The organism is Bacteroides sp. FSHCM14E1 (assembly GCF_019633785.1).
GTDB classification, from domain to species: Bacteria; Bacteroidota; Bacteroidia; order Bacteroidales; family Bacteroidaceae; genus Bacteroides; species Bacteroides hominis.
In genome coordinates this window covers 57,672-115,342 of record NZ_JADKYL010000006.1, presented here as the reverse complement: position 1 = coordinate 115,342, position 57,671 = coordinate 57,672, and the positions used below count along the sequence as shown (strand labels likewise).

Genomic DNA, 57,671 nt, shown 5'->3' with positions numbered 1-57,671 from the left:
GACTTGCCGTGGAAACGGCTCCCGTCGTCAAGGATCAAAGTTACATTCTTCATTCTTATCTTCGTTTTAATCCACCACAAAGGATACAAAGCTCGCAGAGGTTTCATCTTTTATTTTAAAGTACATCTAAAAGAAACCGGTCCACTGTGTACGCTGCATCCTCTGTAGTAAAATCCTGATTTTCTTAAAATTGATATACCTGTTCAATATAATTAATAAATGCTTCGTTCAGCAGTTTCACTCCGCCCGGCGTTGGATAATTACCGCTGAAATACCAGTCTCCCGTATGGTTGGGACATGCCTCGTGCAATCCTTCAAGGGGTTGGTAAACAATCTGTACCTTGGCCTTCGTACCCTTCGGCGTCAGCAGTTCCACCATTTTAGCAGAGATTTCCTCGTCGGTGAAAGGAGCATAAATCTCCTTCACGTAGTTTACCATCTGTTCCTTCGGCAATCCTACCTGATCTTTCGATTTCCGGTAAGCTGCTGCGATCACGTCTTTCATATCCCGGTCCTTCAATAGTTCGATTGCCGCCTTGAAAGCGATGAACTCGGACATTTTCGCCATATCGATGCCGTAATAGTCCGGATAGCGAACTTGCGGGGAGGAAGAAACGATAACTATCTTTTTCGGTCCCAAACGGTCGAGGATACCGATAATGCTTTGCTTCAATGTGGTGCCACGGACGATGCTGTCATCGATAATCACCAGATTGTCGATACCTGCCCGGAGGCTGCCGTATGTTATGTCATACACGTGTGCCGCCAGATCGTTCCGGCTATTACCTTCGGCAATGAAAGTACGTAGTTTGATGTCCTTGATCGCTACCTTTTCCGAACGGATACGGCGAGACAGGATCACTTCCAGTTCATCGTGGTCCGGATTATGTCCCAGATTGGCAATCTGTCGTACCTTTTCTTCATTCAGGTAATCGTCCAGCCCTTGAAGCATACCGTAAAATGCCACCTCCGCCGTATTCGGTATGAACGAGAATACGGTATGGTCGAGATCATTATCAATTGCCTTCAGGATGTTCGGCACCAGCTTTTCACCCAGTTGTTTTCTCTCCTTATAGATGTCCGCGTCACTACCCCGTGAGAAGTAAATCCGCTCAAACGAACAGGCTTTCTTCTCCCGCGCTTTGTTGATCTGTGCCGTACGCAGTTTTCCCTCTTTGCTGATAAGAAGTGCCTGCCCCGGTTGCAATTCCTTTATTTCTCCTATCGGAACATTGAGTGCAGTCTGAATCACCGGACGTTCACTGGCAAGCACCGCAATTTCTTCATCCTGATACCAGAATGCCGGGCGGATCCCCCACGGGTCGCGCAACGCAAAGCTCTCTCCGCTTCCGGTCAGTCCGCACATCACATATCCTCCATCCCATTCCTTGCTCGATGTACGCAACACGTTTGCAAGATCCATATGATCCTCAATATAATGCGTCACGCCCATACCGGTCAGTCCTTCGGCCTCGGCCTGATTGAACAGTCGTTCCACTTCCCGGTCGAGTCTGTGCCCCACCTGTTCGAGCATGATATAAGTATCGGCATACTTACGCGGATGTTGTCCGATGGCAGTGATACGGGCAAACACTTCGTCCACATTTGTCATGTTGAAGTTACCGCAAAGGGCAAGGTTCTTCGCCCGCCAGTTGTTCCTTCTGAGAAATGGATGGACATAGGATATGCCGGATTTTCCGGTGGTCGAATAACGCAGATGTCCCATGTATACTTCCCCCGCAAAGGGCAGTGTACGCTTGGCAAACCCAGCATCGTGCAATTGCTCCCCGGTCAGATCCTTGAAGTTGGCCTGCACCGTTTCAAAAATTTCAGTGATGGCACCGGAACCCAACGCCCGTTCACGGAACATATACTCTTCACCCGGATTTGCTTCCAGTTTCACACATGCCAGTCCGGCACCTTCCTGCCCACGGTTATGCTGTTTTTCCATCAGCAGGTAGAGCTTATTGAGCCCATACATCCATGTCCCGTACTTCTTTTCGTAATACTCCAGCGGTTTAAGCAAACGAATCATGGCAACGCCACATTCATGTTTCAGTTGTTCCATCTATTTTCGATTTAACTATATTACAATCGGTTATTGAACTCACACCATAATCACACTCTTTTCCTCCTATCCCGGTCGGTCTGTCGTGCCTTCCCGACCCATAACGATACATCACGGGCAAAGGTACACTAATTATCAACGGTTTAAAGCACTTTAATGTTTCCGGACTTCCGATACATAGATTATCGGTCTTACAAAACCGGTAACTCTGCAGGAAACATGAAACGAAATGAACGGGGATCTCTGTACAAGTACTGTTACAGGAAGTATAACTTTGGGATAGAAATTCTTGGAGGATAACGGTGGAAATTTCAAGATTGCCGTTAGCAATAAAAACAGATGCTTCGCCTTTCGGCTGATACATATCAATATAGCCTACCATTCCACACATATTATCCTTTTTTGTTTTCGCGTGCAAAGATACATAATCTAAATAACATAAAGATTAGTTTTCCTATAAATATTTGACATAAACGTACAAAAAAGTTGTTTTAATATCAAAACGTTAATTTATCTATTATTTCAGTCTCAAAAAGAAAGAGATTACAATCGTTTAATGATATAATGGAAGCAAGTTACAGTTTGAAACAAAAAGTAGTTAATTTGCTTACGATCTGAAATATTAAAAAACTAAAAAGAGAATTAGTGTCACACAAAGGCGCGCCATACATATCATAATGAAATTAAATTCCTATTTTTGCCGAACATTTTGATACAACAAACAGGTATTATCGTATAATAAAGCTAAACAGAATGAAGGAACAAGAACTTTTTAACAACGAAACAAAAGAGTTGCCCTGTCAACGACTGCCCGAACAGTTGGGGCTCTATCATGCAATGAACGAACATGATGCCTGCGGAGTGGGTATGTTGGTGAACATTGACGGGGGAAAATCGCACGACATTGTGGAGTCCGCACTAAAAGTACTGGAAAACATGCGTCACCGTGGTGCCGAAGGAGCGGATAACAAAACAGGAGACGGCGCAGGCATCATGCTCCAGATTCCTCATGAATTTATCTTGTTGCAAGGCATACCTGTCCCCGAAAAAGGGAAGTACGGAACAGGTTTGATTTTCCTCCCCAAAAACGAAGAAGACCGGGCAACCATTCTGAGTATTATTATCGAGGAGATTGAAAAAGAAGGATTAACACTGATGCACCTGCGCAATGTACCTACTTGCCCGGACATATTGGGTGAATCGGCACGAACAGCCGAACCGGACATCAAACAGATATTCATCACCGGATTTACGGAAACGGAGACAGCCGACCGCAAACTCTATGTGATAAGAAAAAGGATTGAAAACCGGATACGCAAATCATCTGTCCCGGCAAAAGACGACTTTTACATTGTGTCGCTGTCTACCAAAAGCATCATATATAAAGGTATGTTGTCATCCTTACAGTTGCGTAGTTATTTCCCCGATCTGACAAACAACTATTTCACCAGCGGACTTGCATTGGTACACTCACGTTTCAGCACCAACACATTTCCCACATGGGGACTGGCGCAACCCTTCCGTCTACTGGCACACAACGGTGAAATAAATACCATTCGCGGTAACCGGGGATGGATGGAAGCAAGGGAAAGCGTACTCTCCTCACCTACCTTGGGGGATATCAGGGAGCTCCGCCCCATCATCCAGCCGGGTGGAAGTGACAGCGCCTCTTTAGATAACGTACTCGAGTTCCTGGTAATGTCCGGCCTCAGCTTGCCACATGCCATGGCTATGCTGGTACCGGAATCATTCAACGAAAAGAATCCGATCAGCGAAGACCTGAAAGCATTCTACGAATATCACTCCATCCTGATGGAACCATGGGACGGACCGGCTGCCCTGCTGTTCAGCGACGGTCGCTATGCGGGAGGTATGCTCGACCGTAACGGACTACGCCCCGCCCGCTATCTGATTACTCACAACAACATGATGGTAGTGGCCTCCGAAGTCGGCGTAATGGACTTCGAACCCGGAGATATCAAAGAGAAAGGACGCCTGCAACCGGGCAAGATATTGTTGGTAGACACCGAAAAAGGTGAGATCTACTACGACGGTGAACTGAAAAAACAGTTGGCGGAGGCCAAGCCTTACCGTACCTGGCTCGCCAACAACCGGATTGAACTGAATGAACTGAAAAGTGGACGCAAAGTATCACACAGTGTAGAGAACTACGGCCGCATGTTACGTACCTTCGGCTATTCAAAAGAAGACATCGAAAAGATCATCACCCCGATGGCGACCGGAGGGGCCGAACCGATCAATTCGATGGGCAACGACACCCCCCTGGCCGTACTCTCGGATAAACCACAACTCTTGTACAATTACTTCCGGCAACAATTTGCACAAGTGACAAACCCTCCCATCGATCCCATCCGCGAGGAATTGGTGATGTCGCTGACGGAATATATCGGTGCTGTGGGCATGAACATTCTCACCCCCAGCGAGAGTCATTGCAAAATGGTGCGCCTCAACCACCCTGTACTGAACAATGCCCAACTGGATATCTTATGCAATATCCGGTATAAAGGATTCAAAACAGTAAAGCTGCCCATACTGTTTGAGGCTGATAAAGGAAAAGCCGGACTTCAAGAGGCACTGACCGCCCTGTGCAAGCAGGCAGAAGCCTCCGTCGTAGAGGGAGTCAACTACATCGTACTGACCGACAGAGAGGTCGATGCCACACATGCTGCCATTCCATCCTTACTGGCTGTCAGTGCAGTGCATCATTATCTGATCTCAGTGGGCAAACGTGTCCAGACTGCTCTGGTAGTAGAAAGCGGCGAGATACGCGAAGTGATGCATGCAGCCCTGCTGCTTGGCTTTGGAGCCAGCGCATTGAACCCCTACATGGCCTTTGGCATTCTCGACAAGCTCGTTACCGGTAAAGATATCCAACTCGATTATGCCACAGCAGAAAAGAACTACATCAAAGCCATCTGCAAAGGGCTCTTCAAAATCATGAGTAAAATGGGGATCAGTACCATCCGTTCATACCGGGGAGCAAAAATATTCGAAGCTATAGGATTAAGCGAAGAACTGAGCAAGGCTTGTTTCGGCGGCCTGCCCTCTACCATCGGCGGCATCCGGCTTGAAGAGATAGCCAAAGATGCCATCGCTTTCCACAATGAAGGATTCGCAGCGGAAAACAGTGATGACATTTTGCCCAACAAAGGCTTATACTCTTTCCGAAAAGACGGGGAAAAACATGCCTGGAATCCGGAAACGATCAGTGCCCTGCAACTGGCAACCCGCCTGGGCAGCTACAAGAAATTCAAAGAGTTTACACAAATGGCAGATGAAAAAGAAATGCCCATCTTTCTGCGCGATTTCCTGGGATTCAAACGGTCGCCTATCTCTATCGACAAGGTAGAGCCCGTTGAAAACATCATGAAACGTTTTGTTACCGGTGCCATGAGTTACGGTTCGATCAGCCGGGAAGCACACGAGACAATGGCCATCGCCATGAATGCCATTCACGGACGGAGCAATACCGGTGAAGGAGGTGAAGATGCCAAGCGATTCACCCCGCGTCCGGACGGAACAAACCTGAGAAGTGCCATCAAACAGGTAGCTTCGGGACGTTTTGGCGTGACTGCCGAATATCTGGTAAACGCGGATGAAATACAGATCAAGATTGCACAAGGCGCCAAGCCGGGCGAAGGCGGACAGTTGCCCGGCTATAAGGTGGACGAAGTGATAGCCCGTACCCGTCACTCCATACCGGGCATCTCGCTGATTTCCCCTCCTCCTCACCATGATATTTATTCAATCGAAGATCTGGCACAACTTATCTTCGACTTGAAAAACGTAAATCCCCGGGCGAGAATCAGTGTCAAACTGGTAGCCGAAAGCGGAGTCGGCACCATTGCCGCAGGTGTAGCCAAGGCCAAAGCCGACCTGATCGTCATCTCCGGTGCCGAAGGCGGAACAGGAGCTTCACCCGCCTCTTCCATCCGTTACGCCGGCATCCCACCCGAATTAGGATTGAGTGAAACCCAGCAAACCCTGGTGCTGAACGGACTGAGAGGTCAAGTCATGCTCCAGGTGGACGGACAGCTGAAAACCGGACGGGACATCATCCTGATGGCAATGTTGGGAGCCGAAGAGTTTGGATTTGCCACCTCTGCACTGATTGTTCTGGGATGTGTCATGATGCGCAAGTGTCATCAGAATACTTGCCCGGTAGGCGTGGCCACACAAAATGAAGAATTACGTAGACGCTTCCACGGACGCAGCGAATACCTGGTGAACTTCTTCACTTTCCTGGCACAGGAGGTACGCGAGTATCTTGCGGAAATAGGTGTCGAAAAGCTGGACGACATTATCGGACGGACGGACCTGATCGAACGCACCCCCCAAGATATGCTCCCCAAGCACAGCCTGATTGACTTCAGCAGGTTGCTGGTACGGGTTGACAACCGGGCTGCCATTCTGCATACCACCAATCAGGACCACGGTATCTCGGCGGTGAAAGATGTGGAAATAATCCATGCCGCCCGCGAAGCCATCGAACGCCAACGGGAAGTCTCTCTGGAATATACCATTGCCAACACTGACCGCGCGTGCGGTGCCATGCTCTCAGGTGCCATCGCTACCCGGTATGGAGAAAAAGGTCTGCCGGAACATACGCTGAACGTCAAATTCAAAGGTTCCGCCGGACAGTCATTCGGTGCCTTCCTTGTACCGGGAGTCAACTTCAAGCTGGAGGGCGAAGCCAACGACTATTTGGGAAAAGGATTGAGTGGCGGACGTATCGCCGTACTTCCACCGGTACGAAGCAATTTCGAAGCGGAAGAAAACACTATTGCCGGAAACACCCTGCTATACGGAGCCACCAGTGGTGAAGTATACATCAATGGACGTGCGGGCGAACGTTTTGCGGTGAGAAACTCCGGAGCCGTCGCTGTTGTCGAAGGTGTGGGTGACCATTGTTGCGAATACATGACCGGCGGACGGGTGGTCGTGTTGGGACAGACCGGACGCAACTTTGCAGCCGGCATGTCGGGCGGCGTAGCCTATGTATGGAACAAAGAAGGAAACTTCGACTATTTCTGCAACATGGAGATGGTGGAACTTTCACTGATCGAAGAAGCCGGCTATCGCAAAGAACTTCATGAACTGATCCGCCAACATTATCTCTATACAGGCTCAAAACTGGCACGCACCATGCTCGACAATTGGAATCACTGCGTGGACGAATTCATCCAGGTGGTACCGATCGAATATAAAAAGGTGTTGCAGGAAGAACAGATGCGGAAACTGCAACAGAAAATAGCAGATATGCAGAGAGACTATTAGATAAGCCGCCGAACCTGTATATCAGATACCAATCTCAATCGTAAACTATAAAATCGTAAATAAAAATGGGAGATCCAAAAGCATTCTTAAATATTCCCCGTCACGAGGCCGGATACCGCCCCGTACACGAGCGCATCACTGATTTCAGTGAGGTGGAACAGACCCTCAACACAAGTGACCGCAAACTTCAGGCTTCACGCTGCATGGATTGCGGTGTCCCCTTCTGCCATTGGGCTTGTCCGTTGGGCAACAAGCAACCCGAATGGCAAGACGCACTCTACAAGGGAAAATGGCGTGAGGCCTACCAGATATTGTCTGCCACGTGCGACTTCCCGGAGTTTACCGGACGCATCTGCCCGGCACTCTGTGAGAAGTCGTGCGTACTGAAGCTATCGTGTGACGCCCCTGTCACCATCCGTGAAAATGAAGCAGCCATCGTGGAAGCAGCTTTCCGAGAAGGTTATATCATGCCGGCAATTCCCAAACGAAATGGAAAACGGGTAGCCGTCATCGGTTCCGGCCCTGCCGGACTGACGGTTGCCAACCGCTTGAACCGCTCGGGGTATGCCGTCACCGTTTTCGATAAAGCAGCAGCTCCGGGTGGATTACTTCGCTACGGAATCCCCAATTTCAAACTGAATAAAGTCATTATCGACCGCCGGATGAAGCTCCTGGAAGCGGAAGGCATTGAATTCAGAATGGGAACCGAGATCGACACGCATAAACTCACTCCGGAGAGTCGCACTTCCGATTTCGATGCCTATTGCATCTGCACCGGAGCGGAAACACCCCGGGATCTGCCCATTCCGGGACGCGAGTTGAAAGGAATCCATTTCGCTCTTGAGCTGTTGAGCGGACAAAACCGAATCATTGAAGGAGAAACTTTTTCCAAAGACGGGCAAGTAAATGCGAAAGGCCGAAAAGTGCTGGTCATCGGTGGCGGAGACACAGGCTCCGATTGTATCGGCACAAGCATTCGTCAAGGGGCGGCCTGCGTGACACAAATCGAAATCATGCCCAAGCCTCCTGTTGCCCATAATCCTGCCACTCCGTGGCCACAATGGCCGGCTGTACTGAAAACCACCTCCAGCCACGAAGAAGGCTGTATCCGTCGCTGGAGCCTGACTTCCAACCGGTTCCTCGGAAAGAACGGTAAAGTCACCGGAGTGGAAGTAGAAGAAGTGGAATGGTTACCGGACCCCGTCAACGAACGCTCTATTATGAAGCCGACCGGAAAAAAGGAAATAATCGAAGCAGATATGGTTTTATTAGCGATGGGATTCCTCAAACCCGAACAGCCAGTATTTGCCGAAAACGTATTCATCGCCGGAGACGCGGCAACAGGCGCAAGCCTTGTGGTGCGTGCCATGGCAAGCGGACGTACAGCAGCGACAGAGATAGAAAAATATTTAAACGCCAAGCGGTGAACAGCACGTAGTTTATTCATCATCAGACATTAACCCTTTAAAACAATTACGATTATGTGTGGAATAGCAGGAATTTTTAATATAAAAATTCAGAGCAGAGAACTCAGAAGCAAAGCCTTACAGATGGCACGGAAAATTCGGCATCGGGGACCCGACTGGAGTGGAATTTATTGTGGTGGAAGTGCCATCCTGGCACACGAACGCCTTTCTATCGTCGACCCTCAAAGCGGAGGACAACCCCTTTACTCGCCCGACCGGAAACTGGTACTGGCCGTCAATGGCGAAATTTATAATCACCGTGACATCCGTGCCCGGTATGCCAGCCGTTACGAGTTCCAGACCGGAAGTGACTGTGAAGTGATCCTTGCACTTTACCGCGACAAAGGCATCCATTTCCTTGAGGAGCTCAACGGTATTTTTGCTTTCGCCCTTTATGATGAAGAGAAAGATGAATACCTGATCGCCCGTGACCCCATCGGAGTAATACCTTTATATATAGGAAAAGATTCCGAAGGACACATCTACTTTGGCAGCGAGCTCAAGGCACTCGAAGGATTCTGCGACGAGTACGAGCCCTTCCTTCCCGGACACTACTATCACAGTAAAGAAGGAAAAATGAAACGCTGGTATACCCGCGACTGGATGGATTATGAAAAAGTGGCGAAAGAAAACGGCACCTCTCCCTGCCGGCAGATTCATGACGCTCTTGAAGAAGCAGTACACCGCCAGCTGATGTCCGACGTACCTTACGGAGTACTTCTTTCGGGCGGACTGGACAGCTCTGTTATCTCTGCCATTGCCAAGAAGTATGCAGCCAAACGTATTGAAACGGACGGTGCAAGCGATGCCTGGTGGCCGCAGCTCCACTCCTTTGCTGTCGGGCTGAAGGGTGCACCGGACTTAGTCAAGGCACGTGAAGTGGCCGAATACATCGGTACTGTTCATCACGAAATAAACTACACCCTTCAGGAAGGGCTCGATGCAATCCGGGATGTCATTTATTTCATCGAGACATACGATGTCACTACCGTCCGGGCTTCCACACCGATGTATCTATTGGCACGTGTCATCAAGTCGATGGGCATCAAGATGGTACTAAGCGGTGAAGGTGCCGACGAAATCTTCGGCGGTTACCTCTATTTCCACAAAGCACCCGATGCCCGTACCTTTCACGAAGAGACCGTACGCAAACTGTCTAAACTGCATCTATACGATTGTCTTCGCGCCAATAAGAGCCTGGCAGCGTGGGGAGTGGAAGGACGTGTCCCTTTCCTCGACAAAGAGTTTCTCGATGTGGCAATGCGGCTTGATCCCAAAGTAAAAATGGCTCCGGGAAAAGTCATCGAAAAGAAAGTCCTGCGTGAAGCCTTTGCGGGTATGCTCCCCTCCGGCATCGCTTGGCGCCAAAAGGAGCAGTTCAGTGACGGTGTAGGATATAGTTGGATAGATACGTTGAAAGAGATCACCGCAACGGCTGTCAGTGACGACCAGATGGCACACGCTGCAGAACGTTTTCCCATCCATCCCCCAATGAATAAGGAAGAGTATTACTACCGCAGTATCTTCGAAGAGCACTTCCCCAGTGAAAGCGCTGCCCGCAGTGTGCCCAGCATTCCCAGTGTAGCCTGTTCGACAGCCGAGGCACTAACATGGGACACCGCATTCAAGAACCTGAACGATCCCAGCGGACGTGCCGTAAAAGGGATACACGTAGAAGCATATTAAAAAGGGGGTAACTCTAATAGGCAAAGGGTGTAGCCATCGGACGCTCAGGGTGTAGCCCCGACAAACGGATGGCTACACCCTATCCACAGAAGCGTTGCTCCTACCCATACTCCCATTTTCGGTACACAGGAATGTATTGTAAAGAGATTTAAAAGAAATTTATAGCTTTGTTTAACGCAGATTAGCATCCTTATTCTGCTGATTTGCGTTACTTTTTTATATCTTTGAAGGCGAACCAAAAACTGAAATATATGAAAATAAAAAAACTTCTGTTTGCCTCTGCCTTACTTTTCTCGGCATATAATGTCTCTGCACAAACCCAGGTTATTGCCCATCGCGGATTCTGGAAAACCGAGGGTTCTGCGCAAAACAGTATCGCCGCCTTGCTAAAAGCCGACTCCATCGGATGCTATGGTTCGGAGTTTGATGTATGGCTGGCAGCCGATGACCAGTTAGTGGTCAACCATGATCCCACATTCAAAGGGAAAAGGATGGAAAACTCACCTTCCACCGCACTGACAGCCATCAAACTGGATAACGGGGAGAGCCTGCCTACCCTTGCCAAATACTTGAAAGCGGCACAACCGCTACACACCCGGTTGATTCTTGAGCTGAAAGCACACACCACTCCCCAACGCGAAACAAAAGCCATCGAAAAAATCGTTTCCCTGGTCAAAGACATGGGACTGGAGAAACGGATGGAATATATCACCTTCTCCCTGCATGCCACAAAAGAATTTATCCGCTTGGCTCCGGAAGGCACTCCCGTCTACTATCTCGACGGTAACCTGTCACCCAAGGAGCTGAAAGAATTAGGATGTGCCGGGCCGGACTATCATTACACAGTATTCCGCAAACATCCCGAATGGATCCGGGAATGCCATGATTTGGGCATGAAAGTGAATGCCTGGACTGTGAACAAGACGGATGACATGAAATGGCTGATCGATCGTAAAGTAGATTTCATCACCACCAATGAACCGGTACAACTGCAAAATCTGTTGAAAAAATAAATCTCCGTATCCAATCATTTTTTTAATTCTCCCTTGAGTGAGTACACGCCCACTCAAGGGAGTTTTTTCAATCCCGACTTCGTGTCTCATAGATACAAAAACCATTCCGTATCTATTTAAAATGTTACTTTTACGATTCAGCATACCATATTTACAATTTAGCAACTACCGTTTACAATTCAGAAAATAAACTTGAAAAAAAATAAAGCAAACGTTCTATCTTTGAGCAAAAGAAAATATATAACTTTAAAAAATTAGAATCATGAAAAAGTTATCAGTATTACCGGTGTTGCTGTTATTCGTTTGTCTGGGAAATGTACAGGCACAAACAGCAAAAGAAATGACACGTAAACAAAAGAAAGCTGAACAGGAATTACTGGATCAAGCATTATTTGATGAAGCCAAACAGGCAATTACCATGAAAAATTTCATTTTAGAGGCCGACCATGTGATATTTAAGCACGGTACATCGGCCTTCGTTTCTTCGAATACAAATTTTGTAGCAGTAAAAGATGACAAGGCCGTGGTTCAGGTAGCTTTCAACATACCCGTTAGCGGTCCTAACGGTTTGGGTGGTATCACCGTCGAAGGTAGTACCTCCAACTACAAACAGACTACCGACAAAAAAGGAAATATATTCGTATCAATGAGCGTAATGGGAACCGGAATATCCGCACAAGTAAACATTCGCTTGGACAAGGGAAGTAATAATGCGTCGGTAGATATAAGTCCGAACTTCAATTCAAATCGTTTCACACTGACCGGAAGTTTACTTCCTTTGACTAAAGCTAACGTTTTCAAAGGTACATCACTTTAAGGTAAAAAGATTGTTTTCAGGCCATAATCAAGTATTAAAGTAATAATTACATTATCCATAAAAGTGAATTACCGGACGGAATTACGGAATAAGAGAATAACGCCAGTTTCCGCATAGGCATTTGTTTATACTATTTTTCGAGAAACAAGAGGTTGCCCAGAACCATTGTGATATTTTGTGTCTCCTCTTGTTTTTTTTACTAAATTTGTAATATACACATAAAGTCTACAATCAATATGCGACAAAAATACAATCATTTGTTCAATGGCTTGCTATTCTCAGGGTTAGCATCTTTTTCATATCTGTTTCTCGTGCTGTACTCCGACTTGGCTCCGAAGCATTTGGAAGTATTGATTTCTTTTAAGTCGTTCATATTGATACTTGCCGCTTTTAATCTGGTTGGTTTCGGAGTATTGATGATTCACAACTGGCAGAAGCGCAGTTTCCAGTTCCTGGTCAAACGCAAAGATCGATTAATTATTGACTGCATCCTTACTGCGATCATACTGTTTTTGATGAATTATCTGGTCTGGTCAATAGTAAAAGCCATATTTGAGGTTCCCGAACCTTTTATCCTAAAAGGCCGAGGATTAAGAATAATAGCCCTGGTCTGGTTAGTAGAAATGGTGATAACCAATCTAACCTTGACTATCAACTTCTACAGGCAATTGGTTCTTTTGCACGAGAAGGCAGAGCAATTTGAAGAAGCTTCCATAAAAGCCCAATACGTAGCCTTACAGAATCAACTGAATCCGCATTTTCTTTTCAACAGCCTCAATACGCTTATCTCCGAAATAGAATATTCTCCCCGAAACGCCGTTCTATTCACCCAGCGCTTGTCCGACGTATACCGGTATATATTACAAAGCCAGCAACAGCGCTTGGTTACTTTAAAATCGGAATTGTCTTTCATTGATTCCTACATCTTTCTTCATAAAGTTCGTTTAGGAGATTGTATCCGAATTGATAACAAGGTAGAGTTACACAATTACGATTTGAAGTTACCTTCGTTGGCCCTACAGTTATTAGTAGAAAACGTCATTAAACACAACATTATTAATATGGATTATCCGATGAAGATACTGATTGATTACGAACAACAAAGTGGTATGTTGGCGGTAACCAATGAAATTAGAGTAAAGCCCAATGTAGCTACTACGGGAATGGGGCTAAAGAATCTTTCAATCCGCTATCGCCTGATATGCGATAAGAATATCCTCATAGAAAGTAATACTAATTATTTCACCGTTAAAGTTCCCCTATTAAATGAATAAAATTACAGCTGTTATTATTGAAGACGAAATTCCGGCGGCCCGCCGATTGAATAAGATCATAAATGAAATACGTCCCGAATGGCAAGTCACGATATTGCCCGGCAGTGTAGAAAAAAGTGTAGAATGGTTTAATAAGAATCCACATCCGGATATTGTTTTTCTTGATATACAACTGACAGACGGCATTTCATTCACATTTATCGAACAAGCACGTCCGGAGAGCACTATCATCTTTACCACTGCATACGATGAATATGCTATTAGGGCTTTTGCCGTCAATAGCATTGACTATTTACTTAAACCGATAGACAGTGTCCGGCTGGAAGAAGCTATTGCCAAGTTCGAACATCTTACCACCAAATATCTGGTACAGGAGCAAAAGACAACCGATCTAATAGACATTTTACAAAACATAGCCAATCCGTGCAAAAAGTATCGCACCCGTTTTCTTATATCAGGCGAAGATAAACTTTTTACCCTGCAAGTTGAAGATATCGCCTATTTCTATTCTGAAAACAAAATAACTTTTGCCGTTACCAAGCAAAACAGGGAACATATTATCGATCTCTCTCTGGACAGGCTGATGGAACAACTCAATCCGGATATCTTTTTCCGAAGTAGCCGGCAGACAGTGATCAGTATTAACGCTATTGAGCGGATTGAATCGTATTTTCTGGGAAAAGCCATTTTACATGTAAAACCTCCTTTTAAAGATAAGATAATCGTCAGCCGTGATAAAATACCTCAGTTGAAACTTTGGTTAAACTACTAAAAGCATTACATATCTTAGACATTTGAAATTGTTTTATCTCCTCCATCATTGATACAGAGATTTAACTGTATCCAACTTCGGACTCAAATACATATTCTGATACAGTCCGGTTAGCCGCACACAAAAAGAAAGCATTTAAGAAGAAAGAGGTTTCATTCTGTCAGGATGGAGCCTCTTTCCTCTTTTATAAAGATGCCCAATTGATCTAAATCAATTCATCCATCCTATCCCAAAATCCTAAAAGAGACACAGAACAAAATCGCTTCATTACAGTTTATTAAAAATACGCAGCATTCTTATTTCAATTCAGAAGTAAAAACAGGCAGAAATATCAAAAAGTGAAAGATTTCTTAAAATAAATAGATACAAGACATGCTTTTAATAGAAACACAAAACAAAAAGTCATATCTTTGCATAGTAATAAAACAAAAGGATACACCAATCGATTAATACAGATCAAAATGACAAGAACGATTCAATTCACCAAAATGCATGGGGCAGGAAACGATTACATCTATGTAAATACCCTCAGGTTTCCTATCCGCAATCCCGGTAAAACAGCCATCGAATGGAGTGCCTGCCATACGGGGATCGGCAGTGACGGGCTCGTTTTGATCGGTCATTCGGACAAAGCAGATTTCAGCATGCGCATATTCAATGCCGACGGTTCGGAAGCAATGATGTGCGGTAACGCAAGCCGGTGCATCGGCAAGTATCTTTATGAATACGGACTGACCTCAAAAAACATCATCACCTTGGAAACCCTCTCGGGTATCAAAGTGCTGAAACTGCACCTTGAAGCCCAAACGGTAAAAGCCGTAACGGTTGATATGGGTGTACCACTGGAAACCGGAACAATAGATTTCGACAACAAATTTCCATTCGTCTCCACGCAAGTATCGATGGGGAATCCGCACCTCGTCACCTTCGTGGACGATATCCGGAGTATAGACCTTCCGGAGATCGGCCCGAAGCTGGAAAGACATCCGCTTTTCCCCGACCGTACGAACGTGGAGTTTGCACAGATAACAGGAGAAAACAAGATCCGTATGCGGGTGTGGGAAAGGGGATCGGGCATTACACAGGCCTGCGGGACAGGCGCCTGTGCAACAGCCGTAGCGGCCCATCTCACCGGACGGACGGGACGAACCGTAGATATCGTGATGGACGGAGGCACACTGACTATAGAATGGGACGAAGCAACAGACCATGTATACATGACCGGACCGGCAGTTAAAGTATTCGACGGAACAATAGAACTAAGAGAATAGTTAATGGATTTCAGGTATCAGTCCATTTGATAAGGTATAAAGATTTAGTTTTCAGGAATAACATTTCAAACTTAAAACAAGAACAATATGGCATTAGTAAACGAACATTTTTTGAAATTACCGGGAAGCTACTTGTTCTCGGACATAGCGAAGAAAGTCAATACTTTTAAAATAACACACCCGAAGCAGGACATCATCCGGCTGGGGATCGGCGATGTGACCCGTCCCCTTCCGAATGCCTGCATCGAGGCCATGCACAAGGCAGTCGAAGAGATGACGTCTACCGAAACCTTTCGCGGATACGGTCCCGAACAAGGATACGATTTCCTGATTGAGGCCATTATCAAAAACGACTATGCTCCACGGGGTATCCATCTTTCGCCTACGGAAGTATTTATCAACGACGGCGCCAAAAGTGATACGGGTAATATCGGAGACATTCTCCGTCACGACAACAGCGTAGGAGTCACAGATCCCATTTATCCGGTTTATATCGACAGCAATGTGATGTGCGGACGTGCCGGAGTGCTGGATACCGAAAGTGGCAAATGGAGCAACGTCACTTATATGCCTTGTACCGCCGAGAATCATTTCATCCCGGCCATTCCGGAGAAACGCATCGACATCGTCTACCTCTGTTATCCCAATAATCCCACCGGTACAACGCTGACAAAAGCCGAACTGAAGAAATGGGTGGATTACGCACTGGCTAATGATACCCTGATCCTGTTTGACGCAGCTTACGAGGCCTACATTCGGGAACCGGATATCCCCCACTCCATCTACGAAATCAAAGGAGCCAAGAAATGCGCCATCGAATTCCGCAGCTTCTCGAAAACAGCAGGTTTCACCGGAATACGCTGCGGATATACCGTTGTGCCGAAAGAGCTGACGGCAGCCACACTCGAGGGAGAACGTATCCCCCTGAACCGGATGTGGAACCGCCGCCAATGCACCAAGTTCAACGGAACGTCTTATATCACCCAACGTGCCGCAGAGGCGGTTTATAGCCCCGAGGGGAAAGAACAGATACAGGAAACGATCAATTATTATATGACAAACGCCCGCATCATGAAAGAAGGACTGGAATCCACCGGACTGAAAGTATACGGAGGAGTAAACGCACCTTATTTGTGGGTAAAGACTCCCAATGGAACCAGTTCGTGGCGTTTCTTCGACCAGATGTTGTACGAAGCCAATGTAGTGGGAACTCCGGGAGTCGGTTTCGGCCCCAGCGGAGAAGGTTACATCCGCCTGACGGCATTCGGCGAACGAAACGATTGCATCGAGGCAATGCGGCGCATCAAGAACTGGCTGTAAAGCTTTCATGTGATACGGGTAACATGAATACAAAGCAGAGATGAATACGGTTTCACCACAGATTGACGCGGATTAAAGAATTATTCCGTTGATGATTAAGATTTAAAAATCTGTGGAAATCCGTGTAATCTGTGGTGAATCAAAACCCAAACAGTTTATAAATAATTCAATCATTATGTCAAAACTCAGATTCAGAGTCGTAGAAACGGCCTTTAAGAAAAAAGCCGTAGAAGTGGCAACTCCCACCGAACGCCCGTCGGAATACTTCGGGATGTACGTTTTCAACAAGGAAAAGATGTTTAAGTACCTGCCAAGCCATGTGTTCAGCAAACTGACCGATGTGATTGACAACGGCGCACCACTGGATCGCAGTATCGCCGACGAGGTTGCAGCCGGTATGAAGAAATGGGCCATCGAGATGGGGGCCACACACTATACCCATTGGTTTGCTCCACTGACCGAAGGCACTGCCGAAAAGCACGACGCTTTTGTAGAACATGATGGAAAAGGGGGGATGATGGAAGAATTCACCGGAAAACTGCTGGTTCAGCAGGAACCGGATGCCTCGTCTTTCCCGAACGGAGGTATCCGCAACACTTTCGAAGCTCGTGGTTACAGTGCATGGAACCCCTCCTCACCCGCTTTCATTGTAGACGATACGCTGTGCATACCGACTATCTTCATCGCCTATACAGGTGAATCGCTCGACTACAAAGCACCGTTACTGAAAGCGCTGAGGGCAGTAGACAAAGCTGCTGTAGCCGTTTGCCGTTACTTCAATCCGGATGTAAAAAAAGTATATGCCTACCTGGGATGGGAACAAGAGTACTTCCTGGTAGACGAAGGCTTATACGCCGCCCGTCCGGACCTGCTGCTGACCGGACGTACCCTGATGGGGCATGACAGCGCCAAGAACCAACAGCTCGAAGACCATTACTTTGGTGCCATCCCCACCCGCGTAGCCGCTTTCATGAAAGATCTGGAAGTGGAAGCATTGAAACTGGGCATCCCCGTAAAAACGCGCCACAACGAAGTAGCTCCCAATCAGTTTGAGCTGGCCCCTATCTTCGAAGAGTGCAACCTGGCCAATGACCACAACCTGCTGATCATGTCCCTGATGCGCAAAGTTAGCCGCCGCCACGGCTTCCGTGTACTGCTCCACGAAAAACCGTTCAAAGGTGTCAACGGATCGGGCAAACACAACAACTGGTCGCTGGGCACGGACACCGGCATCCTGCTGATGGCTCCGGGCAAGACTCCGGAAGATAACCTGCGTTTCGTAACATTCGTCGTCAATACACTGATGGCTGTTTATCACCATAACGGACTTCTGAAAGCATCCATCTCCAGTGCCACCAATGCACACCGGCTGGGAGCCAACGAAGCACCTCCCGCCATCATCTCCTCTTTCCTGGGCAAGCAGCTTTCACAAGTGTTGGAACACATTGAAGAAAGTACGAAAGATGACCTGATCAGCCTGAGCGGCAAACAGGGCATGAAGCTGGACATCCCACAGATACCCGAATTGCTGATTGACAATACGGACCGGAACCGTACTTCACCTTTCGCATTCACCGGAAACCGTTTCGAATTCCGTGCCGTAGGGTCCGAAGCCAACTGTGCCAGCGCAATGATAGCCCTGAACGCGGCTGTCGCCGACCAGTTGAAACGGTTTAAGAAAGATGTAGACAAGCAGATTGAGAAGGGAGAGCCCAAGATTTCGGCCATTCTCGACGTGATCCGGAAATATATCAAGGAATGCAAAGCCATTCATTTCGACGGCAACGGATACAGCGACGAATGGAAAAAAGAAGCCGCCCGTCGCGGTCTGGATTGTGAAACAAGCGTTCCTGTCATCTTCGACAACTATCTGCGCCCCGAAACGATAGCCATGTTCGAAGCTGTGGGCGTGATGAACCGGAAAGAACTGAAGGCCCGCAACGAAGTGAAATGGGAAACTTATACCAAGAAAATCCAGATTGAAGCCCGCGTATTGGGTGATCTGGCCATGAACCATATCATCCCTGTTGCTACACAGTACCAGACAGACCTGATAGATAATGTATATAAAATGAAATCCCTCTTTCCGGAAGAAAAAGCAGCCCGACTTTCTGCCAAGAACCTGGAACTGATTGAAGAGATTGCCGACCGTACCGCTTTCATCAAGGAACATGTAGACGCAATGATCGAAGCCCGCAAAGTGGCAAATAAGATAGAAAGTGAACGCGAAAAAGCCATTGCTTACCACGACACCATCGTGCCGGCTCTGGAAGAGATTCGTTACCACATCGACAAACTGGAACTGATTGTCGACAACCAGATGTGGACACTGCCTAAATACAGAGAGTTGTTATTTATAAGATAAACAGTCTTAAGAGAGTGTGTTGAAACTCGCCACAGAGGACGCAGAGTAACATAGAGTAAATTTTAAACCATTGATTATCAATGTTGATAATCTGTGAGAATCGGTGTAATCTGTGGTGAAAAGTTTTTGGCACATCCCCTTTCAGAAACCTATTTCTTTTGTTGGTTGTTTTAAGTTTGCAGGGGGAGGATTGCCGTGAGGCAACCCTCTCTTCTTTTATTCAATGATCTCCGCGTCCTCTATCTCTCCTTTCACCGGAGTTTTAGGACGGCGACGGGCAAACTTGAACCAGTTGATCAGTTCGGAAATGGCATAAACCAAGCTGCTGATACCGATAATCATGAAAGCCGTGTTGCGTGCTCCGGTAGGATTGAACAGGGCTACGACACCCGCTATCAGGATCAGGGCCGGTATCACATAAAAGCCGCCCGGCACAGGCATCCAGCGACGTGCCATCGAAAGGGATGCAATCTGTTGTACGCCTCCCATAATCAGGATAAAGCCCAGCAGGAACATCAGTACATCGGCAAAGAAGCCCGGCATCGTAACCAGCCAGAGTCCGAAGAGCAGACTTCCAACCCCCTCGATAGGGAAACGGCGGGACACACCCGGTTCGGGTTTGGTACCGAAATAACCAATCAGCACAATAAATCCCGGAATCAGGAACAATATGCCAATGGTTATGACAATATAATTAATTGCCGCGTCCGGCCAGAGCACCAACACCAGGCCGATGACAAGCGCACAAATAGTGCGGATAAGAGAATAATTCATTGATTTCATATCTTACATTTTTTTAACGGGGTATCCCGCATACTTTCTGCGAATATACGTGTTTCTGTCTACATATAAAAAGAACAAATGATTTTTGTAATAAGTTCATAGCAAGAATGTAATATCTATTACATCGCAGAAGCATACTTTTGCAAAAAAATAAGTAAACTCTTATCCGAATGAAATCAGACGAAGCGAGACGTAAAAAGCTTTATGTAGAACGGGACATCAGTTGGATGTACTTTAATCAACGCATTTTGCTTGAAGCTGCCCGCCCGGAAGTTCCCTTACTGGAGCAACTTACTTTCCTGGGCATTTACTCAAACAACTTAGACGAGTTTTTCCGTGTTCGTGTGGCTACATTGAACCGTATTGTGGAGTATGGCGACAAAAATATCCGCGAAGAACGTGATACGGCCGCACGCACACTGAAGCAGATCGGCAAGCTGCACAATCAGTACTACCGGCAATTTGAAGAAACGTTCGCTTCGATCATGGAAAAGTTGAAACAAGAAAACATCCATGTCATCAAAGACACCGAACTCACACCGGAACAAGAGCTCTTCATCACTTCACTCTACCGGAACCGGTTGAACGGTTCTACCAACCCGCTCTTTCTCAATAAAACCTCCCGCCAACCGGACGACCAGACCGACGAAGACATCTACCTGGCCATCCGCCTGCAACGCAAAGACGGCGAGGGAAAAGTGAAAGTAAGAGATTATGCCGTCATCGAACTTCCCACCAACGAGTTCGGACGTTTCATCCGTCTGCCGGATTCGGACGGTAAAACGTATCTGATGTTCCTGGATGACGTCATCCGCTACTGCCTGCCGATGATCTTCATAGGTATGAACTATACGGATTATGAAGCCTATACCTTCAAATTCACCAAAGATGCCGAAATGGAGATAGACAGCGACTTGCGTACGGGTGTACTTCAAAAGATATCAAAAGGGGTGAAAAGCCGGAAGCGTGGTGAACCGATCCGTTTCGTCTATGACCAACAGATGCCGAAAGACCTGCTGCGAAAGCTGACCGACCGCCTCAACGTAGACAAAAACGACACCCGTGTAGCTGGCGGACGTTATCATAACTTCAAAGACCTGATGAAGTTCCCCGACTGCGGGCGCACTGACCTGAAATACCCTGCCTGGCCTCCCGTCTTCAAGCAGGAGCTGAACGGTGAGGAAAGTATCCTGAAACTGATCCGGAAGCAAGACCGCTCGCTGCATTACCCCTATCAATCGTTCGACACGGTGATACGCGTACTGCGTGAAGCGGCCATCAGCAAAGAGGTGAGAAGCATCAAGATGACCCTCTATCGCCTGGCCAAAGATTCGAAGGTAGTGAAAGCCTTGATCTGTGCGGCACAAAACGGGAAAAAGGTGACCGTCATCATCGAGTTGCTTGCCCGCTTCGACGAAGCCTCCAACATCAATTGGAGCAAACGTATGCAGGATGCCGGAATCAAAGTGATCTTCGGAGTGGAAGGACTGAAGATTCACTCCAAACTGATACATATCGGAACACGGTTCGGTGACCTGGCTTGTATCAGCACCGGAAACTTTCACGAAGGAAACGCACGGATGTACACCGATTTCACTATCATGACCGCACACCGGTCCATCGTACGCGAGGTCAACTCGGTATTCGATTTTATCGAGAAGCCGTATCTTCCCGCCAACTTCAAAGAACTGCTCGTGTCACCCAACGATATGCGCAAACGGCTGATAGCACTGATCAACAAGGAAATCAAAAACAAGCAGCAAGGAAAAGAGGCCTACATCCTTGCCAAAGTGAACCACATCACCGACCGGGCGCTGGTACAGAAACTCTACGAGGCTTCGACAGCCGGCGTACAGATAGACTTGGTGGTCCGGGGCAACTGTTCACTGGTGACCGGTGTGCCCCGAATCAGCGACAGCATCCGGATCAACGGTATCATTGACCGTTACCTGGAACATCCGCGCATCTTTATCTTTGCCAACGGAGGAGAAGAGAAATATTATATAGGATCGGCGGATTGGATGCCCCGTAACCTGGACAACCGCATCGAAGTGCTCACACCCGTATACAATAAAGCGATACAGGATGAACTGAAAAAAGTGGTCTGCTACGGACTCCGCGATACGGCCAAAGGACGCATCGTAGACGGCAGTGGCGAAAACAAGACATGGGAGGAAAGCGGTGTCCCTTTCCGCTCTCAGGAAGAATTATACAAATACTATAAAGAATCAGAATGAAGAAAGTAAACTATGCCGCCATCGACATTGGTTCCAATGCCGTGCGGTTATTGATAAAGAGTGTAAACGAGGAAGGATCGCCCGAAGGATTATTGAGCAAAGTTCAACTGATACGTATCCCCCTCAGGTTAGGTGAAGACGCTTTTACCACCGGAGAAATATCAGAAGAAAAAGCCGGGAAACTGATCCGGCTGATGAAAGCCTACAAGCAACTGATGAAGATATTCGAAGTGTCAGATTACCGCGCCTGTGCCACCTCGGCCATGCGTGATGCCCGCAACGGGAAAGCAATCACACGCAGAATAGAAAAGAAAACCGGTATCCGCGTCGAAATCATCGACGGGCAGGAAGAGGCGCATATCGTATACGATAACCACATCGAACAGCTTTTTGCTTCGGGACAGAACTACTTGTACGTTGACGTCGGTGGTGGTAGCACGGAAATCAACCTGATCTGCGACGCAGAACTCAAAAGCTCACGTTCCTATAATATCGGTACCGTGCGTATGCTCAGCGGCATGGTAAAGAATGAAGAAAAAGAACAGATGCGCTCCGACCTTCAGGCACTGGCTGCCGAATATTCCTCCATCCAGATCATCGGATCGGGAGGCAATATCAATAAACTTTTCCGCCTGGCAGACAAAAAGGACAAAAAACAATCTTTCCTTCCCGTCGAGTCGTTACAGGAAATCTGCGAAACCCTGAAGCCCCTCTCTAAAGAAGAACGGATCAAACAGTTCAAACTGAAGCCTGACCGGGCAGATGTAATTGTCCCGGCAGCGGAAATCTTTCTGGAAGTGGCAAAACAGGTGAACGCAGCCGGTATCACAGTCCCGACCATCGGGCTATCAGACGGTATCATCGACAGCCTTTATACCAAAAACATGCGGACGGAAAACGATGAACGATGAACGGAGACTCACCACAGAGGACACAGAGTACACAGAGAAAAGATTATAGAGATGGATCATCCGTACTTAGCATATCTGTGCATTCCGAGTAATCTGTGGTGAAAAAACATAAAAGAACTCTGTGCCCTCTGTGTACTCTGTGGTGAATACAAGACTAAAGTGCGCTCTTCAGGATTTCCTTCGCAACAGCTCCGGTCACATTTTCGTTCTCGCCATATTTCACCCCCCGTTCATTGAAACGGCGTTCTATTTCATCAATCGTCTCCATGCCGATGCCCTCCTCACTCAGGCGGGTAGTCAGCCCCAATGAACGGAAAAACTCCTCTGTACGGCGGATCGTTTCATCGATACGTTCGTCACGGGTCCCGGAAGTAATGCCGAGTACCCTCTCGCCATATTGCAGAATCTTATCACCTTTCACCTTGCGAAGCACACGCAGAGTAGCGGGGAATACGATGACCAGTGTATGTCCGTGTGTCAGTCCATGAAGTGCGGTCAGTTCGTGCCCGATCATGTGCGTAGCCCAGTCCTGAGATACTCCCATAGCGATAAAGCCGTTCAGTGCCATCGTTGCCGACAGCATAAAATCGGCCATCAGCTGATAATCGTGCTGATTCTCACGGATCTTCGGAGCTATCTCCATCAAGGTTTGCAGGATGCCTTCCGCCCAGCGGTCCATCACCCTACTCTGTCCCGGAGTTGTCATGTATTGCTCCATCACATGTACAAACGTATCAGCAATACCGCAGGCCACCTGATGGGGCGGCAGTGTAAACGTCACTTCCGGATCAAGAATGGAGAACAAGGGATAATTGGAATAGAAAGGATATTTCTCTTTGGTTTCATGACGCGAAATCACGGCTCCGCTGTTCATTTCCGATCCCGTGGCAGGCAGAGTGAGGACAGTAGCAAGAGGAACGGTATTTGTCACCGGACGTCCGGCAAGCACCAGATCCCACGCATCCCCGTCGTACAACAGTCCGGCAGAAATCAGCTTCGTGCCATCGATGACCGATCCGCCTCCTACAGCCAGCAGATAGTCCACCTTCTCCTCTTTTCCAAGGGCAATTGCTTTACGTAAAGTCTCAATGGAAGGATTAGGCTCAATGCCCCAGAACTCTACAGTGAAATGATTCTTCAGGGCTTCTTTCACTTGGTCGTATACACCGTTTTTTTTCACGCTACCGCCACCGAAGGTAATCATCACCCGCTTGTCTGCCGGTATCTCTTTACTCAACCGGGCAATCATCCCGTGTCCCATGATCAGCTTCACGGGATTCTGAAAAATAAAATTATCCATAGGTTATCAGTTTATATCATCATTTATACGATATTCAATCAGATACAAAAATAATCGCTTCTTTCCGGAAAACAAAAAGATTTGCAGGGGAATCATGCGGAAAAAAACACTTAAGTGTTTCTCAGGAAAGACTTAAGTGTTTCCGGCAAAAGACTTAAACGTTTTCGGAAAACGTCTAAGCGTTTCGCTGAAAAGACTTAAGTGTTTAGGACGAAAAATACAAGTCTTTAGTTTACAGGCAGCCAAGCGTTGATGTCCTCGGCTACAAAAAGCCAGTAAAGCAGCAACAGGATGAATATGACAACGGCAATCGCAATTAAAACTTTTCTTTGTTTCATAATGTTTGGTTTCTGTTTTTAAATAATTTATATCTGAAGAAACAATATAAATAACAAAATGTTTAAAAAGGACTTCTATTTCGAGCATTCACCAATTCTTTCTTACACTCAATGTATATATAATATACATCGGTTAGGTCCAAAGGTCCAAGGTCCATTCTATGGGATGCCACCATTGAAAAACAAAAAGAAATTTCCACATATAATATTAAAAATCAAACAATTACGAATAATCACCTTTAATAGTAGTGGACACAAAAGGAGACAATGCACAACTCTAAAACATACATAAATAACACACATATACAATATAATATATTTTACATTATCTCCAAAATGCGCTAAAGAGCAAAAGATTTTTAGAAAGTATTTTTTAACAACAAACACAACCTTTTCCCACAGGATGGGCATCCCATAGAATGGACCTTGGACCTTTGGACCCTAATTTAAAGTTAAGCAAATTCATAATCTTCTGATAATAAAAAAGTTAATATTAAAACAACAGAAACAAAGCAATACAGGCCCAGCAGAATCAGGAACCACTCCCTGCGAGCATCCGACAATTAAAAATATGTACAGCAAGTATTTGAGAAATCATAAATAGATTCCCGCCAAAACAAAAAATAAAAAGGAGGGAAATAAAAAAAAGAAAGATTTTATTTGTTATTCCAAACAAAGTATCTATATTTGCCCCCGTTAAATAACAATTAGCAATGATGAAAATGCAAGTAAATACATATTGGTGGTGGCGCCCGTTACAACTCCGACAGTCGTAAGGGAGCAGCGCTCGTATGTATATACCTCATTAAAGATATAACAGAAATTCAGAAAGAGCCCTGTCGCAACCTGCGACGGGGCTCTTTCTTTTTTGACCGAAAATACAAATAACGAATAAAAAATAGGATTATGAAAAGTTTCTTAGTTGATCAGGATGGCTATTACGGAGAATTCGGGGGTGCTTATGTACCGGAAATACTCCACAAATGCGTAGAAGAGTTGAAAAACACGTATCTCAAAGTGATCGAAAGCGAGGATTTTAAAAAGGAATTCGACCAATTGCTGCGGGATTATGTAGGACGTCCTTCTCCCCTCTACCCGGCTCACCGCCTTTCGGAAAAGTATGGTTGCAGGATGTATCTGAAACGGGAAGACCTGAACCATACAGGAGCCCACAAGATAAACAACACCATCGGACAAATTCTGCTGGCACGCCGCATGGGCAAAAAGCGGATCATCGCCGAGACCGGTGCCGGACAGCACGGAGTGGCAACGGCCACCGTTTGCGCCCTGATGGACATGGAGTGCATCGTGTATATGGGAAAAACGGATGTAGAACGCCAGCATATCAATGTAGAGAAGATGAAGATGCTGGGAGCCACAGTCATCCCGGTAACATCGGGTAACATGACACTGAAAGATGCTACGAACGAAGCCATCCGCGACTGGTGCTGCCATCCTTCGGATACGTATTACATCATCGGTTCCACCGTAGGACCACACCCGTATCCGGATATGGTGGCACGCTTGCAGTCGGTCATCAGCGAAGAGATAAAAAAGCAACTTCAAGAAAAAGAGGGACGTGACTATCCGGACTACCTGATTGCCTGTGTGGGCGGAGGAAGCAACGCTGCCGGAACTATCTACCACTACATCGATGACGAACGGGTTCAGATCGTCTTGGCCGAAGCCGGTGGCAAGGGGATAGAAACCGGAATGACGGCAGCTACCATTCAATTGGGTAAAATGGGAATCATCCATGGTGCACGCACGTTCGTGATCCAAAACGAAGACGGGCAGATTGAAGAGCCTTACTCTATCTCCGCCGGACTGGACTATCCCGGTATCGGACCGATGCATGCCAACCTCGCCGACAAGAAACGGGCATTGGTGTTGGCCGTCAACGACGATGAAGCCATCCGTGCCGCTTACGAACTGACCCGGCTGGAAGGAATCATTCCCGCACTGGAATCGGCACATGCACTGGGAGCCTTGGATAAAATGACCTTCAAACCGGAAGATGTAGTCGTGCTGACCGTATCGGGACGGGGAGATAAAGATATAGAAACTTATTTGGGATAAATCATTTCACCACAGATTATATGGATTAACACAGATTTTTTAATCTAATTACCCACAAAACAGATCGTCAATCTGCGAAAATCTGTGTAATCTGTGGTGAATTCAAAATCAAATTAAAAAGAAAAAAATTATGAATACCTTTCATTATACCACCCATAGCAAGCAGGTCTTGGGCGACCTGCACACTCCGGTAAGCATCTACCTCAAAGTGCGCGATATGTATCCGCAATCGGCATTAATGGAAAGCTCGGATTATCATGCCGGAGAAAATTCCCTCTCGTTCATCGCACTCTGCCCATTGGCAAGCATCGGCATAAACAGTGGAATAGTGACCACTACGTATCCCGACAACAGCCGCCGGGAAGAACCACTCAGCAAGACGTTCCACGTAGAGAATGCGTTCAACCGCTTCATCAACCAGTTCCATGTAGTGGGAGCCGATAAGAAATTCTGCGGACTGTATGGCTATACCACTTTCAACGCAGTGAAGTACTTTGAGCACATCCCCGTGAAAGAAAGCCACGACGAGCAAAACGACGCTCCGGACCTGCTATACATATTATATAAGTACATCATCGTCTTCAATCACTTCAAGAACGAGCTGACTCTGGTGGAAATGCTGGCGGAAGGAGAAGACAGCAGTCTGTCACAACTGGAATCGGCCATCGAGAACCGCAACTATGCCTCGTACAACTTCTCAGTGACCGGTCCCGTCACCAGTACCATCACCGACGAAGAGCACAAAGCGAATGTACGCAAAGGTATCGCCCACTGCCTCCGGGGAGACGTCTTCCAGATTGTACTGTCCAGACGGTTCATCCAGCCTTATGCCGGTGACGACTTCAAGGTATACCGCGCGCTACGCAGCATCAACCCCTCCCCTTACCTGTTCTATTTTGACTTCGGCGGATACCGCATCTTCGGTTCGTCACCGGAAACACACTGCAAAGTAGAAGACGGACAAGCCTATATCGATCCGATTGCCGGAACCACACGGCGTACGGGAGACACCATAAAGGACAAAGAACTGACGGAAGCACTTCTGGCCGACCCGAAAGAGAACGCAGAGCATGTGATGCTGGTAGATCTGGCACGCAACGACCTCAGCCGCAATTGCCACGACGTGCGGGTGCTGTTTTACAAAGAGCCGCAATATTACAGCCATGTCATCCATTTGGTAAGCCGCGTCAGCGGAGCACTGAACAAAGGGGCGAATCCGCTCAAGACTTTCATCGACACTTTCCCGGCCGGGACGTTGAGCGGCGCACCGAAAGTACGTGCCATGCAGCTTATCAGTGAGATAGAGCCGCACAACCGCGGAGCTTACGGAGGCTGCATCGGTTTCATCGGACTGGACGGGGAACTGAACCAGGCCATTACGATCCGTACTTTTGTAAGCCGCAACAATGAATTGTGGTTCCAGGCCGGAGGAGGCATCGTGGCACGCAGTCAGGACGAATACGAACTGCAAGAGGTCAACAACAAACTGGGAGCACTGAAGAAAGCAATAGATCTGGCCGTAAAACTAAAAAACTAAAAGGCATTCACCACAGAGGACACAGAGGACACAGAGATTAATTAGCTGCGCTCCATCTGTTTTCAGATAAAAGAACCTAAGAACCCATAAAGAATTATCTGTTCTTTTGTTCTTATGTCTAAAAAAAACTCTGTGCAGCCTGTGTCCTCTGTGGTGAACCCAAACTCTAAAACAAATAAAAAAAACAATGAATAACAAGATAGATCCCCTTAACAGACGGGAAGAAGCGATTCTGCTCCTGGACAACTATGACTCTTTCACTTACAACCTGCTGCACGTGGTAAAAGAGTTGGGAGCCACTAACATTGAAGTGTTCCGCAACGACGAAATTTCACTGGAAGAAGTGGAACGTTTTGATAAAATCATCCTTTCGCCGGGACCGGGCATACCGGAAGAAGCCGGACTGCTGCTACCCATTATCCGGAAATATGCACCGACCAAAAACATCTTAGGAGTTTGCCTGGGACATCAGGCCATCGGTGAAGCCTTCGGGGCAGCACTCGAAAACCTGACAGAAGTATACCATGGCGTACAGACTCCGGTCAACATCCTGAAAGAAGATGTTCTTTTTAAAGGTTTGGGACACGAAATACCCGTAGGCCGCTATCATTCGTGGGTAGTAAGCCGCGAGGACTTCCCCGAATGCCTCGAGATCACCGCCGAAAGCCGTGAAGGACAAATCATGGCATTGCGGCACCGCACGTACAACGTACATGGCATCCAGTTCCATCCCGAATCGGTGCTGACTCCGCAAGGAAAAGAAATCATTAAAAACTTCTTAAACCAATAAACCCCATGAAACAGATTCTATATAAATTATTCGAACATCAATACCTGGGACGGGACGAAGCCCGTACCATATTGCAGAACATTGCACAAGGCAAATACAACGACGCACAAGTGGCCTCACTGATAACCGTCTTCCTGATGCGCAACATATCGGTAGAGGAACTTTGCGGATTCCGTGATGCGTTGCTCGAAATGCGCGTACCGGTGGATCTGAGTGAATTTGCGCCTATCGATATCGTAGGAACCGGAGGTGACGGCAAAAATACATTCAACATCTCTACCGCAGCCTGTTTCACTGTGGCAGGAGCCGGATTTCCGGTAGTAAAACATGGCAATTACGGTGCCACTTCCGTCAGCGGAGCCAGCAACGTAATGGAACAGCATGGAGTAAAATTCACCGGCGATGCAGACCGGCTCCGCCGTTCTATGGAAAAGTGCAACATCGCCTATCTGCATGCCCCTTTGTTCAACCCTGCCCTGAAAGCAGTGGCACCGATACGGAAAGCGTTGGCCGTACGTACCTTTTTCAATATGCTCGGTCCGTTGGTAAACCCTGTCATACCGCAATATCAGTTACTTGGAGTCTACAACCTCCCGTTGCTCCGTCTGTACACATATACCTATCAGGAGAGCGCCACCCGCTTTGCCGTTGTACATAGTCTGGACGGGTATGATGAAATCTCCCTGACCGACGAATTTAAAGTGGCTACCTGCGGCAACGAAAAAATCTATACTCCGGAAAATCTCGGCTTCAACCGTTACGGAGAAGCCGACCTCGACGGCGGAAATACCCCGGAGGACGCAGCAAAAATATTTGATGCTGTTATGGAAGGAACGGCTACGGAAGCACAAAAAAACGTAGTGGTTGTCAATGCTGCCTTCGCCATCCAGGTGATCTGTCCGGATAAGCCGATAGAAGAATGCATCGCCCTCGCCCGTGAATCACTGGACAGCGGCAAGGCAAAAGAGACCTTAAAGAAATTTGTTGAACTAAACAGATAGAAAAACTATCGCCCACCCAAAAGCATGAAAGATATATTATCCGAAATCATCGCCAACAAGCGTTTCGAAATAGACTTGCAGAAACAGGCCATCCCATCGGAACAGCTTCAGGAGAAACTATCTGACGAAATACAGCCCGGATACTCCATGAAGCAGGCACTAACTTCTTCGTCTACCGGTATTATTGCAGAATTCAAACGCCGCTCTCCATCCAAAGGATGGATTTATGAAGACGCACGCCCCGAACAGGTAGTGCCGGAATATGCAGCCTCGGGTGCTTCGGCGCTTTCTATCCTCACAGACGAAAAGTTCTTCGGAGGAAGCCTGAAGGATATCCGTACGGCACGCCCGCTGGTAAATATTCCGATTCTGCGCAAAGATTTCATAATCGACGAATATCAACTGTATCAGGCCAAAATAGTCGGAGCCGATGCCGTACTGCTGATTGCTGCCGCACTGGATACAGAGAAGTGCCATGCCCTTGCTGAAAAAGCTCATGAACTGGGATTGGAAGTCTTGCTGGAAATCCATACTGCCGAAGAGTTACCATTTATAAATAAGGAGATCGATATGGTGGGGATCAATAACCGCAATCTCGGCACTTTCTTTACGGATGTGGAGAACTCGTTCCGATTGGCCGGACAACTGCCCCGGAACACAGTATTGGTGTCGGAAAGCGGCATATCCGATCCGCAAACCGTGAAGCGCTTGCGTAATGCCGGATTCAGAGGATTCCTGATCGGAGAAACGTTTATGAAAACCGGGCAACCGGGCAAGAAACTGGAAGAATTTATAAACGAATCGAACCCAGTAACCCATTCCCATGACAAATTCACCACAGAGTAGCACAGAGGACACAGAGTTTTAATTTTCAAGTCCACAGAAATATCTTAAATTTTCCCTCTGTGTCCTCTGTGTCCTCCGTGGTGAATCGAAATCAAAACCATTCAATTAAGAACAAGAATGATAAACGACAAACTGATAAAAGTCTGCGGAATGCGCGAAGCCGACAATATCCGCGATGTAGAACAACTAAAGGTCGACATGATAGGCTTTATCTTCTACCCGAAGTCTCCCCGCTGCCTATGCGAGCTTCCGGCTTACATGCCGGATGCGGCAAAGCGTGTGGGTGTCTTTGTCAACGAAGACAAAAAAGAAATCGAGATACTTGCCGACCGCTTCAGTCTGGATTATATCCAGCTGCATGGCAATGAATCACCGGAATACTGTCATTCACTCCGGTCAACCGGGTTAAGGCTGATCAAAGCGTTTTCCATCGCCCGGAGAAAGGATTTTGAGAACACCGAAGCATACGAAAAATCTTGTGACTATTTCCTGTTCGACACCAAATGTGAACAACATGGCGGCTCGGGCAATCAATTCGACTGGACGATGCTGAACAGCTACAAAGGGAAAAAGCCTTTCTTACTTAGCGGCGGAATCAATCCATACAGTGCTCCGACCCTGAAAGAATTGCGTCATCCCCAATTGGCGGGTTTTGACCTGAACAGTCGTTTCGAAACCAAACCGGGACTGAAAGAGGTAGAAAGACTCAAGTTCTTTTTAGAGCAACTGGGGAAATAAAGCTCCACCGACCCTGAATATAAAAAAGTAATGAATTAAAAATAAAAGTGTATGAACAGAATAAACCAACTTTTCAGTAGCAATCCCAAGGATTTGCTATCCATCTATTTTTGTGCCGGCACTCCTACACTGGAGGGAACAGCCGAAGTGATCCGTGCCCTCGAGAAACATGGAGTAAACATGATCGAAATCGGTATCCCTTTCAGTGATCCGATGGCAGACGGCATTGTAATCCAGAATGCAGCCACACAAGCCCTACGCAACGGGATGTCGCTCAAACTTCTGTTTGAACAGCTGCATAATATCCGCCGGGATGTAAAAATCCCATTGATATTAATGGGATACCTCAACCCGATTATGCAGTTCGGCTTCGATAACTTCTGCCGGCAGTGTGCCGAATGTGGAATCGACGGTGTCATCATTCCCGACCTTCCCTTCAAAGACTATCAGGAGCACTTCCGCAACATTGCGGAGCAATATGACATCAAAGTGATTATGCTTATCACTCCCGAAACGAGTGAAGAGCGTGTACACGAGATTGACGAACATACGGACGGTTTTATCTATATGGTTTCGTCGGCTGCCACCACAGGGGCACAACAGGACTTTGACGAACAAAAACGTGCGTACTTTAAAAAGATTGAAAAGATGAATCTGCGCAATCCACGCATGGTAGGTTTCGGCATCAGCAACCGGGCCACTTTCCGTGCTGCCTGCGATAATGCCTCGGGAGCCATTATCGGCAGCCGTTTTGTTACTCTGCTCAATGAAGAAAAGGATCCGGAAAAGGCCATTCTCCGATTAATTGACGGAATAAAATAAGAACAAAACTCACCACAGAGGACACAGAGCAACACAGAGACGATTTTAAGTCGTTGTTTGTTAGTAAAGAGCTCTGTGATACTCTGTGCTACTTCGTGGTGAAAAGAATCTCGACACAGTCTCTTTTATCGTTTATAGTTTATAGTTTATAGTTCTTTTTTGTATCTTTGTCGGCGAAACAGCAAAAAAGATACAGATATGAAAGCAGATTACCCCTCCGTATTACTCATTTATACTGGTGGAACTATCGGAATGATAGAAAACCCGGAAACCGGTGCTCTGGAAAATTTTAATTTCGACCATCTACTAAAGCACGTACCCGAACTGAAAAGATTCAATTACCGCATCTCTTCCTATCAGTTTGATCCCCCTATTGACTCTTCGGACATGGAACCGGCATTCTGGGCCAAACTGGTTAAGATTATAAACTATAACTATGACTCTTTTGATGGGTTTGTCATCCTTCACGGCACCGATACAATGGCGTATACAGCTTCTGCCCTCAGCTTCATGCTCGAGAACCTGAGTAAACCTGTCATCCTGACCGGCTCTCAACTCCCGATCGGTACACTACGCACAGACGGCAAAGAAAACCTGATTACAGCTATTGAAATTGCAGCAGCCAAAAACCCGGATGGCACCGCAATCGTTCCCGAGGTCTGCATCTTTTTTGAAAACCATCTGATGCGTGGCAACCGCACGACTAAAATCAATGCTGAAAACTTCAACGCTTTCCGCTCGTTCAACTATCCCCCATTGGCACGAGTAGGCATCCATATTAAATATGAACCTAACCTGATCCGCAAACCGGATCTGACCAAGCCTCTGAAACCTCACTATCTGTTCGATACGAACGTAGTCATTCTGACACTCTTCCCCGGGATTCAGGAAGGGATCGTATCTGCACTGCTCCATGTGCCGGAACTAAAGGCAGTAGTATTAAAAACATTCGGTTCGGGCAACGCACCCCAGAAAGAGTGGTTTATCAGGGAACTGAAAGACGCTACGGACCGGGGCATCATTATCGTCAATATCACTCAATGTGCCTCCGGTGCCGTCGAAATGGAACGCTATGGCACCGGTATCCAGCTGCTTCAGGCAGGAGTCATCAGCGGATACGACAGCACACCGGAATGTGCGGTCACCAAATTAATGTTCCTCTTAGGGCATGGACTCGACAATAAAGAGATCAGGTATAAAATGAATTCTTGCCTGATCGGCGAAATAACCAAAAGGACCGAATAAACACTCCATGCACCAGGCCTCTTTGGCATCTTCGTTATCACCGGATCGTATTATTCCTAAAAAATATTAATGACGTTATAATAAGTTATATTTCAAACAATACAGGCCGATTAATAGTTGTACATTTGTGTCGAATATTTGCAAATACTGAACAAAACAAACAAATATGAAAACAACAATTAACAAACTATTTTTTGCATCGTCAATGATCCTATCGACGGCGTGCATTACAGCTTGCGTTGATGATAACAAAGATCTCTATGACCCCTCTTATCAAACTCCCAATCCCATGGAGGATATCAGTGCTCCGGCGGGATTCGACTGGTCGTCTACAAATTCCATAAAATTTAGCGTGGAAGTCGATGATGAGTTTGACGGACAGTATTATTATACCGTAGAAATATTAGATAAAAATCCGCTTGAAGCAACAGCAGAGGATCCCTACAATACTTTAGCCAAAGGAGTTGCCAAGAAAGGAGAAGCTTATCAGACCGAAGTAGTGTCTTCCAAGGATATAAAGTATCTTTATGTCCGTCAGACTGACCCACGTGGCAGGGACCAGATAAAACAAGTGGAAATCAGCGAATCAACTTCCCATGTTCAATGCTCTTTTACAGGTACGTCTGCCATCAAAACGAGAGCTTCGGTAGCCACCAGAGGGAATAACGGAGGAATTGACATTCCTAAAAGAGCAGAACAAAGCTATGACACCAATGGAGCTATCCCGATAACAAGTTCTTCCCAAGTTTTGGAAGGAGGGAAAGCCTATATTGTAACCGGAAAATTCCAAGGAAAATTTAAAGATACCTCTCTCAGCAACTCCAACAGAGCGACTGTCTATATACAAGGAAACTGGGAACCGGCACAAGCCATTACCCAAAACTACCTGGATATTATTGTTCTGAAGGGTGGAACGATTGAGGGAACAGACCTGAAACTACAGAATGCAAGTAATTTAACGATCCAATCCGGAGCCAAGATTAAGATAGCTAAATTGGAAGGTAATACGCAAAGTACGATCTGTAATTTCGGTGAAATAGAAGTGGATAATCTACTATTAAATTCTTTTGATCTCCTCTATAATGGGAATAAAGTAGATGTTAAACACAATATAGATGCCTCTAAAGGAGGAAGTATTCATAATTTCGGAGAATTAGATGTAGAAAAAGAAATAAAATTGAATACTTCTTCAATTGTATACAATGCTGCCGGAAGTGAGTTGGAAGCGGAGAAATATACAGCAGCCGGAAGTAAGAACGTGAACTTCGGAGAAATGGAATTCGATACATATGATAGCGGTGAAGCGGGAGGTTCCCTATATAATAACTGCATGCTCTTTGTAGAACATATGAAAGCAGGAGGCATTATTTATCTGGATCATGGAGTCATAGCAGAAGAAAAAGAAGATGACAAAAATAAGGATTATTTTGAAGAAGCTGATGATATATACTTTTATGACAACGCCAAATTGACGTTGGCCAATGGTTCAATGATAAAAGCAGAAAAAATAACCATTAACTCCAGTTTTTCAGCTATAGGCGAAGGAGATGAAGCTTCTCTATTGAAAGTGACCGATAAATTACAGATCGATAACTGGTCAAATAAGTTTAGTGGTCAACTTTATATCAGCGGTAAAATCAATTGTTCCCATAATGACATGTATCAAGCGGGAAGTGAGGTGATCTTTTCAAGCGAGCCCGATATCATCATAACCGGCTGCAATGGAAAAACGGAACTGCCGGATCCTGCTCCGGAACCTTCTGATCCTAACTTCCCGATTATTGTGGATGACAACCATAATTATACATACCTGTTTGAAGACCAGTGGCCTCTGTATGGAGACTACGACATGAATGATATCGTTCTGGAAATAAAACACAGAAAGACAAGTATAGACAAATGGAATAAGATCACAGAACTCGACCTGACGATTGAGTTAACTGCTGTCGGTGCCCAGAAAGCAATTGCAGCCGCCATCATGTTCGACGAAATTCCGGCATCTGCCATCACGCAGCCTGTTACTTACGCAAACAACTATCGTCCGATATCATTCGACCTTACTGATAAGAATATAGAGAAAGGCCAGGACTATGCGGTAGTTCCCTTGTTTGACAATGCTCATGCACTGATGGAGCGCCCGGCAGGTTCGTTCGTCAATACAGTTTCCGGTAGTGACAATAACCAAAAGGACTCCAAGATCATCAACTTTACACTCAGATTCGACCCGGCATCGGCACCAAGCAGTGATGCACTCAATATAAACAAACTGAATCTCTTCATCATCACTGACAGAGGCAGCAAACGAAAAGAGATCCACGTAGCCGGATATCAGCCAACCAAACTGGCAAATACTGAACTGTTCGGAGGCAACAATGATGCATCTTCCGTAAACGGAAAGAAATATTATATCAGCAAAGATAATCTGGCATGGGGCATCATAGTTCCCACCCAATTTAAATGGCCGTTAGAATATACAAAGATTCAAAATGCATATAAACAGTTTGCCGGATGGGTAACCAGCGGTGGAGTGAATAACACAAAGTGGTGGAACGATTTTGATAATACCAAAGTGTTCCAGACCAATAAAAATTAGAACAGACTATTGAACAGAAGGCTGTGTCAAAACTCACCACAGGAGGACACAGAGTAACACAGAGGCAATTTTAAATTGTTGATTATTAGCAAAAAGACTCTGTGCTACTCTGTGTTACTCCGTGGTGAAAATAGTTTCGACCCAGCCTCTTTTCGTGTCTAAAAGAGAGCCTTCAGATAAAAACACTTCTTTTAGAGAACATTGTTACAGAAATATTATATATATTTGCAGTACTGAGTAAATATACTCTATCTTACACTTAAACAAACAACAAAGCAAACATCATAACGATACTTAATCACATTATGAGAAAGAAGATATTACTTGTTGACGATAAAGAAACGATTGGTAAAGTAGCGTCAATCTATTTAGGCAAAGATTACGATTGCCAGTATGTACAAAATCCGATAAAAGCAATTGAATGGTTATATGAAGGTAATTTACCGGACCTGATAATATCAGACATACGAATGCCGGAGATGAGAGGAGATGAATTCCTGCATTACCTGAAGCACAATGAGTTGTTCAAAGACATTCCCGTCATTATGCTCTCCAGTGAAGAAAGTACAACCGAAAGAATCAGATTATTGGAAGAAGGAGCCGAAGACTATATCCTGAAACCTTTCAACCCCATGGAGCTAAAAATCCGTGTCAGAAAAATCATAGACTAAATGCCACATCTCATTTATATCGGGAGACATACTGCTACTATCGAACATTTCTCTAAGATAGCTGAAGGTGCGTTTTATGCCATTCAAAACAGCAAGAAAGCGAGCGAATTTATCGATAAGATTCGTGAAAAGTATGATATAGCGATCCTTTTCGAAGAACGGGATCTATCAAAAGATATTCCTGAGATCCAGTATCTGAGAAAAAAATTCCCGGGTGTATACATCGTCCTTGTCACTGAAGGAATCAATAAAGAAGACAGGCCCGTCTATCTGAAAGCCGGTATCAATAATTCAATGTCGTTTGATTCTACCTCCGAAGCATTTAAAAACATGTCGGAGTTTATGATGCGACGGAAACAGCAAAAAATTAACGATATCAACGAAAAAGGATCGAACTTACAAGCTTTCAGACTGCCTTTATGGAAAAGATTATTTGATATAACTTTCTCGTCGATAGCCATACTCTGCTTATCTCCGATACTGTTAATCACAGCGTTAGCCATCCGGATGGAGAGTAAGGGTGCCGTAGTGTATAAATCCAAACGGGTAGGAAGCAACTACAAAATATTCGATTTCCTGAAATTCCGTTCCATGTATACCGATGCGGACAAACATCTGAGAGACTTCAACCAGCTTAACCAATATCAGGCCGAGGAGGAGGAACAGAACCCGGCGGAAGAAGAACTGCTGATCAGCGATGATATGGAGCTGAATGAGGAAGAAATCATGCTTATTTCAGATGATTTCGTCATATCCGAACAAAGCTATACAAATAAAAAGTCCGTAGAAAAGAAAAATGCGTTCGTTAAACTGGAGAATGATCCCCGCATCACCAAAGTGGGACGCATCATCCGTAAGTACAGCATCGACGAACTGCCGCAACTTATCAATATCCTGAAAGGAGATATGTCCATCGTGGGCAACCGCCCTCTCCCGCTTTACGAAGCCGAACTGCTGACAAGCGATGAATATATCGACCGCTTCATGGGACCAGCCGGACTAACGGGACTTTGGCAGGTAGAAAAACGCGGAAGCAGTGGGAAGATGTCCGCTGATGAACGTAAGCAACTGGATATAAAATATGCCAAAACGTTCTCCTTCCAACTGGATATGAAAATTATCCTGAGAACTTTCACGGCGTTTATACAAAAAGAGAACGTATAACCGTACATATGAAACTATGGATACTTTTATTCAAATAACAGATTTTATTCTGTTTCTGTGCTTCAGCCTGTTTACCATCTATCTGGGAATACCGGCAGTGGCAGCTTCTTTAAAGAATGCCACGCGATACCCGAAGACAGGAAAGAAACATAGATTTGCCATTCTGTTCCCTACGGATACTCCTTTCTCTTTTTCGCCCGACTATCCGGAAGAGCTGTATAAAGTATTCACTTACGAAGACCTGACAGAAACCGTAGGTACGCTGGATGAAAAGGATTTTGATGCCGTAATCATCCTCGGAAAAACAACTTGGATTGAACCTGCGTTTCTGAATGAAATAAATAAAGCATTCGATGGAGGAGCCAGAGCTATCCAACTTCATCCTATCACAGAAAACCGTTCTACCCGGAAGCAATACTTTCAGGCATTGAACGAAGAAATCAATCATTCTTTCTTCCGGAAAGGAGCCATCCGCCTGGGAGTATCATCGGCCTTATGTGGTACGGATATGGTGTTAGATCTGGCATGGCTGAAGAAGAACCAAAAGAGCCGTAAGAGTAATCTGGAAAGAAGATTAGTCCGGCAGGGCATCTTCGTCGAATATCTGGAAACGGTAAAAGTCTACAGCAATGACATACGTATCCCACAATATAAAGTAAGATTCTCCAAGGCTCTCCCAGCACTTCCGGAAGCAATGCTCACGGCACACTGGGATTATTGCAACAAGATTTTCAGATGGGTTCTGCCTTCCTGGAGAACAGGCTTAACCGCCATTTTTTTCATCGCAATACTGTTGCTTTGCTACAACTGGACTCTGTCTTTAAAGTGGTGGGCCTTACTTTACGTCCTGATATTCATCGTATGTCTGGCTATCCCGGATTATCTGGTAGGACAGAAAACCAAGAAATAACCAACTCTCCCCGACTATGGCACTGAAAGAGACAATCAAACAGAACCCTGCACTTAAACAAGCCGTACACCGATTCATCATGCATCCGGTGAAAACACGTCCCAACTGGTGGATACGCATATTCTCTTTTCTCTACCTGAAGCGGGGAAAAGGTTCCGTGATATACCGAAGCGTACGCCTCGACCTCCCTCCGTTCAACCTTTTCTCTCTTGGAAAATACTCGGTAGTAGAAGATTTTTCGTGTCTGAACAATGCGGTGGGTGACCTGATTATCGGTGATTATACCCGGATCGGACTGGGAAACACAATTATCGGCCCTGCAACCATCGGTCACCATGTAAATCTGGCACAGAACGTAACGGTGACCGGTCTTAACCATAACTATCAGGATGCAGACAAACGTATAGATGAACAAGGAGTGAGCACTCGGCCCGTCACGATTGAAGATGACGTGTGGGTAGGCGCCAATGCAGTCATCTTGCCCGGCGTGACACTGGGAAAGCACTCGGTGGTAGCCGCAGGAAGTGTTGTCAGCCGTTCTGTTCCCCCCTACTCCGTATGTGCAGGCAGTCCGGCCAAAGCGATCAAGCAGTTCAATCCGCAAAGCAAAATCTGGGAAAAAATAAGCCCGAATGGGCGAAAGTAACTACATATAGTGAGATATCTTACGTAATATACCCTAAAAAGGGGATTGTGGCAACTGCGAAAACACGCTATCTTTGCAGTATCAGAATTTAATTAATTAGTCATAATTTTATTACGTAGCCACATTTGAGTAAAAGGAACAATCCCGCCGAAGTGATTTCGTCGGGATTTTGTTATTTATATGGTTACCGGACAGATCAACCGGATATGAGACAGTGAAGAGAAAACAGTAAAATCCGGACATAAAAAAACGAGTAAATTCTTCAGTAGAATTACCCGCCCCACATCAGAAAAGCCATAAAGGCTTTTCTTTAATACCTCAAAATTCCTAAAAACACAATCTTCTTTTTACCTAAAAACTCTCAATACCTATTATTCTTTTACCTTTAAAAATCTTTACCTAATTGAAAATCACTTGAAACTTTTAATACCTTAAATCTTTATCTAATACCTAATATTCTATTTTACCTTAAAAAGCAATTTCCCAACTGCACTGCAAAGATACGGCTTTTTTCTAACCCGACAAGCGGTTTTATGTTTTATAACATTCTTTTAGAGCTATAAATCCTTTACGTCACTTAGCTCAACCAGCTTATTTACAATAGCATAGATGGTCAGACCGGCCGCACTGTGTATTTGCAGCTTCTTGCTGATATTTCTGCGATGTGTGATCACCGTATGGATAGAAAGAAAGAGTTTTTCGGCAATTTCCTTATTGGTCATTCCCTTCACCACACAAATCACGATCTCTTTCTCACGTTGACTCAGAGCCTCCTGGCTATCCTCCTCTTCTTCGGGTTCTATATTCTGCAAGAGATTGATTTTATTGGCCAACGCCTCCAAGTCATCGAAAATAGAAATGGACGCATCGTACTTACTGAGCAGCGAAGCATCGATAAACGAACTGACCAATGCCACTACCCTGATTCCCTTGCCGGCAGTCTCTTCACGGAAACGTGCCACATCGAAAAAGTCGCCAAATGTAGGGTTGACCACCAATATATCGGGGAACTGTGTACGCAGGCAATCGTTGAGTGCCTCTACCGACAGCAGTTCTACCGGTTGAATTTTCAGATTGGGTAAACGTTTCAAAGCCAGCGTCAGGCCACTGCGAATAATCACCGACGTCTCGGCTACAGCTATACGGATTGATTCGTTATTTTTCATTTTCTCGCATCCTCCTTTCCAGTTTCAGAATGGCAGGAACAAACAAATAGTCTTCTACTTTACAGTGTGATTCAAGCCCTTCCTCACAAGCATAAATATCAAACAAGGCTGCATTCAGCACATTGGTATTTGCCTTGGCCGGACAATATTTAATAATAATGTTTTTCAGCTCCGTAAGCCGCTCTCCTACCTGCTCGTGATGTTTTGAGAAAGTGCTGATCTGATAATTCTTAGGCGCATTGCCATGAATCAGCGTATCCACATACTTAAACACTGTTTTTTCTTCATACTCCATATGTTTGCGTACCTCCCGCATATATCCGTCGAAGAACTTCAGAATAAGGAATGAAACATCGTCCTGCGAACAGTCAATGGCTTCAATCAACTTCCTCCGAATGGCCGGCAGACAGTAATCGAGAAAATAGATATGCGCTTGTCTCAGATAATCGACCAAAGCCGGTATGGAAATATCGTCGGCACTGCCGTCCATACGTGAGAACCCTTCAGCCATGAAATTCACAACAACCAAAAATGTATGGCAATCTACATTGTTCATCTCACAGACCTCTTTCACTGTCTTGTCACCAAACCCTAATGAAAGCCCAAAGCGGCTCATAACTTGTAAAAGAGAATAATTATCACCGATAAGGTCGATCATTTTATCGGTTGGTTTATATTTTTGTAGTTTATCCATCAACACCTTAATTATATTACGGGTGCAAAGAAACACAATATTTAGATGGTACGCAATCACTATAAATAGGTATTTTCACGATAAATAAACTAAAAAAACACAAGAAATGACGAAACAGAACGGCATGTAAACAACAAAATCATGGATTATCCTTCATCGTTCACCACTATTTTTTACCTTTGCATCAATCAACTAAAACATAACAATATGACAAACGAACTGGAGCTGAAATATGGTTGTAACCCCAACCAAAAACCCGCGCGTATCTTTATTAAGGAAGGCGAACTGCCCATCGAGGTCCTGAACGGCAGACCCGGATATATCAATCTGCTGGACGCCTTGAACAGTTGGCAGTTAGTGAAAGAACTGAAAGAAGCAACCGGACTTCCGGCTGCCGCTTCATTCAAGCACGTAAGTCCGGCAGGTGCCGCGGTAGCAGTGGAAATGAGCGAAACATTGAAGAAGATTTATTTCGTAGATGACATGGAACTTTCTCCGATGGCAACTGCGTACGCCCGTGCCCGGGGTGCCGACCGGATGTCATCTTACGGAGATTTCATCGCCCTTTCTGATGTTTGTGACGAACCGACAGCCCGCATCATCAACCGTGAAGTGTCGGATGGAGTCATTGCTCCCGGCTACACTCCGGAGGCACTCGAGATTCTGAGAAACAAACGGAAAGGTACTTATAATGTAATCAGGATAGATCCGGCATACCGTCCGGCCCCCATCGAACATAAAGACGTATTCGGCATTACATTTGAGCAGGGACGCAATGAACTGAAGATTGACGAAAGCCTGCTAAAAGAAATGCCTACCCGGAACCGGAACATTCCGGCTGATGCCAAACGTGACTTGATTATCGCCCTGATCACTTTGAAGTATACACAGTCCAACTCCGTATGCTATGCCAAAGACGGGCAAGCCATCGGCATTGGTGCAGGACAGCAATCACGCATCCATTGTACCCGCCTGGCCGGAAACAAAGCCGACATCTGGTATTTGCGCCAACATCCGAAAGTGATGAACCTGCCTTGGAAAGAAAAGATACGCCGTGCCGACCGTGACAACACGATCGACGTATATATCTCGGACGACTATATGGATGTGCTGGCCGACGGCGTATGGGAACAGTTCTTCACCCGGAAACCGGAAGTGCTGACCCGTGAAGAAAAGCGTGCATGGCTCGATACGCAATCGGGCGTAGCTTTAGGCTCGGATGCCTTCTTTCCTTTTGGAGACAACATTGAACGTGCGCACAAAAGCGGCGTGAGCTACATTGCCCAGCCCGGTGGATCAGTTCGTGACGACCATGTGATAGATACCTGTGACAAATACGACATAGCGATGGCCTTTACGGGCATCCGGCTATTCCATCATTAATAACAATCGCCCCCTTTACTCCCCATTTATAGTGATAACTACCCTGTTATTTCCACTATAAATGGGGATTTTCTGTTTCTTCCGAACCTCTTATCTTTGCCACATCATTTAAAAACAAGATCAGAAAATGAATAAAATTGGAGTATTTTACGGTTCCACAACGGGGACTACCGAAGATGTAGCCCGCCGGATTGCAGAAAAACTGAACGTTCCTAAAGGTGACATCCACGATGCCTCAAAACTGAACGACGAGTTAGTGAAAGAGTATGATGTATTAGTGCTGGGCACCTCTACATGGGGAGCAGGCGAACTTCAGGATGATTGGTATGATGGCATTAAAGTGCTGAAGAAGGCCGACCTGTCTCACAAATTTGTAGCGCTCTTCGGTTGCGGAGACTCAGATTCATACGGCGATACCTTCTGCGACGGCATCGGTATCCTGTACGAAGAGCTGAAAGACACCCATTGCACCTTCTGCGGAGCAACCGACCCGTCCGACTACACATTCGACTCTTCTGTCGCAGTAGTCAACGGCAAATTCGTGGGACTTCCTTTGGATGAAGTTAACGAAGACAACAAGACCGACAAGCGTATTGCCCAATGGACTGAATCTTTAAAAAAAGAATGTATCAACTAATTTAAAATTCCGACGAACGTTATGGCTATCGAACGAAAGGTTCCGGGTGAAATACGAATTTTCCTGAACCATGTATACGAATTCAAGAAAGGGATACGCAACATGGTGCTCTACACCATGAATAAGGAGCACGAAGCGTTTGCCATACAACGTCTGGAAAAACAGAATATCAGTTACCTGATACAAGAAGTAAACACCAATAAGATAAATCTGTTCTTTGGTAAGGCCGAATGTATGGAAGCCATACGGCATATCATTATTCGGCCTTTGAACCATCTCACTCCGGAAGAAGATTTCATATTAGGCGCTATGCTCGGATACGATATCTGCCAACAATGTAAACGATATTGCAGTAAAAAAGAAAATATAAAGATTGCCGGCTAAGTTTCAGATTGTTTTCAGTACAAGGACACGGTTCATCCGGCAGAAGGATACAGCCACGCCGGAATGAACCAACAGGATGACACAGAGTTTCGCAGAGGGAAAATAACAGCCAGCCCTGCGGAACTCTGTGTCACATTGTAGCGAGCCCACTTGCCCCCATACAACCACACAGTCGCCTGATAAACCGTGCCGGTTTCGCCTACCTCTATTTCATAAAGAATGTTATCCCCGTAGTACTTTCCGCAGGAAATTTGTTTTATAAGAAAACAATTAATTAAAAATACCCGAAAACAAGATGATTAAAGCATTCTTCAAAAAGAACCTGCTCACATTTGTCGGACTGGCAATAGGAGCTGTAGGAGGATTCCTGTATTGGAAATACGTAGGCTGCACCGGCGGCACTTGTCCCATTACCTCCTCGCCGGTCAACAGCACCCTTTGGGGAGCTGTGATGGGCGGATTACTTCTGAACCTGTTTAAGACAGGCAGTACCCCGAAAAGAACCGACTAATCCCCACATCTTATGGCAACCGCAAACGAACAAGAACAATCAAGAGCCTACTTACTTGCAGGCATGTTTACGCTTTCACTGCGCCTCGTAGTGGGATGGACTTACTTTTCAGCCTTCTGGCGACGCCTTGTACTCGAAAATAAACTGATACCGGACAGTGCCGGATACATCGGAGAAAAGTTCAACCATTTCCTTCCGAACTCGATAGGTATCCGTCCGGTAATCGAATATCTGGTATCCACCCCCGATATGTTGTGGTGGGCAATGGTGATCTTCACCCTTGTCGAAGGGGTAGTCGGGTTACTCTATATGTTAGGGTTCTTCACCCGCCTGATGAGTATCGGTGTATTCAGTCTGGCCACCGGTATCCTCTTAGGATCCGGATGGTTAGGAACAACCTGCCTGGACGAATGGCAGATCGGTATTCTGGGAGTAGCTGCCGGATTCACTATCTTCCTTTCCGGTGGTGGAAGATACTCGGTCGATTATCTGACAGAGCGAAAATTCGCCTTACGGAAGAAAGCAGGCTGGCTGGTATGGCTGACCTCCGGAGAATTACCTTTAAAGACCAAACGCTTTGCCAATATCAGTGTGGCAGGTGCCATCGTCATCTTCGTACTGACCCTGTACACCAACCAAGAGTTTCACAACGGTGTCTGGGGACCACTGCACAATAAGTCCGTCAAACCGAAGATTGAAATATCCGACGCACAAATAGAGAACAACTCTTTGTCATTCAGTGTTTATCGTGTTGAAGGTGCCGATGTATACGGCTCTTTCCTGATCGGTATCAGCCTGAAAGACGCCAACGGACACGTTGTGTTAGAAAAGAAAGGAGAAGAACTGGCTGACTTCCCAATCGGAAATATCGATAACAAATACATTGCCCGGGTAGCTCCGGGTAAGCATAGCCTGGTGATTCCGCTCGGAAGCAAAGCAACCCTTACAGTCAATGATCCGGCTATGGGAACTTTGCCCAAAGGAAAATACGAATTGGTACTGACCGATATCAGTGGCATCACCTGGAAAAAAGAGATCGTCCATTAATAACCATTAAAAAGCAGAAAAATGAAAAAGAGCATTCTTATCCCCTTCCTATTTATAGGATTGCTGGCCTTTGCATCTTGCAAAGGGACATCCGAGAACAAGACAACTGCCGGCGCAGATACGGTACAAACGGAAAAACCGCAACCGGGAACCATCCACCTGACTCGTGCAGAGTTTCTAAAGAAGGTGGCCGACTATGAAAACCATTCGAAGGAATGGAAATACCTGGGTGACAAACCGGCTATCGTAGACTTTTATGCCGACTGGTGCGGTCCCTGCAAAATGGTCGCTCCGATCCTTGAAGAATTATCCAAAGAGTATGCCGGAAAGATTTATATCTATAAAGTAGATGTAGACAAAGAACCGGAACTGGCAAAGGCTTTCGGCATACAGAGTATTCCCACCCTCTGGTTTGTACCGATGAAGGGAGAGCCCCAAGTAAGCATGGGGGCTTTATCCAAAGAGCAACTAAAAGGGTATATCGATAAAGTTCTATTGAAACCATAAACGATGATGCGGCCTCACCCGGCAAACCGGTACTGAGGCCGTTTTTTGGGAATTTATCGTTTTTCTGATCTATGAACTTTCATGTAGCCATCGGTCAGCGTTTTCATAAAGGCCACGATGTCGGCTTCTTCTTCCTGTGTCAGTCCGAGATTTCCCAATTCATCCTTGTTCACGGTAGCAGGATACTCGGCAGGTGGAAAATCATCACTCACGTCCCGCACATTATAGAAATGCACAATCTCCTCAAGTGTCTTAAAATAACCGTTATGTCCATATGGAGCCGTGAGTTCCACATTGCGCAACGTAGGCACACGATACTTGCCATTCTCACTTTCAGCATTGACAATAGCCCCCAACCCCAAATCCACCGAATCGGCAGTTAGCAGGAAATATTCTGCCGGCACCTTATAATGCGGATGATCCGGCAACTTCGGTATACCCAGATTATCATAAGTATGATCGGTAAACAACGTGCGGTGTGCCCGCTTGTCACGATCCAGGACATGGCATTCGGCACATTGCCCTTTCTCCTTGAAAAGCTCCTTTCCACGCGCTTCCTGTGCGGTCAGCTGATAATTTCCTTTTTTATAGGCATCGTACTTGGATGTAAAAGGATTGATTTCTTTGGATGACTGATAAGCCGCCAGTGCGTCCGTAACGTAAGCAAACAGCGAATCGGCATTACCCGTTTCGCCATATATCCGTATCAAACGGTCATAATACGGAGTACGTCTCACCTTTTCGGCCACCATTTGTTTGTCCTTATTCCCCATTTCCACCGGATTCAGCAAAGGAACACCCGCCTGATCCTGCAAAGAAGGAGAACGGCCGTCCCAAAACAGGCCTCCCACATAGCTTTCATCTTCATCATCATAATGTAACTCAGGCACAAAAGCGGCATAACATACCGACATGGAATTGCGCTGAGAAAAGAGTCCCTGCACTGCGCCTTCGGATATGGCACGCGACTGTTCATCGGCAAATCCCCGGGAGACGGCATGGCAAGTGGCGCACGACTGTCCGGATGGTTCAGAGAGCGAAGTATCATGGAAGAGGAGTTTACCCAACGCTTCTTTTTCACTTCCGCCTTTGTGAGGCGGATGTCCGCACGAGATGCAGACAGAACCCATCAGTGCGGCTAATAGTAGTTTATGTGTCATCATAGTTGTAAAAACAGGGATATAGTTGTTTCAGGGTTCAAAGATACATCATTTTCTGAAAAAGGTATAAAAAAGCCCGGTCGAAATCACATCGCCCGGGCCCCTCTAAACAGGCTCTTACGAATCTGTTCCACGAAAATATACTATAGTTATAAAGAAGTTCTATTCCTCTTCGGGCCAAAGTTCTCCCGCAACCATTTCAGCCATTTTCAGCGTATGCCATTGCTTCTCCTCAGCCTCTTCATAAGATTCCGAAGTTAGTACCTCAGCATTGGGAATGCAGAGTGAGAAGCGATGCGAGGGAATATAACGTACAATCTGGTCGATCTTAGCCCTTAGTTCTTCCAACTCTTCCTCTACGGGATAATGGGAAAGGACGAAACCAAAAACCGATTGCTTTTCCCGTATGAACCACAGCAAACGGTTTTTGCCACAACATTCCGAATCATAGTCGAGGAAAAAAGCATTGATGCCCTGTAGTGAGAAAAGCATTTCGGTAGGCGAGTGAAAAGCGATGTAAAGGTCGGCAGGCAGATTTTCCAAAGCCATGTTGTTGACACGAATAGCATTATCTGTCACCGTGCGCGTTGCGTCATCGAGTTGCAGATAACGGCATCCCGATTTATACAATTCCATAATCAGCTTCTGATACACCTGTGCAATATCCACCAGCAATGTCTCGAGTTCGGGATAAATCAGATCCAGTTGCGTCCGGTTTGCGTCCTTCATCAATTCGGCCAGCAGGCGCGAAGGCGCCGGAAGCACCTGCTTAGCTATTACATCTCCGCCGGTTACCCCGGTAAGAAAAACAAAATCATCGAGCACCGGATGACGATGCACATCGATCCTGCCGGTCAGTTCGACAGAAGTCTTTCTGTCATCCCGGAATCGGATGCCATCCAATCCGCACATAAAGTCGAGCGGCCACGCATCACTGCGGAAACGGCCGTCGGTGACCACCTTCAGCCCTTCTGCCTTCAGTCTGTCTACCAGATTCCGTATTTCGGCATCTTCGACAGCACGCAAAGTAAGCAGGCTGATTTGTTCGTTTCGATATTGCTCACGGGCTTCTCTCAATGCAGGAGGCAGAAGAAAAGTACCGGCAACGTCTACTTTGAACGGAGGAACTACTTTTTCCATACGCTCTACGTTTTTAATATTGATTGTTACTATTGTGCTTTGCTCCTAACCCACGAGGAACCAAGACTTATCAGCGAGAGTGGCAGGTCTTCTGACTTAGCTTCCATTCCGAACGCCTTCCCGGCTTACACGAGCCAGTGGCAAAAGAGTATCCGATCGGAATGTTTGTATTAAAGCCTCACAGCAGCGGGACTGTCCGGGAGTCACACCCGGTTCCCTTTTAATCGCCAGAAGCAGGAAAGCTTTGGCGAACCAATCTGCCGACAAATATAAAAACAATAAATCAGATATTTGTGTTCAGAGAGATACTTTTTTCAATCGGAGCCTCTGCCGAAGTAAAACCGAGGCTCTGTCCGGACAGAACAAAGGCTCCGTCCGACCGGGACAGAGCCTTCGTTTCAACCGGGCAGAGCCTCGGTTTCCAGACTAATTGCAACGGGCTTAATAGCTGATCTTTACTCCGGCAAAATAGCTTCGCGGAGCAGCCGGCCCATAGATATATCCGGAGTCACGTTCCACTCCCTGGTCAAAGTCGTTCTGATAAGCGTTGAACACATTTTGTACACCGGCGCTCAACTGGAGGCCTATCGTCTTATAAAGTTTGAAATCATAGGCCAACTTAACTCCCATATCGAAGAAATCGCGCGTATTGACCGCTATGTCATTCTTGATATAACCTGCCATATGCTGCACCAGCATCGAACCGGTATAGGTTCCCGACAAGGAAACGGAGAGCGGTTTGACAGGGGTATAGGTTGCCGTGAAATATCCATAGGTATTCGGAGTACGGAAAATCTTCTTCTGAGCCGGTGCCGTTTCACTCCATTTTTCGGGTTCGTCATAGCGGCTTTGCTGCAAGGTGACTCCCGCCTGCAACTGGAACAAAGAGAGGTAAGCCATTTTTCCTTCCATCGACAGTCCCAGCACTTTCGCTCCCGAACCATTGCGACGTTCTTTAATCAGAATCCCGTCCCGCACTCCGATGTTCTCGAGAACAAACACATCCGACAGCTTGGTATAGAAACCTTCTACCAGGAAGTTCACCTGAAAAGCACCGAAGCGGTGATACATATCCGCCGAAGCACTGAAACTCTGCGACTTCTCTTCTTTGAGATTCTTGGCGCGCTCAATCATAGACACCGTTCCGCCCACATTCTCAATATGCAGGTCTTCATCAAAAGCTTGGGGGGCACGGAATCCGGAAGAATAGCTCAGACGGAGGTTGACGTCCTGTGTAGGATTGAAACGCAAATTGGCACGGGGACTGAAGATGACATGGTTGATCAGATTATGCTTGTCCAGACGTCCGCCCAGCAAGATACTCCACTTTTCATTTTTCCATTCGTTCTGGAAGAAAGCGCTACCGATATTCACCGTCTGCCTGGTATAGCGATTGTATCCCCACATATCATCCTTCAGATTGTCACGGTTATATTCCAGCCCGGCAGTCAGATCGGCAGGCATAAAGAGGCATTTATCGAAACTGTACACATACTGGGAACCGCCGATAAAGGTCAGGTCCGTCGTCTTTCCATAGGCATTCAGGTCCTTTTTACTACCGTAATAGCTGTCGCGGTCCGTATGCTGTGCCGATGTATACAGTGTCAGGCGGTGCTTTTCGTTCGGAGCAAAATAGTCGAACTTCAATCCCCCACCATTGATGGAATGCTGAATCTGCTCGGCAATATCGGCTTCGTGAGGCGGACGGTTCAGCATGTTGCCGCCACGGCGGAACTCCTGCAAGTGATGATACTCAAACGTTAGTTTGGAGTATGTACTTGTTTTCAGGAACGAACGGAAACCTACTGTCTGGTTTTTGAGTTTAGGCATTTCGGAATAACCGTCCCCGTCGTGATCATACGCATCGCGATGTCGGTTCTGACCGAACACATAGAGTCCTGCTCGGTGATCGTCGGTCACCAGCGAAGCATTCAGCGAGGTATTATTGTCGAAAGACGAGCTGCCGCCAATAGAAGTAATGGTGTGTGCCAACTGCCCCGAATTGCGTAACGGCTCTTTAGTGATGATATTGATGGTTCCGGCAATGGCAGACGAACCAAACAGCGCAGAACCTCCACCACGCATCACCTCTACCCGCTCAATCATGTTGGCAGGAATCTGCTCCAAACCATAAACACCGGAAAGGGCACTGAAGATGGGACGCGAATCGATAAGAATCTGCGTATAGGGGCCGTCCAGACCATTGATGCGCACCTGCTGGAACCCGCAGTTCTGGCAATTCGTCTCCACACGCACACCAGGCTGAAAGTTCAGTCCTTGCGAGAGTGTAGGCGAGTTCGTATTCTCGAACATCTTCATATCCACCACATTGACCAGCGTAGGTGCCAGCCTCCGTTTGGTCACACTTCGATTGGCAGACACCACCACTCCGTCGAGGGCTACGGCATCCTCTTCCAGCTCGAAGTTTTCTTCAAGCGTCTTCCCCTTTTTAAGCGTGACGTTGCGGCTGATGGTTTTATAACCAACCGAACTGGCTTCGAGGACGAAATCCCCTTCGGGAAGGTTTTTAAGGAAATAGTGTCCGGTGGCATCCGTCACGGTGCCAATCGTGGTTCCTTTCAGAGCAATCGTTATATAAGAGAGGTGTTCACCCGTTTTTTTATCGAGTACATGTCCGATGATATTCGCATCGGAAGCTTTCAGTTCCGGGTGTTCCGGTTGGTCGGCCATAGCCGGCAACAAGGCACAGCACAGGCTAACGAGGAAAAATATGTATTTCTTCATTTTCGTTTCTGGATAGTAAAATTACTAAATAAGTTTCTCTAAATAAAGCAGTAAGAGTGAGAGAGATGCTTTATACGGCTGAAGGCGGCGCTCTCAACGATACCACGCCTGTAACAGACGAATGGTATCCTGCCCTCTCCGGACGCCACGAAAGCGTATAGAGCAGACAAGCAATAAACTGAAGGGATAGAAAGAAGAGACCGGCTCCGGTAGTCACCACATGGTTCAGCAAATGAATCAATTGAAATTCGACTGTGGTGTGACTATGGGGAGAATCTTTCTTAAACGGGTGCGAATGGACAATGGTCACCCCGTTCACTACATGTGAGTGGGTGAAGAGCGTGATACCTGCCATGTACGATATAAAGAGTACAGGCAAAAACCATCGCATTATGTTCTGACAGCATTGTTTCATCCGTTTAGTTTTGTGGCAAAGATAAGAAGTATTCCCTTACGGAACAATCCCTATTTATGGGGATAATAAGTGTAACACCGCTTCAAGGTAGATTGTTCACACATTTTCATCATTATTAATTAAGAAAATGTGATATAGGACATGAAAAAGAAAAAAGGACGGAAAGGACTCTATTGCAAGTATGGTCCATGCAAAGGGAAACAATGGGATGGCAAGTAGAACGGTGTCATACAACAGAAGGGCTGTGCTAAAAGCCTTTTCACCACAGGACTACACAGATAGCCACTGATTGTTGATATTGATAATCAGCGGCTTGAATCTCGTTCTGTGTCCTCTGTGTCCCCTGTGGTGAATTTTGTTTATTCCGAACGAAGCCAGGTCAGTTTGTGCCAAAGGCTTTCCAACGGTCCCTGCTTATGTCCTTTCAACCACCATTTGCAGAAGCGAACCTGCAAGAGGAAGAACAGAAAACCGATCAGCAAACTGACGGCATACCCGCAATAAGGCGCCAGATAGAGCGCAAACGGGAAATAGATAATGGCTCCGGCAATGGACTGGGAGATGTAGTTCGTCAGACTCATCTTACCGTAAAAGCGCAAGTCGGCAGTCAGCTTCTTGAACTTTTCCGTTTGGTATAACAATACGAACGAAGCAACCAGCACAATGGTGAAAGCAAACTTTTGCCACATATCCATCACCACACCCACCGTCTGGCGTATCATGTCCGGCTGACCGGCATCCGTCAATTGTACTTTCAACTGATAGAGAGGACCGAATAACACAGCACACCAGATCAGTGCTTTTACCCAAAAACGGGTCGTACTCTCCGAGGTGACAAATAATTGTTTCCGTCCGATCAGCATTCCCAGCAAAAACAGTCCGGCCGTTTGCAGGAAACGCCCTGCACCTATCGCCCAAAACAGGCTCGCCTTCTGCCCCAAGGTCACATTCCCCCAGATGAACTTCCAGAAATCTCCCTCTTTAGTATAGTCCGCCACTTCAGCATACATCTGCCCTACTCCTAAATCGGGTAAGGAATGGGACGGATTGACAAGGTTCATCACGTAGTGGTACCACTCCACGGGCTGCAACAGCAGGAAGACAGCCAGGATAAATACTGCCCGGTCACTCCATTTGCGGACAATAAACAGAAAGATACCGACCACACAAAACAGCAGCAGGACATCTCCCGCCGGAAAGAACGCTGCATTCAAGGTAGCAAAACCACCCAGCAGGAGCAGACGCCAGAGAAAACGGTAACCGAAATCTTTCCCTTTCTTCTGTTGATTGGCATATTGTATGTAGAACGTTAATCCGAAGAGCAGAGCGAAGATGGCATAGGCTTTTCCTGCGAACAGGGAAAACGTGACACTGAACACTCCTTCGTTGAGAATATTGAGCCACTCCGGCTGGGAAGCAACATCGGGATACACAGGAAAGATAAAATGTTCAAGGTTGTGAACCAGCAGGATCGCCATTACGGCAAAGCCGCGCAAGGCATCTACAACCTCGATACGGGGAGTTTTTGAAGCAATTGTTTGTCGCATGTTTTTTGTTGTTTTTAAGATACGGTTATTGAATAAGTGGCAAAAGTAATAAAATGAAGTGATAAATCATTCACTTCATACCTATATGTAAGTACGAAACTACATACATTATCTTTTTTTCGTCCTGAGAAACAGTACCGGAACAACGCACAGCAACGTGACAATAAAGGCAATGAAGAAATCGTCGTTGATGGCACTGATATATCCCTCCAGATCGATACGCTTCAGTACCAGCATTTCTGCCACTTCCTTGGCGGTATCGGGTGTGTTGACTCCCGTATGTTCTATGAAGCGGCTTAAAGAGTGAATAGTCTGGCGGTATACGTCTCCTGTATAGTTCAGGGCTTCGCTGTATCGCTGTGTATGAAAAGCCGTACGCTGCGTCAGCAGATGGCTGAAGATGGCCACCCCAAAACTTCCTCCCATCTGCCGGACAATATTGGTGATACTGGAGGCTTGTGCCATATCGCTGTTACGGATATTCACCAACGACAGAGTCAGCAACGGAGTGAAAAGCAAGCCCATACCCAACCCACGCAAATAGAGACTCAGCATAATATACCACTTTTCGGTCAGGAAAGAGAGGTAATAGTTCATATAGAAACTGACGGCCATCAACAGAATGCCCGACACAATAAAGACTTTGGGATTGATGCGCTGCATCAGTTTACCCGATAAAGGCGAAGCGACTCCCTGGATAATGCCCACAGGCATAAAAAACATACCGGCCTGCAAAGCAGAGTACCCCAGATTGTCCTGCAAATAAAGAGGAATGAGGAACGTACTGCCGAACATACCGATACCAAAGACAAACAGGATTAGGTTGGATAACGCAAAGTCCTTGTCAACAAACAGGCGCAGATTGATAAGCGGTGTCCTGACAGTGAACTCAAAGTAGAGAAACAAAATAAAGGTGACCACCGCAATCCACATAGCTCCGAGCACTACGGGGCTGTTCCATCCCATGGAGTTGGTGGACGAATTGACTTCGGAAAGCCCATACATAAAGACAGGCAGGAAAATGGCAGAAGTGATGAAACCGGGAATATCGAAGGGAACTTTGGTTCCTTTCACATGTTCCTTCTGTACAATGGCAGTTACGATCAAAGCGAGAATCCCTATCGGGATATTGACGTAAAAGATATAGTTCCAGTCCATGTAATCAACCAGGTATCCACCAATGGTAGGACCAAAAGAGACCGAAGCGGCGGAAGCGATAGACCAGAATCCCAATGCCGTCCCCCGTTGTTCGGGCGGAAATACATCGCTCACAATAGCCATACCGACGGGAAGGAGCATGCCACATCCAAAACCTTCGATCACCCGCCAGAAAATAAGTTCTTCGATAGTGGACGAACTTCCACACATGAAGGAGCCGGCTGTAAAGACAAGCAAGGATAAGAAATAGATCTTTTTATAACCGAAGCGTTCGGACAGCCATCCGGCGGCAGGCAGAATACTTGCCATCGAAAGCATGTATCCCGTCAGTACCCATTCGGCCACATTGATGTCCGCACCGAGCGTACCCATTATCACAGGCAGTCCGGTGTTGACAACAGTAGAGTCGAGCACCGCCATAAAGGTGCCTATCATAATGTTGCCCAGTACGATCCACTTATAAGAAGAACCTTCTTTCATTCTTTGATAATCTTCACGTTAGCAGACATCCCCGAAAGCAGGCGGAGATTTGCTTTCAATTTCTCTTTCCCTTCCACCCGGTCGATTGAGATTCTCAATGGAATTCTTTGGGCTACCTTCGTATAATTGCCGGAAGCATTATCGGGAGAAATCAGGGAAAACTCGGATGCAGCGTTGGCACCGATGTAGAAAATCTTTCCATAAAACGTCAGTCCGGGATAGGCGTCGAGGGTGAAAAGGGCCGATTGTCCCATACGGATCTCGTTAAATTTAGTCTCCTGCAAATAGACAGCCACCCAGAGTTCTTTACCTTCGTTCAGAGTGAAGATGTTTTCGCCCGGCTGCAACAAATCGCCGGGAACCACCCACTGTTTGGCTATCAGGCCATCTACCGGCGAAACGATCCGGTAATTCTCAGTCGCCGTACTGTCCAGCATGGCCAGTAACTCACCTCTCTTCACGCTGTCTCCTTCGTGTTTGAAGACCGCAGACAGCGGAGCCATCACACGGGCGGAAACGTTGACACGGCCGCCATCGAGATTTGCGTCTATCGTAGAGACGTATTTCCGATAGTTCCACCACCATACAATGGCAACGACAAAAGCGATGATAAGCAATATCACCAGCCAGATAAACTTTTTCTTATCAGAAGTATTCGATGTATTTGCAGCGTCCATAATTATTGGGATTAGAGTTACAAGGATGGAAACAAAATCCGCAAGAAAAGGTTTGGAAAGGGAAGAAAAAGGAATCGGATTCCACTGAAAAACTCACCACAGAAGGCGCAGAGTAACACAGAGTGATTTTTAAGTCATGGAGGTGCGTCGAAAGTCTTTTCACCACGGAGTAGCACAGAGTATTTACTATAGTAATCAACAACTTAGAATTATCTCTGTGTCACTCTGTGTCCTCTGTGGTAAAATTTGACATGCCCCCGGAACTCTCCGGTGGAATAACTTAGTATACTACCGTTGCTATCACCTGTATAAACAGGATCAGGAATACCATTGCAATCGGGTATACCGTTGCATAAGCTACACTCGGGATATTGCTGTCTACCATGGAATCGGCAGCGGCAAGCCCCGGTGTACTGGTCATGCCACCGGTTATGGTACCCAGCAAATCGAGCAGACTGATTTTAAACACCAGACGCCCAACGAACGCAGCGATCAACATCGGTACGAGGGTGATGGCTGCACCTACTCCGAACAGCAACAAACCGCTCTCCTGGAAAGTAGCAACCAGATTCTTACCGGCCGATGTGCCTACTTCGGCCAGGAAAAGCAACAATCCCAACTGACGGAGCAACTGGTTGGCAGGGCCTGACATAGACCAGAGGATAGGACCTGTTTTACCTACCGCGCTCAGCAGCAAAGCCACCATCAGCACACCACCAGTCAATCCCGGTGAGAAAGATAATCCTCCCGGGAACGAGATATTAAGCTTACCGAAAATAACTCCCAGCACAATACCCATGGCAATAGGGAAGAAATCGGTGTCGGACAGCTTCTTGGCATTGTTTCCCAGTAAACGGGCTACTCCTTTGATACCTTCCTTCTCGCCCACCACCATCAGTTTATCACCAAACTTCAGTGCCAGATCGGGTGACGGTGAAAGGTCGATGCCGCTTCGGCGAACACGGGTCACGGTACAGCCGAAATTCTTCATCAGGTTCAAGTCGCCCAGCTGTTTATTTATCATGTCCTTTTTGGTCAACAGCAACGATTCTATCTCCTGCGTGTTTTCCAATGGAAGTTCACCTTCTTCACGTTCACCCACCAGTACGGCCAGTTGGGTCAATGCTTCCTCGCTACCCACTGCCTGGATGTAGTCTCCTTCACGAAGCACTGTATGGGCTGTTGGGATGGATATCTGTTCCTGATGTTTCAGACGTGAAATAACGGCTCCTGTCATGGCACGTGCATTGATCTGCATCAGGCTGCGGCCAAATACGCTCGGATTCGTGATGCGGTAGATACAGGTCCCCAACTCCGGGAATTGTCCCCGGCGTTCTATCTCGAGGCGACGGGCCTCCTTGTCAAGATCAATACGCATAATCTTAGGCAACAGCTTCACGAACAGGATGACGCCAATCACACCGAACGGATAGGCAATACCATAAGCGATAGACGCCAATGGAGAATTGGTGCTGTCGATGGCAACAGCCAGACCCGGCGTACTGGTCAGCGCTCCGGCAACCAGACCTACCACACTGGGAGTATCTATATCGAAAGCATACTTCAAACCGATAGCCGTAAAGCAGGCCGAAGCAATGATAAGAAGTGTAATGATGATCAGCGTCTTCCCTTTACTACGGAAAGAATCGAAAAATCCCGGACCTGCCTGGATACCGATCGTAAAAATGAAAAGTACCAATCCGAAATTACCCAGTTCCTTTGGGATAATTACACCAAAATGCCCAAAAAGAAGGGCAATGAAGATGACCGCCGACACATCGAGCGATAGCCCCTTGATCTTGATTCTTCCCAACATGAAGCCTAACGCTACGATAAGGAAGAGCGAGAAATAAGAGGAGTGCAATAAGTCAGTAAACATAAATAAAAAGGTTAATTTTAGTTGTTAGTGGTGCAAAGGTACGTAAAAAACTGTTTTCGGTTATAGTAAAAGAAGAAGTAATTTCCAAGGTCTGCAAAGTATTTATAAACATAAAGATAGACATATGGGGTAGATCATTAACAAAAAGATGCAAAAGAAAATAATTCACTAACACGTACA

At 46.3% G+C, this 57,671-nt stretch carries 45 protein-coding genes and 1 riboswitch (1 of these 46 only partly in view); of the genes, 31 read left to right on the top strand and 14 right to left on the bottom strand.

Annotated elements, in window-relative coordinates; translation table 11 throughout:
- Positions 1-53 carry the 5' portion of a glutamine-hydrolyzing carbamoyl-phosphate synthase small subunit gene (carA, locus tag ISX59_RS11275; protein ID WP_032537041.1) on the bottom strand. Its footprint begins 1,024 nt before the window's first position, so the window shows 53 of its 1,077 coding nt (coding positions 1-53); the start codon lies at positions 51-53; its stop codon lies off the left edge, out of view.
- Between the two features lie 131 nt (positions 54-184).
- Complete coding sequence (locus tag ISX59_RS11270; protein WP_022012625.1) at positions 185-2,068, bottom strand: amidophosphoribosyltransferase; 1,884 nt, start codon at positions 2,066-2,068, stop codon at positions 185-187.
- A 753-nt stretch (positions 2,069-2,821) separates the two neighbouring features.
- Here ISX59_RS11270 and gltB point away from each other — a divergent pair.
- The 10 genes from gltB to ISX59_RS11220 all read left to right on the top strand — a co-directional run bounded on the left by gltB (position 2,822) and on the right by ISX59_RS11220 (position 19,350).
- Positions 2,822-7,366 carry a glutamate synthase large subunit gene (gltB, locus tag ISX59_RS11265; protein ID WP_032540503.1) on the top strand — a complete coding sequence of 1,515 codons (4,545 nt, stop codon included), beginning with the start codon at positions 2,822-2,824 and terminating at the stop codon, positions 7,364-7,366.
- Positions 7,367-7,431: 65 nt separating this feature from the next.
- Positions 7,432-8,793, top strand: a complete 1,362-nt coding sequence (locus ISX59_RS11260) for a glutamate synthase subunit beta (RefSeq protein WP_032540501.1) — start codon at positions 7,432-7,434, stop codon at positions 8,791-8,793.
- A 54-nt stretch (positions 8,794-8,847) separates the two neighbouring features.
- Positions 8,848-10,518, top strand: a complete 1,671-nt coding sequence (asnB, locus tag ISX59_RS11255) for an asparagine synthase B (RefSeq protein WP_032540500.1) — start codon at positions 8,848-8,850, stop codon at positions 10,516-10,518.
- Positions 10,519-10,769: 251 nt separating this feature from the next.
- Entirely contained in the window at positions 10,770-11,531 is a 762-nt protein-coding gene (locus ISX59_RS11250; RefSeq protein WP_032540499.1) for a glycerophosphodiester phosphodiesterase family protein, read from the top strand.
- A 262-nt stretch (positions 11,532-11,793) separates the two neighbouring features.
- The gene (locus ISX59_RS11245; RefSeq protein ID WP_005820573.1) at positions 11,794-12,348 is read left to right on the top strand and encodes a DUF4251 domain-containing protein; all 555 of its coding nucleotides are present in this window, start codon (positions 11,794-11,796) and stop codon (positions 12,346-12,348) included.
- 236 nt (positions 12,349-12,584) lie between these two features.
- Positions 12,585-13,622, top strand: a complete 1,038-nt coding sequence (locus ISX59_RS11240; RefSeq protein WP_005778311.1) for a sensor histidine kinase — start codon at positions 12,585-12,587, stop codon at positions 13,620-13,622.
- On the top strand, positions 13,615-14,394 hold the full coding sequence (locus tag ISX59_RS11235; RefSeq protein WP_022012618.1) for a LytTR family DNA-binding domain-containing protein: 780 nt from the start codon (positions 13,615-13,617) through the stop codon (positions 14,392-14,394). Before ISX59_RS11240 ends, ISX59_RS11235 begins: the two co-directional genes overlap by 8 nt.
- Before the next feature lie 461 nt (positions 14,395-14,855).
- Positions 14,856-15,665, top strand: a complete 810-nt coding sequence (gene dapF, locus ISX59_RS11230) for a diaminopimelate epimerase (RefSeq protein WP_032540497.1) — start codon at positions 14,856-14,858, stop codon at positions 15,663-15,665.
- An 87-nt stretch (positions 15,666-15,752) separates the two neighbouring features.
- On the top strand, positions 15,753-16,985 hold the full coding sequence (locus tag ISX59_RS11225) for an LL-diaminopimelate aminotransferase (protein WP_005778316.1): 1,233 nt from the start codon (positions 15,753-15,755) through the stop codon (positions 16,983-16,985).
- Between the two features lie 175 nt (positions 16,986-17,160).
- Positions 17,161-19,350, top strand: a complete 2,190-nt coding sequence (locus ISX59_RS11220; protein WP_220575919.1) for a glutamine synthetase III — start codon at positions 17,161-17,163, stop codon at positions 19,348-19,350.
- A 216-nt stretch (positions 19,351-19,566) separates the two neighbouring features.
- Here the strand turns inward: ISX59_RS11220 and ISX59_RS11215 are convergent, their stop codons facing one another.
- Positions 19,567-20,133 (bottom strand): HdeD family acid-resistance protein, encoded by a 567-nt coding sequence (locus ISX59_RS11215; RefSeq protein WP_005778321.1) that lies wholly within the window; start codon positions 20,131-20,133, stop codon positions 19,567-19,569.
- 170 nt (positions 20,134-20,303) lie between these two features.
- Between ISX59_RS11215 and ISX59_RS11210 the strand changes: the two genes are divergently transcribed.
- Together ISX59_RS11210 and ISX59_RS11205 are read left to right on the top strand one after the other, a co-directional pair.
- Entirely contained in the window at positions 20,304-22,370 is a 2,067-nt protein-coding gene (locus ISX59_RS11210; RefSeq protein ID WP_032540495.1) for an RNA degradosome polyphosphate kinase, read from the top strand.
- A complete protein-coding gene (locus ISX59_RS11205; RefSeq protein ID WP_032540494.1) occupies positions 22,367-23,281 on the top strand; it encodes an exopolyphosphatase in 915 nt (304 codons plus the stop codon). The genes ISX59_RS11210 and ISX59_RS11205 overlap by 4 nt, the downstream gene beginning before the upstream one ends.
- A gap of 154 nt (positions 23,282-23,435) precedes the next feature.
- Here the strand turns inward: ISX59_RS11205 and ISX59_RS11200 are convergent, their stop codons facing one another.
- A complete protein-coding gene (locus ISX59_RS11200; RefSeq protein ID WP_005806615.1) occupies positions 23,436-24,581 on the bottom strand; it encodes an iron-containing alcohol dehydrogenase in 1,146 nt (381 codons plus the stop codon).
- A gap of 1,244 nt (positions 24,582-25,825) precedes the next feature.
- On the opposite strand from ISX59_RS11200, the gene trpB reads away from it, so the two are divergent.
- The 13 genes from trpB (at position 25,826) to ISX59_RS11135 (ending at position 39,961) form a co-directional block, all read left to right on the top strand.
- Positions 25,826-26,998, top strand: coding sequence for a tryptophan synthase subunit beta (gene trpB, locus ISX59_RS11195; protein WP_005778331.1), 1,173 nt, complete (start codon positions 25,826-25,828; stop codon positions 26,996-26,998).
- Between the two features lie 130 nt (positions 26,999-27,128).
- The gene (locus ISX59_RS11190) at positions 27,129-28,535 is read left to right on the top strand and encodes an anthranilate synthase component I family protein (protein ID WP_032530049.1); all 1,407 of its coding nucleotides are present in this window, start codon (positions 27,129-27,131) and stop codon (positions 28,533-28,535) included.
- Between the two features lie 187 nt (positions 28,536-28,722).
- Positions 28,723-29,325, top strand: coding sequence for an aminodeoxychorismate/anthranilate synthase component II (locus ISX59_RS11185; protein ID WP_050550267.1), 603 nt, complete (start codon positions 28,723-28,725; stop codon positions 29,323-29,325).
- A 5-nt stretch (positions 29,326-29,330) separates the two neighbouring features.
- On the top strand, positions 29,331-30,326 hold the full coding sequence (gene trpD / locus ISX59_RS11180; RefSeq protein ID WP_220575918.1) for an anthranilate phosphoribosyltransferase: 996 nt from the start codon (positions 29,331-29,333) through the stop codon (positions 30,324-30,326).
- Between the two features lie 24 nt (positions 30,327-30,350).
- Positions 30,351-31,172, top strand: a complete 822-nt coding sequence (trpC, locus tag ISX59_RS11175; RefSeq protein WP_022012613.1) for an indole-3-glycerol phosphate synthase TrpC — start codon at positions 30,351-30,353, stop codon at positions 31,170-31,172.
- Positions 31,173-31,289: 117 nt separating this feature from the next.
- Positions 31,290-31,910, top strand: coding sequence for a phosphoribosylanthranilate isomerase (locus ISX59_RS11170; RefSeq protein ID WP_032540493.1), 621 nt, complete (start codon positions 31,290-31,292; stop codon positions 31,908-31,910).
- Positions 31,911-31,961: 51 nt separating this feature from the next.
- Positions 31,962-32,732 (top strand): tryptophan synthase subunit alpha, encoded by a 771-nt coding sequence (trpA, locus tag ISX59_RS11165; protein WP_032530048.1) that lies wholly within the window; start codon positions 31,962-31,964, stop codon positions 32,730-32,732.
- 198 nt (positions 32,733-32,930) lie between these two features.
- A complete protein-coding gene (locus ISX59_RS11160) occupies positions 32,931-33,977 on the top strand; it encodes an asparaginase (RefSeq protein ID WP_005778344.1) in 1,047 nt (348 codons plus the stop codon).
- Between the two features lie 166 nt (positions 33,978-34,143).
- Positions 34,144-36,570, top strand: a complete 2,427-nt coding sequence (locus ISX59_RS11155; protein ID WP_032540492.1) for an LruC domain-containing protein — start codon at positions 34,144-34,146, stop codon at positions 36,568-36,570.
- Between the two features lie 305 nt (positions 36,571-36,875).
- Positions 36,876-37,241 (top strand): PleD family two-component system response regulator, encoded by a 366-nt coding sequence (locus ISX59_RS11150; protein WP_032530046.1) that lies wholly within the window; start codon positions 36,876-36,878, stop codon positions 37,239-37,241.
- Positions 37,242-38,405, top strand: a complete 1,164-nt coding sequence (locus ISX59_RS11145; protein ID WP_005778348.1) for a sugar transferase — start codon at positions 37,242-37,244, stop codon at positions 38,403-38,405.
- A gap of 16 nt (positions 38,406-38,421) precedes the next feature.
- Complete coding sequence (locus ISX59_RS11140) at positions 38,422-39,315, top strand: hypothetical protein (RefSeq protein ID WP_032537034.1); 894 nt, start codon at positions 38,422-38,424, stop codon at positions 39,313-39,315.
- A 16-nt stretch (positions 39,316-39,331) separates the two neighbouring features.
- Positions 39,332-39,961: a DapH/DapD/GlmU-related protein gene (locus ISX59_RS11135; protein ID WP_022012607.1), complete on the top strand. Its 630-nt coding sequence runs from the start codon at positions 39,332-39,334 to the stop codon at positions 39,959-39,961.
- Positions 39,962-40,518: 557 nt separating this feature from the next.
- Here ISX59_RS11135 and ISX59_RS11130 read toward each other — a convergent pair.
- Both ISX59_RS11130 and ISX59_RS11125 read right to left on the bottom strand, forming a co-directional pair.
- Positions 40,519-41,127 carry a response regulator transcription factor gene (locus ISX59_RS11130; protein WP_005806654.1) on the bottom strand — a complete coding sequence of 203 codons (609 nt, stop codon included), beginning with the start codon at positions 41,125-41,127 and terminating at the stop codon, positions 40,519-40,521.
- Positions 41,117-41,821: a hemerythrin domain-containing protein gene (locus ISX59_RS11125; RefSeq protein WP_005778355.1), complete on the bottom strand. Its 705-nt coding sequence runs from the start codon at positions 41,819-41,821 to the stop codon at positions 41,117-41,119. The genes ISX59_RS11130 and ISX59_RS11125 overlap by 11 nt, the downstream gene beginning before the upstream one ends.
- 207 nt (positions 41,822-42,028) lie before the next feature.
- On the opposite strand from ISX59_RS11125, the gene ISX59_RS11120 reads away from it, so the two are divergent.
- The 6 genes from ISX59_RS11120 (at position 42,029) to trxA (ending at position 46,290) form a co-directional block, all read left to right on the top strand.
- On the top strand, positions 42,029-43,204 hold the full coding sequence (locus tag ISX59_RS11120; RefSeq protein ID WP_005806659.1) for a phosphoribosylaminoimidazolecarboxamide formyltransferase: 1,176 nt from the start codon (positions 42,029-42,031) through the stop codon (positions 43,202-43,204).
- Between the two features lie 127 nt (positions 43,205-43,331).
- Positions 43,332-43,841: a flavodoxin FldA gene (fldA, locus tag ISX59_RS11115; protein ID WP_022012605.1), complete on the top strand. Its 510-nt coding sequence runs from the start codon at positions 43,332-43,334 to the stop codon at positions 43,839-43,841.
- A gap of 21 nt (positions 43,842-43,862) precedes the next feature.
- On the top strand, positions 43,863-44,225 hold the full coding sequence (locus tag ISX59_RS11110) for a DUF2023 family protein (RefSeq protein ID WP_005778362.1): 363 nt from the start codon (positions 43,863-43,865) through the stop codon (positions 44,223-44,225).
- Positions 44,226-44,520: 295 nt separating this feature from the next.
- Positions 44,521-44,736, top strand: coding sequence for a DUF6132 family protein (locus ISX59_RS11105; protein WP_005778363.1), 216 nt, complete (start codon positions 44,521-44,523; stop codon positions 44,734-44,736).
- A gap of 12 nt (positions 44,737-44,748) precedes the next feature.
- Positions 44,749-45,783: a TQO small subunit DoxD gene (locus tag ISX59_RS11100; protein WP_005806662.1), complete on the top strand. Its 1,035-nt coding sequence runs from the start codon at positions 44,749-44,751 to the stop codon at positions 45,781-45,783.
- A 21-nt stretch (positions 45,784-45,804) separates the two neighbouring features.
- On the top strand, positions 45,805-46,290 hold the full coding sequence (trxA, locus tag ISX59_RS11095) for a thioredoxin (protein WP_005778368.1): 486 nt from the start codon (positions 45,805-45,807) through the stop codon (positions 46,288-46,290).
- A gap of 53 nt (positions 46,291-46,343) precedes the next feature.
- On the opposite strand, the gene ISX59_RS11090 is transcribed toward trxA, so the two are convergent.
- The 8 genes from ISX59_RS11090 to ISX59_RS11055 form a co-directional block, all read right to left on the bottom strand.
- Positions 46,344-47,453 (bottom strand): cytochrome-c peroxidase, encoded by a 1,110-nt coding sequence (locus ISX59_RS11090; protein WP_032540490.1) that lies wholly within the window; start codon positions 47,451-47,453, stop codon positions 46,344-46,346.
- 159 nt (positions 47,454-47,612) lie between these two features.
- Complete coding sequence (locus ISX59_RS11085) at positions 47,613-48,590, bottom strand: methionine synthase (RefSeq protein ID WP_022012603.1); 978 nt, start codon at positions 48,588-48,590, stop codon at positions 47,613-47,615.
- A gap of 63 nt (positions 48,591-48,653) precedes the next feature.
- Positions 48,654-48,862, bottom strand: a riboswitch (cobalamin riboswitch).
- Positions 48,863-49,031: 169 nt separating this feature from the next.
- On the bottom strand, positions 49,032-51,335 hold the full coding sequence (locus ISX59_RS11080; RefSeq protein WP_022012602.1) for a TonB-dependent receptor: 2,304 nt from the start codon (positions 51,333-51,335) through the stop codon (positions 49,032-49,034).
- Between the two features lie 70 nt (positions 51,336-51,405).
- The gene (locus tag ISX59_RS11075) at positions 51,406-51,726 is read right to left on the bottom strand and encodes a hypothetical protein (RefSeq protein ID WP_005820610.1); all 321 of its coding nucleotides are present in this window, start codon (positions 51,724-51,726) and stop codon (positions 51,406-51,408) included.
- Between the two features lie 383 nt (positions 51,727-52,109).
- Positions 52,110-53,297 carry a DUF418 domain-containing protein gene (locus ISX59_RS11070; protein WP_044300259.1) on the bottom strand — a complete coding sequence of 396 codons (1,188 nt, stop codon included), beginning with the start codon at positions 53,295-53,297 and terminating at the stop codon, positions 52,110-52,112.
- A gap of 108 nt (positions 53,298-53,405) precedes the next feature.
- Positions 53,406-54,935, bottom strand: a complete 1,530-nt coding sequence (locus tag ISX59_RS11065; RefSeq protein WP_220575917.1) for a DHA2 family efflux MFS transporter permease subunit — start codon at positions 54,933-54,935, stop codon at positions 53,406-53,408.
- Positions 54,932-55,612 carry an HlyD family secretion protein gene (locus ISX59_RS11060; protein ID WP_220575916.1) on the bottom strand — a complete coding sequence of 227 codons (681 nt, stop codon included), beginning with the start codon at positions 55,610-55,612 and terminating at the stop codon, positions 54,932-54,934. Before ISX59_RS11060 ends, ISX59_RS11065 begins: the two co-directional genes overlap by 4 nt.
- Positions 55,613-55,892: 280 nt before the next feature.
- Positions 55,893-57,491: an aspartate:alanine exchanger family transporter gene (locus tag ISX59_RS11055; RefSeq protein WP_005778385.1), complete on the bottom strand. Its 1,599-nt coding sequence runs from the start codon at positions 57,489-57,491 to the stop codon at positions 55,893-55,895.
- Positions 57,492-57,671 lie beyond the last annotated feature (180 nt).

Coding starts and splice junctions, on each gene's coding strand:
- ISX59_RS11185 (WP_050550267.1), top strand. CDS start 28,723: ATGAATAACAAGATAGATCCCCTTAACAGACGGGAAGAAGCGATTCTG.
- ISX59_RS11155 (WP_032540492.1), top strand. CDS start 34,144: ATGAAAACAACAATTAACAAACTATTTTTTGCATCGTCAATGATCCTA.
- ISX59_RS11225 (WP_005778316.1), top strand. CDS start 15,753: ATGGCATTAGTAAACGAACATTTTTTGAAATTACCGGGAAGCTACTTG.
- trpC (WP_022012613.1), top strand. CDS start 30,351: ATGAAAGATATATTATCCGAAATCATCGCCAACAAGCGTTTCGAAATA.
- ISX59_RS11250 (WP_032540499.1), top strand. CDS start 10,770: ATGAAAATAAAAAAACTTCTGTTTGCCTCTGCCTTACTTTTCTCGGCA.
- ISX59_RS11240 (WP_005778311.1), top strand. CDS start 12,585: ATGCGACAAAAATACAATCATTTGTTCAATGGCTTGCTATTCTCAGGG.
- trxA (WP_005778368.1), top strand. CDS start 45,805: ATGAAAAAGAGCATTCTTATCCCCTTCCTATTTATAGGATTGCTGGCC.
- ISX59_RS11220 (WP_220575919.1), top strand. CDS start 17,161: ATGTCAAAACTCAGATTCAGAGTCGTAGAAACGGCCTTTAAGAAAAAA.
- gltB (WP_032540503.1), top strand. CDS start 2,822: ATGAAGGAACAAGAACTTTTTAACAACGAAACAAAAGAGTTGCCCTGT.
- ISX59_RS11065 (WP_220575917.1), bottom strand. CDS start 54,935: ATGAAAGAAGGTTCTTCTTATAAGTGGATCGTACTGGGCAACATTATG.
- ISX59_RS11085 (WP_022012603.1), bottom strand. CDS start 48,590: ATGGAAAAAGTAGTTCCTCCGTTCAAAGTAGACGTTGCCGGTACTTTT.
- ISX59_RS11145 (WP_005778348.1), top strand. CDS start 37,242: ATGCCACATCTCATTTATATCGGGAGACATACTGCTACTATCGAACAT.
- ISX59_RS11055 (WP_005778385.1), bottom strand. CDS start 57,491: ATGTTTACTGACTTATTGCACTCCTCTTATTTCTCGCTCTTCCTTATC.
- ISX59_RS11270 (WP_022012625.1), bottom strand. CDS start 2,068: ATGGAACAACTGAAACATGAATGTGGCGTTGCCATGATTCGTTTGCTT.
- trpB (WP_005778331.1), top strand. CDS start 25,826: ATGAAAAGTTTCTTAGTTGATCAGGATGGCTATTACGGAGAATTCGGG.
- ISX59_RS11105 (WP_005778363.1), top strand. CDS start 44,521: ATGATTAAAGCATTCTTCAAAAAGAACCTGCTCACATTTGTCGGACTG.
- dapF (WP_032540497.1), top strand. CDS start 14,856: ATGACAAGAACGATTCAATTCACCAAAATGCATGGGGCAGGAAACGAT.
- ISX59_RS11100 (WP_005806662.1), top strand. CDS start 44,749: ATGGCAACCGCAAACGAACAAGAACAATCAAGAGCCTACTTACTTGCA.
- ISX59_RS11070 (WP_044300259.1), bottom strand. CDS start 53,297: ATGCGACAAACAATTGCTTCAAAAACTCCCCGTATCGAGGTTGTAGAT.
- ISX59_RS11245 (WP_005820573.1), top strand. CDS start 11,794: ATGAAAAAGTTATCAGTATTACCGGTGTTGCTGTTATTCGTTTGTCTG.
- fldA (WP_022012605.1), top strand. CDS start 43,332: ATGAATAAAATTGGAGTATTTTACGGTTCCACAACGGGGACTACCGAA.
- ISX59_RS11060 (WP_220575916.1), bottom strand. CDS start 55,612: ATGGACGCTGCAAATACATCGAATACTTCTGATAAGAAAAAGTTTATC.
- ISX59_RS11260 (WP_032540501.1), top strand. CDS start 7,432: ATGGGAGATCCAAAAGCATTCTTAAATATTCCCCGTCACGAGGCCGGA.
- trpD (WP_220575918.1), top strand. CDS start 29,331: ATGAAACAGATTCTATATAAATTATTCGAACATCAATACCTGGGACGG.
- ISX59_RS11150 (WP_032530046.1), top strand. CDS start 36,876: ATGAGAAAGAAGATATTACTTGTTGACGATAAAGAAACGATTGGTAAA.
- ISX59_RS11170 (WP_032540493.1), top strand. CDS start 31,290: ATGATAAACGACAAACTGATAAAAGTCTGCGGAATGCGCGAAGCCGAC.
- ISX59_RS11075 (WP_005820610.1), bottom strand. CDS start 51,726: ATGCGATGGTTTTTGCCTGTACTCTTTATATCGTACATGGCAGGTATC.
- ISX59_RS11090 (WP_032540490.1), bottom strand. CDS start 47,453: ATGATGACACATAAACTACTATTAGCCGCACTGATGGGTTCTGTCTGC.
- ISX59_RS11205 (WP_032540494.1), top strand. CDS start 22,367: ATGAAGAAAGTAAACTATGCCGCCATCGACATTGGTTCCAATGCCGTG.
- ISX59_RS11130 (WP_005806654.1), bottom strand. CDS start 41,127: ATGAAAAATAACGAATCAATCCGTATAGCTGTAGCCGAGACGTCGGTG.
- ISX59_RS11235 (WP_022012618.1), top strand. CDS start 13,615: ATGAATAAAATTACAGCTGTTATTATTGAAGACGAAATTCCGGCGGCC.
- ISX59_RS11135 (WP_022012607.1), top strand. CDS start 39,332: ATGGCACTGAAAGAGACAATCAAACAGAACCCTGCACTTAAACAAGCC.
- ISX59_RS11200 (WP_005806615.1), bottom strand. CDS start 24,581: ATGGATAATTTTATTTTTCAGAATCCCGTGAAGCTGATCATGGGACAC.
- ISX59_RS11190 (WP_032530049.1), top strand. CDS start 27,129: ATGAATACCTTTCATTATACCACCCATAGCAAGCAGGTCTTGGGCGAC.
- ISX59_RS11160 (WP_005778344.1), top strand. CDS start 32,931: ATGAAAGCAGATTACCCCTCCGTATTACTCATTTATACTGGTGGAACT.
- ISX59_RS11080 (WP_022012602.1), bottom strand. CDS start 51,335: ATGAAGAAATACATATTTTTCCTCGTTAGCCTGTGCTGTGCCTTGTTG.
- ISX59_RS11125 (WP_005778355.1), bottom strand. CDS start 41,821: ATGGATAAACTACAAAAATATAAACCAACCGATAAAATGATCGACCTT.
- trpA (WP_032530048.1), top strand. CDS start 31,962: ATGAACAGAATAAACCAACTTTTCAGTAGCAATCCCAAGGATTTGCTA.
- ISX59_RS11210 (WP_032540495.1), top strand. CDS start 20,304: ATGAAATCAGACGAAGCGAGACGTAAAAAGCTTTATGTAGAACGGGAC.
- ISX59_RS11215 (WP_005778321.1), bottom strand. CDS start 20,133: ATGAAATCAATGAATTATTCTCTTATCCGCACTATTTGTGCGCTTGTC.
- ISX59_RS11140 (WP_032537034.1), top strand. CDS start 38,422: ATGGATACTTTTATTCAAATAACAGATTTTATTCTGTTTCTGTGCTTC.
- ISX59_RS11110 (WP_005778362.1), top strand. CDS start 43,863: ATGGCTATCGAACGAAAGGTTCCGGGTGAAATACGAATTTTCCTGAAC.
- asnB (WP_032540500.1), top strand. CDS start 8,848: ATGTGTGGAATAGCAGGAATTTTTAATATAAAAATTCAGAGCAGAGAA.
- ISX59_RS11120 (WP_005806659.1), top strand. CDS start 42,029: ATGACAAACGAACTGGAGCTGAAATATGGTTGTAACCCCAACCAAAAA.